General features: G+C 36.0%; 48 protein-coding genes and 5 tRNA genes (1 of these 53 running past the window's edge). 26 read left to right on the forward strand and 27 right to left on the reverse strand.

Annotated elements, in window-relative coordinates:
• The 10 genes from N2Z72_06220 to gyrA all read right to left on the reverse strand — a co-directional run.
• A partial coding sequence (locus N2Z72_06220) for a GTP-binding protein (GenBank protein ID MCX7697273.1) occupies positions 1-262 on the reverse strand: 262 nt, incomplete at its 3' end.
• Positions 263-301: 39 nt separating this feature from the next.
• Positions 302-376: transfer RNA gene (locus tag N2Z72_06225), tRNA-Thr, on the reverse strand.
• A 5-nt stretch (positions 377-381) separates the two neighbouring features.
• Positions 382-454 (reverse strand) — tRNA-Gly (locus N2Z72_06230).
• 5 nt (positions 455-459) lie between these two features.
• A tRNA-Tyr gene (locus N2Z72_06235) sits at positions 460-542 on the reverse strand.
• A gap of 18 nt (positions 543-560) precedes the next feature.
• A tRNA-Thr gene (locus N2Z72_06240) sits at positions 561-633 on the reverse strand.
• A gap of 94 nt (positions 634-727) precedes the next feature.
• Positions 728-1,021 (reverse strand): ribosome-associated translation inhibitor RaiA, encoded by a 294-nt coding sequence (gene raiA / locus N2Z72_06245; GenBank protein MCX7697274.1) that lies wholly within the window; start codon positions 1,019-1,021, stop codon positions 728-730.
• An 11-nt stretch (positions 1,022-1,032) separates the two neighbouring features.
• Positions 1,033-1,923: a tyrosine-type recombinase/integrase gene (locus N2Z72_06250; GenBank protein MCX7697275.1), complete on the reverse strand. Its 891-nt coding sequence runs from the start codon at positions 1,921-1,923 to the stop codon at positions 1,033-1,035.
• 64 nt (positions 1,924-1,987) lie between these two features.
• Positions 1,988-2,185 (reverse strand): 30S ribosomal protein S21, encoded by a 198-nt coding sequence (gene rpsU, locus N2Z72_06255; protein MCX7697276.1) that lies wholly within the window; start codon positions 2,183-2,185, stop codon positions 1,988-1,990.
• A 42-nt stretch (positions 2,186-2,227) separates the two neighbouring features.
• Positions 2,228-3,427: a tetratricopeptide repeat protein gene (locus N2Z72_06260; GenBank protein ID MCX7697277.1), complete on the reverse strand. Its 1,200-nt coding sequence runs from the start codon at positions 3,425-3,427 to the stop codon at positions 2,228-2,230.
• 38 nt (positions 3,428-3,465) lie between these two features.
• The gene (gene gyrA / locus N2Z72_06265; GenBank protein MCX7697278.1) at positions 3,466-5,934 is read right to left on the reverse strand and encodes a DNA gyrase subunit A; all 2,469 of its coding nucleotides are present in this window, start codon (positions 5,932-5,934) and stop codon (positions 3,466-3,468) included.
• 117 nt (positions 5,935-6,051) lie between these two features.
• Between gyrA and N2Z72_06270 the strand changes: the two genes are divergently transcribed.
• From N2Z72_06270 to N2Z72_06300, 7 genes are read left to right on the forward strand one after another with little or no spacing between them, the layout of a single operon-like run.
• Positions 6,052-8,652, forward strand: a complete 2,601-nt coding sequence (locus N2Z72_06270; protein MCX7697279.1) for an ATP-dependent Clp protease ATP-binding subunit — start codon at positions 6,052-6,054, stop codon at positions 8,650-8,652.
• Positions 8,653-8,662: 10 nt separating this feature from the next.
• Complete coding sequence (locus N2Z72_06275) at positions 8,663-10,138, forward strand: hypothetical protein (protein MCX7697280.1); 1,476 nt, start codon at positions 8,663-8,665, stop codon at positions 10,136-10,138.
• Positions 10,139-10,143: 5 nt separating this feature from the next.
• A complete protein-coding gene (locus tag N2Z72_06280; protein ID MCX7697281.1) occupies positions 10,144-10,755 on the forward strand; it encodes a hypothetical protein in 612 nt (203 codons plus the stop codon).
• The gene (locus tag N2Z72_06285) at positions 10,752-11,555 is read left to right on the forward strand and encodes a 1,4-dihydroxy-6-naphthoate synthase (GenBank protein ID MCX7697282.1); all 804 of its coding nucleotides are present in this window, start codon (positions 10,752-10,754) and stop codon (positions 11,553-11,555) included. The genes N2Z72_06280 and N2Z72_06285 overlap by 4 nt, the downstream gene beginning before the upstream one ends.
• Positions 11,552-12,529: an ADP-glyceromanno-heptose 6-epimerase gene (rfaD, locus tag N2Z72_06290; GenBank protein ID MCX7697283.1), complete on the forward strand. Its 978-nt coding sequence runs from the start codon at positions 11,552-11,554 to the stop codon at positions 12,527-12,529. Before N2Z72_06285 ends, rfaD begins: the two co-directional genes overlap by 4 nt.
• The gene (locus N2Z72_06295; GenBank protein ID MCX7697284.1) at positions 12,522-13,274 is read left to right on the forward strand and encodes a hypothetical protein; all 753 of its coding nucleotides are present in this window, start codon (positions 12,522-12,524) and stop codon (positions 13,272-13,274) included. The genes rfaD and N2Z72_06295 overlap by 8 nt, the downstream gene beginning before the upstream one ends.
• Position 13,275: 1 nt before the next feature.
• Positions 13,276-14,499 carry a 3-deoxy-D-manno-octulosonic acid transferase gene (locus N2Z72_06300; protein ID MCX7697285.1) on the forward strand — a complete coding sequence of 408 codons (1,224 nt, stop codon included), beginning with the start codon at positions 13,276-13,278 and terminating at the stop codon, positions 14,497-14,499.
• Here the strand turns inward: N2Z72_06300 and N2Z72_06305 are convergent.
• From N2Z72_06305 to N2Z72_06315, 3 genes are read right to left on the reverse strand one after another with little or no spacing between them, the layout of a single operon-like run.
• A complete protein-coding gene (locus N2Z72_06305) occupies positions 14,471-15,484 on the reverse strand; it encodes a hypothetical protein (protein MCX7697286.1) in 1,014 nt (337 codons plus the stop codon). The two genes, N2Z72_06300 and N2Z72_06305, sit on opposite strands and share 29 nt — an antisense overlap.
• Positions 15,457-17,712 (reverse strand): DUF3352 domain-containing protein, encoded by a 2,256-nt coding sequence (locus tag N2Z72_06310; GenBank protein MCX7697287.1) that lies wholly within the window; start codon positions 17,710-17,712, stop codon positions 15,457-15,459. The genes N2Z72_06305 and N2Z72_06310 overlap by 28 nt, the downstream gene beginning before the upstream one ends.
• Positions 17,709-18,254 (reverse strand): O-acetyl-ADP-ribose deacetylase, encoded by a 546-nt coding sequence (locus N2Z72_06315; protein MCX7697288.1) that lies wholly within the window; start codon positions 18,252-18,254, stop codon positions 17,709-17,711. The genes N2Z72_06310 and N2Z72_06315 overlap by 4 nt, the downstream gene beginning before the upstream one ends.
• Before the next feature lie 101 nt (positions 18,255-18,355).
• On the opposite strand from N2Z72_06315, the gene N2Z72_06320 reads away from it, so the two are divergent.
• The 4 genes from N2Z72_06320 to N2Z72_06335 are packed head-to-tail and all read left to right on the forward strand — an operon-like array spanning position 18,356 to position 21,615.
• A complete protein-coding gene (locus N2Z72_06320; protein ID MCX7697289.1) occupies positions 18,356-19,075 on the forward strand; it encodes an NYN domain-containing protein in 720 nt (239 codons plus the stop codon).
• A gap of 56 nt (positions 19,076-19,131) precedes the next feature.
• Complete coding sequence (locus N2Z72_06325; GenBank protein MCX7697290.1) at positions 19,132-19,935, forward strand: hypothetical protein; 804 nt, start codon at positions 19,132-19,134, stop codon at positions 19,933-19,935.
• Positions 19,932-20,540 (forward strand): rhomboid family intramembrane serine protease, encoded by a 609-nt coding sequence (locus tag N2Z72_06330; protein MCX7697291.1) that lies wholly within the window; start codon positions 19,932-19,934, stop codon positions 20,538-20,540. Before N2Z72_06325 ends, N2Z72_06330 begins: the two co-directional genes overlap by 4 nt.
• 7 nt (positions 20,541-20,547) lie before the next feature.
• A complete protein-coding gene (locus tag N2Z72_06335) occupies positions 20,548-21,615 on the forward strand; it encodes a CofH family radical SAM protein (GenBank protein MCX7697292.1) in 1,068 nt (355 codons plus the stop codon).
• Here N2Z72_06335 and N2Z72_06340 read toward each other — a convergent pair.
• The 9 genes from N2Z72_06340 to N2Z72_06380 form a co-directional block, all read right to left on the reverse strand.
• Positions 21,612-22,328, reverse strand: a complete 717-nt coding sequence (locus N2Z72_06340; protein ID MCX7697293.1) for a hypothetical protein — start codon at positions 22,326-22,328, stop codon at positions 21,612-21,614. The two genes, N2Z72_06335 and N2Z72_06340, sit on opposite strands and share 4 nt — an antisense overlap.
• Before the next feature lie 11 nt (positions 22,329-22,339).
• Positions 22,340-24,724, reverse strand: coding sequence for a TonB-dependent receptor (locus N2Z72_06345; GenBank protein MCX7697294.1), 2,385 nt, complete (start codon positions 24,722-24,724; stop codon positions 22,340-22,342).
• A 72-nt stretch (positions 24,725-24,796) separates the two neighbouring features.
• A complete protein-coding gene (locus tag N2Z72_06350; GenBank protein ID MCX7697295.1) occupies positions 24,797-25,057 on the reverse strand; it encodes a hypothetical protein in 261 nt (86 codons plus the stop codon).
• Between the two features lie 48 nt (positions 25,058-25,105).
• A complete protein-coding gene (locus tag N2Z72_06355) occupies positions 25,106-25,678 on the reverse strand; it encodes a D-sedoheptulose 7-phosphate isomerase (GenBank protein ID MCX7697296.1) in 573 nt (190 codons plus the stop codon).
• On the reverse strand, positions 25,659-26,612 hold the full coding sequence (locus tag N2Z72_06360; protein ID MCX7697297.1) for a glycosyltransferase family 2 protein: 954 nt from the start codon (positions 26,610-26,612) through the stop codon (positions 25,659-25,661). Before N2Z72_06360 ends, N2Z72_06355 begins: the two co-directional genes overlap by 20 nt.
• Before the next feature lie 5 nt (positions 26,613-26,617).
• Positions 26,618-27,133 carry a DUF4199 family protein gene (locus tag N2Z72_06365; GenBank protein ID MCX7697298.1) on the reverse strand — a complete coding sequence of 172 codons (516 nt, stop codon included), beginning with the start codon at positions 27,131-27,133 and terminating at the stop codon, positions 26,618-26,620.
• 30 nt (positions 27,134-27,163) lie between these two features.
• Complete coding sequence (locus tag N2Z72_06370) at positions 27,164-29,317, reverse strand: S46 family peptidase (GenBank protein MCX7697299.1); 2,154 nt, start codon at positions 29,315-29,317, stop codon at positions 27,164-27,166.
• 151 nt (positions 29,318-29,468) lie between these two features.
• The gene (locus N2Z72_06375) at positions 29,469-30,806 is read right to left on the reverse strand and encodes a hypothetical protein (GenBank protein ID MCX7697300.1); all 1,338 of its coding nucleotides are present in this window, start codon (positions 30,804-30,806) and stop codon (positions 29,469-29,471) included.
• A 47-nt stretch (positions 30,807-30,853) separates the two neighbouring features.
• Positions 30,854-31,393 carry a nitroreductase family protein gene (locus N2Z72_06380; GenBank protein MCX7697301.1) on the reverse strand — a complete coding sequence of 180 codons (540 nt, stop codon included), beginning with the start codon at positions 31,391-31,393 and terminating at the stop codon, positions 30,854-30,856.
• A 145-nt stretch (positions 31,394-31,538) separates the two neighbouring features.
• On the opposite strand from N2Z72_06380, the gene N2Z72_06385 reads away from it, so the two are divergent.
• From N2Z72_06385 to N2Z72_06430, 10 genes are all read left to right on the forward strand, one after another.
• A complete protein-coding gene (locus N2Z72_06385) occupies positions 31,539-32,402 on the forward strand; it encodes a PCMD domain-containing protein (GenBank protein ID MCX7697302.1) in 864 nt (287 codons plus the stop codon).
• On the forward strand, positions 32,399-33,082 hold the full coding sequence (locus N2Z72_06390) for a hypothetical protein (protein MCX7697303.1): 684 nt from the start codon (positions 32,399-32,401) through the stop codon (positions 33,080-33,082). Before N2Z72_06385 ends, N2Z72_06390 begins: the two co-directional genes overlap by 4 nt.
• A 154-nt stretch (positions 33,083-33,236) precedes the next feature.
• Positions 33,237-34,730 (forward strand): hypothetical protein, encoded by a 1,494-nt coding sequence (locus tag N2Z72_06395; GenBank protein MCX7697304.1) that lies wholly within the window; start codon positions 33,237-33,239, stop codon positions 34,728-34,730.
• Positions 34,731-34,735: 5 nt separating this feature from the next.
• Complete coding sequence (locus N2Z72_06400; protein ID MCX7697305.1) at positions 34,736-37,387, forward strand: fibronectin type III domain-containing protein; 2,652 nt, start codon at positions 34,736-34,738, stop codon at positions 37,385-37,387.
• Entirely contained in the window at positions 37,384-39,291 is a 1,908-nt protein-coding gene (locus N2Z72_06405) for an alkaline phosphatase D family protein (GenBank protein ID MCX7697306.1), read from the forward strand. Before N2Z72_06400 ends, N2Z72_06405 begins: the two co-directional genes overlap by 4 nt.
• Before the next feature lie 11 nt (positions 39,292-39,302).
• A complete protein-coding gene (locus N2Z72_06410) occupies positions 39,303-40,547 on the forward strand; it encodes a T9SS type A sorting domain-containing protein (protein MCX7697307.1) in 1,245 nt (414 codons plus the stop codon).
• A gap of 7 nt (positions 40,548-40,554) precedes the next feature.
• Positions 40,555-42,489: a gliding motility-associated C-terminal domain-containing protein gene (locus N2Z72_06415; GenBank protein MCX7697308.1), complete on the forward strand. Its 1,935-nt coding sequence runs from the start codon at positions 40,555-40,557 to the stop codon at positions 42,487-42,489.
• A 4-nt stretch (positions 42,490-42,493) separates the two neighbouring features.
• Positions 42,494-43,390, forward strand: a complete 897-nt coding sequence (locus tag N2Z72_06420) for a type IX secretion system membrane protein PorP/SprF (GenBank protein ID MCX7697309.1) — start codon at positions 42,494-42,496, stop codon at positions 43,388-43,390.
• 6 nt (positions 43,391-43,396) lie between these two features.
• Positions 43,397-45,556, forward strand: a complete 2,160-nt coding sequence (locus tag N2Z72_06425) for a TonB-dependent receptor (GenBank protein MCX7697310.1) — start codon at positions 43,397-43,399, stop codon at positions 45,554-45,556.
• Between the two features lie 4 nt (positions 45,557-45,560).
• Positions 45,561-46,136: a hypothetical protein gene (locus N2Z72_06430; protein MCX7697311.1), complete on the forward strand. Its 576-nt coding sequence runs from the start codon at positions 45,561-45,563 to the stop codon at positions 46,134-46,136.
• A gap of 102 nt (positions 46,137-46,238) precedes the next feature.
• Here N2Z72_06430 and hcp read toward each other — a convergent pair whose 3' ends face one another.
• Complete coding sequence (gene hcp, locus N2Z72_06435) at positions 46,239-47,891, reverse strand: hydroxylamine reductase (GenBank protein MCX7697312.1); 1,653 nt, start codon at positions 47,889-47,891, stop codon at positions 46,239-46,241.
• Between the two features lie 252 nt (positions 47,892-48,143).
• Here hcp and N2Z72_06440 point away from each other — a divergent pair, with 252 nt between their 5' ends.
• Positions 48,144-49,904: a hypothetical protein gene (locus tag N2Z72_06440; GenBank protein ID MCX7697313.1), complete on the forward strand. Its 1,761-nt coding sequence runs from the start codon at positions 48,144-48,146 to the stop codon at positions 49,902-49,904.
• 6 nt (positions 49,905-49,910) lie between these two features.
• On the opposite strand, the gene N2Z72_06445 is transcribed toward N2Z72_06440, so the two are convergent.
• The 3 genes from N2Z72_06445 to ppdK all read right to left on the reverse strand — a co-directional run bounded on the left by N2Z72_06445 (position 49,911) and on the right by ppdK (position 54,232).
• Positions 49,911-49,985: transfer RNA gene (locus tag N2Z72_06445), tRNA-Val, on the reverse strand.
• 30 nt (positions 49,986-50,015) lie between these two features.
• Positions 50,016-51,278, reverse strand: coding sequence for a hypothetical protein (locus N2Z72_06450; GenBank protein ID MCX7697314.1), 1,263 nt, complete (start codon positions 51,276-51,278; stop codon positions 50,016-50,018).
• Positions 51,279-51,508: 230 nt separating this feature from the next.
• The gene (gene ppdK, locus N2Z72_06455; protein ID MCX7697315.1) at positions 51,509-54,232 is read right to left on the reverse strand and encodes a pyruvate, phosphate dikinase; all 2,724 of its coding nucleotides are present in this window, start codon (positions 54,230-54,232) and stop codon (positions 51,509-51,511) included.
• A gap of 98 nt (positions 54,233-54,330) precedes the next feature.
• Here ppdK and N2Z72_06460 point away from each other — a divergent pair, with 98 nt between their 5' ends.
• The 4 genes from N2Z72_06460 to N2Z72_06475 are packed head-to-tail and all read left to right on the forward strand — an operon-like array spanning position 54,331 to position 57,662.
• Positions 54,331-55,545 carry a cysteine desulfurase gene (locus tag N2Z72_06460; GenBank protein MCX7697316.1) on the forward strand — a complete coding sequence of 405 codons (1,215 nt, stop codon included), beginning with the start codon at positions 54,331-54,333 and terminating at the stop codon, positions 55,543-55,545.
• Positions 55,542-55,979 (forward strand): SufE family protein, encoded by a 438-nt coding sequence (locus N2Z72_06465; GenBank protein MCX7697317.1) that lies wholly within the window; start codon positions 55,542-55,544, stop codon positions 55,977-55,979. The genes N2Z72_06460 and N2Z72_06465 overlap by 4 nt, the downstream gene beginning before the upstream one ends.
• On the forward strand, positions 55,972-56,280 hold the full coding sequence (locus N2Z72_06470; GenBank protein ID MCX7697318.1) for an SUF system Fe-S cluster assembly protein: 309 nt from the start codon (positions 55,972-55,974) through the stop codon (positions 56,278-56,280). The genes N2Z72_06465 and N2Z72_06470 overlap by 8 nt, the downstream gene beginning before the upstream one ends.
• Positions 56,277-57,662, forward strand: a complete 1,386-nt coding sequence (locus N2Z72_06475; GenBank protein MCX7697319.1) for a hypothetical protein — start codon at positions 56,277-56,279, stop codon at positions 57,660-57,662. Before N2Z72_06470 ends, N2Z72_06475 begins: the two co-directional genes overlap by 4 nt.
• 3 nt (positions 57,663-57,665) lie before the next feature.
• Here the strand turns inward: N2Z72_06475 and N2Z72_06480 are convergent.
• Positions 57,666-57,671: part of a DNA-3-methyladenine glycosylase coding region (locus N2Z72_06480; protein MCX7697320.1), annotated on the reverse strand (this coding region is incomplete at its 5' end). Its footprint extends 492 nt past the window's final position; the window shows 6 of its 498 annotated nt.

Below are 57,671 nucleotides of genomic sequence, written 5' to 3' on the forward strand. Positions count from 1 at the left end.
AGTCAGCATGACCAGGACAGTCAATGTGTGCATAGTGTCTATTGGCTGTTTCATACTCAACATGTGCAGTGTTAATTGTTATACCTCTTTCTTTTTCTTCTGGTGCATTGTCAATAGAATCAAATGAACGATACTGTGCTAATCCCTTCTCGGATAATATAAGGGTTATAGCTGATGTTAATGTGGTTTTACCATGATCGATATGACCAATGGTACCAATGTTCACATGCGGTTTTGTGCGTTCGAATTTTTCTTTTGCCATGTTATTCCACTTTTAACTGTTACTTACTTTGAATTTTGTTGGAGCCTTTGGCGAGAGTTGAACTCGCGACCCCTTCCTTACCAAGGAAGTGCTCTACCCCTGAGCTACAAAGGCACTTGAGCGGATGACGGGATTCGAACCCGCTACCTAAAGCTTGGAAGGCTTTCGCTCTGCCAAATGAGCTACATCCGCATCCGTGGGGGGAGAAGGATTCGAACCTCCGAAGGCATAAGCCAGCAGATTTACAGTCTGCCCCATTTGACCGCTCTGGAATCCCCCCTGCTATACTAAACATAAGAGCCGATGGAGGGATTCGAACCCCCGACTCGCTGATTACAAATCAGCTGCTCTACCAACTGAGCTACACCGGCAACTTTCTCATTCTTTCAAGCTTTCATTAAGAAACTTGCGAATGGGCTTGCAAAGTTATAAACTTTTTTTAAAAAACAAAACGGTTTAAAAAAATTATTTTTTTCTTTCCTTGTGCCTTTCTAGTTGCTTTTTTAAAGCATCCACAGCAAGATCGGTCGCTTCTTGAAACGTTTTGCACTGTTTTTTGACAAATAAATCATTGCCAGGAACGAGAAGTTTTATTTCAATAATTTTGTCTTGCTGATCTCCAGATTTTGATTCTTTTAAAATCACCTCTGATTCAAGTATTTTTTCATAGTAAGAACTTAGTTTTTTAATTTTTTCAGTTACATAATTTTCGATTTCTTGACCTGCTTTGAAATGGAGAGAACTGATTTTAACTTTCATATCTGTATCTCCTATGATTTTGGATGAAATTTTTCGTACATTTGCTTTAAATATGTAATGTTCGTGTGAGTATAAATCTGGGTTGCGCTAAGATTAGCATGTCCCAAAAGTTCTTTTATAGAGTTTAAATCTGCTCCTTCCTGTAGAAGATGAGTAGCAAAAGTGTGCCTTAAAACGTGTGGATTCTTTTTAGTTGATTTGGTATAAGTACTTAGGAAGTCGGATACAATTCTGTAAACCATTCGAGGATAGACTTTTTGCCCTTTGTCTGTTAAAAAAAACCAATCTGGAATTTGTTTTTCCCCAAAAAAGTCTTTTTTTCTTTGCTTGTAAATTTTAATTTCTTCGATAAGACTATCATGAATGGGTATAAATCTTTCCTTGTTTCTTTTACCTTTGACTCGAACAATACGTCTTGCTTCATCTAAGTCGTCAGTTCTTAAGTTTGTAATCTCAGAAACACGCATTCCTGTAGCGTAAAGGGTTTTGATAATCATCATGTCGCGAATTGTAGGGAATGAAGAAATGTCTTTAAAAGGGAATGAAGCAATGAAAGACATCTGATCTTTTTGAATAAAATGAGGAAGATTTTTTGATAGCTTAAAGTTTTGTACGTTAAACAAAGGATTTTTTTCAGCAATATTAGATTTTATTAAATATTTATAAAAACTTTGCAAGACAGTTTTTTTTCTTTTCAGCGTTCTAGTAGAGATTCCACTCATGGCTAGTTCACTAAACCATGATCGGATAATGGTCGGATGTATATGAGATAAATTTATGTGGGGGTAATTTTTATTAACATATTCTTGGAATTGAATAAGATCATTTCTATACGCTTTAATAGTATGAGCAGAATATCGCTTTTGTTTTTCAAGATATGCAATAAATAATTCAATATACATAAAAAAACTAATTCCCTAAAAAACGGAATAAATATACAATAATTTTTTTAAAAAAGCAAATTTTTTAATTATGGGTTTGAGAAGACATTAGTCTTTGAATAAAAAGCGCACGTGCTCTTGCTTCCCTTCTTCTTTCTGAAGGTTTAATATAATGTTGCCTTTTACGTAATTCTCTGGATAGACCTGTTTTTTCAAATCTTCTTTTGAGCTTTTTTAGGGCCTTATCAATGGTGTCACCTTCTTTTAACTGAACGATTATCATGTTATTCTCCTTTTTTAGTCTGCAAAGGTATAAAATTTTAAATTAATTTTTCATCGAATCCCTAATTTGTTTCATCTTTGATGCTTTGTCAACCATATTGAGCTTAGAATAAAGTCTGTAAAGGGTGTCGACGAGCTGGAAATCGTTTGGATTAATTTGATAAGCTTTTTCCAGGTAAGGTATTGCTTTTTCCCAGTAATTGATATATTTTTTTCTTGCGTTCTCAAATTCTTCTTCTGAAGCATTAACAGGAAGATTGTTGGCAAGCTCATATGCTTCAGCTCCTAAGTTGTGGTAAAGAGCTCCCAAATTGTAAAGAACATCGTAATAGTCTGGTTTCAATTCAAGAGCCTTTTCGTAGGCTTTGATGGCTTCTTCAATAAATTTGTTTTTATCTTGCTCATTTTGGATATTGGATAATAATTTGCCATAATTTGCACCAATGGCAAAATATAATGTGGGATTTTTGGGATCTTTTTCAATAGCTTTCTGAAGGATATCTTGAGCTTTAGCTATATTGTTGGATTTAAGGTAATAGTTAATTTCTGTGATTAACATAGGAAGTGAATCTGGAAAAAGATTTCGACCCAAGTTGATAATTTTTTTTGCATTGATCGTATCGTTTTTTTCCAAGTATATACTGGATAAGATAAGATAAGGTTGTAAGTTTTTAAATTTCATTTTCAAAGTTAATTCATTGAGATTCTTAATGGCCAAGGCTGTGTCTTTCAAATTTAAAGCACATAAACTTATTAAGTAAGTTGAAAGGGTATCACGCTGGTTTTGAATGATAGCATTGGTTTTTTTTGATTTTTCAAAAAATTTCATGGCTTCTGTGTAATTTCTTCCATTGTATAATTCTACACCTTTGTTATAATATTCTTCCGCTATGTATTGCAAACCCATCTTTGGAGATGGAGGATTTACAGTTGGGAAAGCAAATTCAGGATCAAGTTGAATACATTTGCTGTAACTAATAAAGGCTGAATCTAACGGATTAACAACAAGCTTATTATACTTTTCTTCTTTGGATAATGCTATAGCAAGATAAATGTTTCCTCGGTAGAGCCATGTTTTGGGTTGATTCATTGTCTGAGGATGACTGATAGTAGGTTCGATACTTTCAAGAGCCTTATCAAGTCTACCCTGTTTAAGATAATTATATGCACTAACCACCAAGGGATTCTGGGCATATAAAAAATAGGCCCCTAATAAATAAAATATCAAAAAAACTGTTTTCATGATAGTGTTTTTATTTTTCTTGCAAAAATATTGCCATTTTAATCGTTGTTATTAAAATGATCAGAAATTATTTTTGCCACAGATGCAATGGAATCATTTTCAGAAAGTTGAAGAAGTTTAACACCTTGTGTTGCTCTCCCCTGAAGTGGAAGATCTTTAACTTTAAGGCGTATAGCAACACCACTGGTGTTAATAATCATTAGTTCGTCCTCATCGGTTACTGCATGAATAGAGACAAGATAACCTGTTTTATCTGTAACTTGAATTGTTTTGACACCTTTACCTCCACGATTGGTAATTCTATAATCTTCGATGGGGGATCGTTTTCCAAAACCTTTCTCAGAAACTACTAATATATGTTTTTGGGGATTATCAATGCATACCATACCAATGACTTTGTCGATCTCGCCTTGCAAGGTGATGGCTTTAACACCTGTAGCATTTCTTCCCATAGGACGAACAGTAGACTCATTGAAACGAATAGCTTGGCCGAATCTTGTAGCAATGATAACTTCGTTTTTTCCATCTGTAAGTTCAGCCTGGACAAGATTGTCTTCAGGACGTATGTTAATAGCCACTATTCCTGTTTGGCGAGGTCTGCTATATGCTTCCAAGCTTGTTTTTTTGATAATACCTTGTTCTGTACAGAGTACTATGAAATTGTTGCGAATGTATTCTTGATCTGAAAGGTTGCGAGTATTGATAATGGCCTGAATTTTATCGTCTGGTTCGATAGCTATAAGATTCTGAATAGGTCTTCCTTTGGAATTTCTACTGCCTTCAGGTATTTCAAAAACCCTAAGCCAATATACTTTACCTTTCCGAGTGAAAAAAAGTAAATAATCATGATTAGAAGCAACATATAAATGTTCAAGGACATCTTCTTCTTTAACATCGCTTGCTTTAAGCCCTTTTCCTCCCCTGTTTTGGGTACGGTATTCTGAAAGTAAAGTTCTTTTAATGTACCCTTTTTGTGAAATAGTGATCACTACACTTTCGTTGGCTATAATATCTTCAATTCTAAATTCATCAGCTTGATACACAATATCCGTCAGTGGCTCATCAGCGTATTCTTTTTTGATTTCCAATAGTTCTTCCTTGATAATTTGCATTTGGAGAGATTCATCGGTAAGTACTTGTTTGTACCAATCGATTTTTTGCAAAAGTTCTTGGTATTCGTTTTGCAATTTTTCTCGCTCAAGTCCAATAAGTGAACGTAAGCGCATATCGACGATAGCACGTGCTTGAATGTCGGTTAGATTGAATTCTTGCATAAGTCTTTCACGAGCTGTTTCAACGGTGTCACTGGACCGAAGTATTTCGATGACACGATCAATATTATCAAGAGCGATTAGGAGGCCTTCTAGAATATGGGCTCTTTTTTCAGCTTCTCTGAGCTCATATTTTGTTCTTCGTAAGACTACTTGGTGACGATGTTCAACAAAGTATTTAATAAGATCCTTTAGATTTAAAAGCATGGGTCTTCCGTGAACTAAAGCTATATTGTTCACATTGAAAGCTGATTGAAGAGGAGAATGAAGGTAAAGCTGATTAATGATAACACTAGGTATTGCATCTTTTTTCAATTCTAATACTATTCTTATACCTTCTCGATCACTTTCATCTCGTATATCAGTGATTCCATCTATTTTATCCTCGTTGACTAGATCTGCAATTTTTTTGATGAGTTCAGATTTGTTTACCTGGTAAGGTATGGATTTAATGATAAGTTGGCTTTTACCGTGGCTTTCTTCTATGTCTACTTGACCTCTTATGATTATCTTACCTCGACCAGTACGATATGCTTCACGAACACCTTCGTAGCCAAAGATGATTCCACCAGTTGGGAAATCAGGAGCTTTAATGTATTTCATGAGTTCGTCGATCGTAATATCGGGATTGTCGATATAAGCAACAATTCCATCAACAACTTCTCCAAGGTTATGAGGGGGCATATTAGTTGCCATGCCAACGGCTATGCCACTGGCTCCGTTGACAAGAATATTAGGTATTTTAGCAGGGAGGACGGTAGGCTCTTGTAATGTATCGTCGAAATTGAGCTGGAAATCAACAGTCTCCTTTTCAATGTCTGCGAGCATTTCTTCAGCAATTTTATGAAGTCTTGCTTCAGTGTATCGCATTGCAGCAGGACTATCTCCATCTATGGATCCAAAGTTTCCTTGTCCTTCAATCAAAGGATATCTCAAAGACCATTCCTGTGCCATGCGTACCATGGCATCGTACACAGAACTATCGCCATGGGGATGATATTTTCCTAACACTTCTCCGACAATACGTGCGGACTTTTTTGTTGGCTTTGATGAAAGAACACCCAATTCATACATTCCAAAGAGAACACGGCGTTGGACTGGTTTTAGTCCATCACGAACATCTGGAAGAGCGCGAGAGACAATAACGGACATACTGTAATCGATGTACGCCGTTTTCATTTGCTCTTCTATGTTGATTTTGATAATTTTCTCATTCTTAATTTCTTGTTCGTTCATTTTTAGTTCTTTACCTGAGAAATTTGCAGCGAAGTTAAAAAAACTCCTAAAATGACAACAAGTGAATCATATGTTTTTTTAAAAACGTATAACTTTGTACTAAATCAATAGTTATTCATGGAAGCTAAGTTTTCACAACAATTAATAGAAATCATTTACTATAGCAACGAGGAAGCTCAACGTCTGGGAAGTCGTTTGCTTACGACAGAGCATTTATTTTTAGGTTTGCTTAGAGAAGGGAAGGGAATGGCAGTAGATATTCTAAAAAATAGTTACCAAATTGACTTACAACAATTAAAAAAAGAAATTGAAAAAAAAATTCAACAAACTGATATAGCTTCTACTCCTCGAAAAAATAATACGTCGATTCCCATATCTCGTGAAGCTGACCAAATTATGCGATTGTCTTTATTGCTAGCTCGCGAATTCCGATCCACGTATGTAGAAACAGAACATTTTCTGCTCGCCATTTTGAAAGAAAGAACCAATAATGTAGCTATTCTTCTTCAGGAAAAAGGCGTAGAATTTGCACACGTCTATTCTTTGATAAGAAAGCATTATGAGCATTTTAAGGATCCTGATTTTACTCAACATGACGAGGATAAATATCAGATTGAAGATGCTTTTTCGATGGATGATGACGACGAAGATGCTAATTTGTTTTCTTCTTCGAAAAAGAGTACTGAAAGCAAAAGCAAAACCCCTGTTTTGGATAACTTTGGACGAGACCTAACTAAACTTGCTTCTGAAAACAAGTTGGATCCTATTGTGGGACGAGAGAAGGAACTTGAGCGTATTGCTCAAATTTTGAGTCGTCGTAAAAAAAACAATCCCGTATTAATTGGTGAACCTGGTGTTGGTAAATCTGCAATAGCTGAAGGGCTTGCCATTCGTATTGCTGAACGAAAAGTACCACGTACACTTCAAAATAAACGTCTTGTAATGCTAGACTTAGCAGCCCTTGTAGCTGGGACTAAATACCGAGGTCAATTCGAAGAAAGAGTAAAAGCCTTACTAAATGAATTGGAGAAGAATCCTGATGTGATATTATTTATTGATGAAATTCATACCATTGTCGGGGCGGGTGGTGCTAGTGGTTCGTTGGATGCATCAAATATGTTCAAGCCTGCTTTGGCGCGTGGTGAAATTCAGTGTATCGGCGCAACTACACTTGATGAATACCGAAACTACATTGAAAAAGATGGAGCTCTTGAAAGGCGTTTCCAAAAAGTGATGGTGGAACCAACTACCATCGAAGAAACTATTACCATCTTGAAAAGCATTAAAAGTCGATACGAAGACCATCATCTTGTTTTTTATACCGACGAAGCGATCGAAGCATGTGTTTTGCTAAGTGAACGATATATAAGCGATAGAGCACTTCCTGACAAAGCTATAGATGTCATGGATGAAGCGGGATCACGAGTTCACCTCAAGCACATCCATGTACCTCAAGAAATTCTTGACCTCGAACAACAAATCCTAGAAGTAAGGGAAAAGAAATCTCAAGCTATTAAAGCTCAACGTTACGAAGAAGCTGCTCGTTTCAGAGACCGTGAAAGAAATCTTTTAATAAGTCTCGATAAAGCCAATGAAAAATGGAATGAGTTAGCTTCTCAGCATCGAGAGCTGGTTACAGAAGAAGATGTTGCTGAGGTGGTTGCTATGATGACTGGCATACCAGTGACCCGTATCGCTCAAAATGAAAGTGAACGGTTACTGAAAATTGAAGAAGAATTAAAGTCAAAGGTAGTAGGACAAGATGAAGCTATAACCAAGATTGCACGTGCCATTAGACGAAACCGTGTAGGTTTGAAAGATCCTAATCGACCTATTGCAAGCTTCATATTCCTTGGTCCCACAGGTGTCGGAAAAACGTACTTAGCTAAGGTACTTGCTCGATATTTATTTGATACTGATGATGCTTTGATTAGAGTTGACATGAGTGAATATATGGAAAAATTTGCTGTTTCGCGCCTTATAGGTGCTCCTCCTGGTTACGTAGGTTATGAAGAAGGAGGTCAGCTAACAGAAAAAGTAAGAAGAAAACCTTTCAGTGTTATTTTGTTGGATGAAATAGAAAAAGCTCACCCCGATGTTTTTCATCTACTCTTACAGGTACTTGACGAAGGACATCTAACGGATAGTCTAGGAAGAAAGGTTGATTTCAAAAATACCATCATTATCATGACAAGCAATATTGGTACTCGACAACTCAGAGAATTTGGTCAAGGGGTTGGTTTTTCTACCCAGGCTAAAGAGCAATCTAAGGCAAATTATACTCGGGGGGTTCTCGAAGCAGCCTTGAAGAAAGCTTTTTCTCCTGAATTTTTGAATCGAATTGATGATGTGATTATCTTCAATAATTTGAATAAAGATCAGATTCAGCAGATAGTTAATCTTGAACTTTCTGGCATATACGAACGTTTGCGTGAGAAACGCATCCAACTTGAATTAAGTCAGGAAGCCATGGATTTTATCATTGAAAAAGGTTGGGATCCTACATTTGGAGCACGCCCTCTCAAAAGAGCTATTCAAAAGTATATCGAAGATCCCATTGCTGAAGAAATTATCAAACGCAATATACATCACGATGCTTACATTAAAGTTGACTATTTCGAAGGTCAAGATGAGCTTGCCATTACTATAACTCAAGAAAAAGCAGAGGACGAGGAAAAGAAAAACATGGGCCAAGATTCAGGTATTTTAACATCCTGAATTTTTCTTGATGAGACGAATCTTGATTTTTTTTAATATTATTGTTGTTCTTTTGTTTGTGACTATATGGATATTACTTTTTACATTCAAAAATAATTTTTATGGTAGTGGACTCGATCAGGTTCGAGGTAAATTGAAAGAATATCAATATTTTTCTGAATCTTTCCCATACTTTTTCTATTATCCTTCAAATATAGTTGGCTTTTTAACTTCTGAAAAAGATACAGCTTTAGTTTGTGGTTTGTGGTATTTTAATGTCAGAAAAAAAGAGTTAAAACATCATTTTTTGGAAACTCAGGAGAGAATTAGCAAAATTTTTTCCATTCTTCCCATTTCCGACACAGGTTTTTATTTAATTGGGAAAACAATCGATAGTATGTCGTATGTTTTGTTTAAAATTGAGCCTCATAATATATGGAAAAAACGTTTTTATTTATCGTCACCTTTAGTTTCAATTTCATTTCATCAAAATAAAATATGGTTATTTGTGCGAGGAAGCAAAGGCTATGTTGTAGAAGGATTATATCTTGAGAAAGATAGCTTGCAGTCAAAAAAGTATCGATTGCCTAATTTTTTTAATCGTATTTCTTATCCTGTGGGTGTCTTATCTGACGGAAAAAGATTTGAATTTCTATTTTATACAACACATTATCCCTACAAAGGTGTTTGGATTTGGTATGATACAACTCGATTCTCTTACTTTATGTTATACGATGAAAAGTTGACTTATCCTTTGTATTCGGTTCATATTAGAAAACCTCTGCATCAAATTTTAAAAAAAATCAACAAACTTCGGTTTGGCCTTGTTCCGGACAACTTTGAAAAAGAATGGTGGGATGTAGAATTCGACTCTCTTTTTCTTAAAAAAATTCCATATGTAGCAGGTTTTTATCGAACCATATTCAAGCATAAAAATTTACTTGTAAATGTTCTTGAGGAGGAATCTAAAAAAAACTGGATTTTACATGCTTGCGAAACTGATAAACCTCGATATAATTTTCTTTTTTTTAAAAAAAAGAAAGGAAGTTTTGTTTTGCATGATATTAAAAAAGATAGAGATGTAGCATTTCTTAATGACGAAAAACCAGCTTTGTTGCTTCCTATGTCAGAAGATACATTGCTTTTTCTTACATCAAAATTTAATATGGCATATGTATCTCCCAAAAAGGGACTTTTGGGATATCGATCTTTTTTTAAACTCGTTAATTATCGGATTTTAATAAATAATCCGAAGAATATGTTTTTATTTGAAGCCGTATTGCCAACATGGGATACTCTTGCTATGTTTTTTATTCTTTATGGACTTCCCATATTGATTTTAATTTCTTTGTTTGTTTTTTATCTTGTTGATTTGCTTAGAAAACCTTCCTTTTTTTATGAAGAAAAAATTCCGCTTCATTTTCGTTTGTTGCCAGCTACGTTGTTGTATTGTGTGGTTTTTTTCATAAAAGCTTTTGATTTTATTCATTTGTTTTCATTGTTCTAAAAATCATGAAAATTCTTATTACTTCGGCTACTGACCTAGAAATAAATGCAGTGAAAAACCTACCTGTAACGGAAATTCATTATTTGGTGACGGGAGTTGGGGTACCATTAACACTGTCATCATTACTCGATTTTCTTTATTGGCACCCGGTAGACATAGCATTTCAAATAGGTATAGCTGGTTCATACCGTGAAAGCATTGCTGTAGGATCGGTTGTGTTAATAGACATGGATGCGTTTGCTGATATTGCTTGGCATCGTGGTAATGAAATGATTCCTATTTATGCTTCTCTTCAAAATCCTTATTTCGAACTTGATGGCTTTATTTTATCTTCCATGTATCCTTTCAAAGAAAAAGGTTTGAGAGCTGTTACGGTTAGTTCTCCTACTGTGGATCCAACTTCAAAAAGATGGATCCAGAAGTACTGGAATCCAGATGTTGAATCCATGGAAGGAGCTGCTTTTTACCTTGCTTGCCGTATGCGAAACGTTCCGGCTGTTCAGATCCGAGCTATTTCCAACTATGTGGGAGACCAACGTTCTTCATGGCAAATCCCGCGTGCTCTTAGTTCTTTACGAGATTTTGCAGTTGATTTTATTCAAAAATTTCTAAAATGAACTTTCATTTTGGTATTTCCCCTTGTCCTAATGATACGTTTATGTTTTATCGATTTTTACTTGATTACCCCAATGTACAAACCTCCTTTTTAGATATTGAGCAATTAAATCGAGGTTTGCTTGAAAAAAAATTTGATCTTGCAAAATGCAGCATTTCGTTATATCCACAAATATCATCCGATTATGCTATATTGCCAACAGGGATGGCAGTAGGTTTCGGGAACGGACCTCTTTTAATTTCAAAAATTAAAGATTTGGAATTAAACGATTCTACTTTGGTTGCTATTCCTGGAAGAAATACCACAGCATTTGCCCTCTTGCGAAAGTATTTTCCTCAATTACAAAATTTTAAGGAGGTCGTTTTTTCATCCATTCCATCGTTGGTTGCCAAGGATTTGGTTGATGCTGGGCTCATTATTCACGAGAGTCGTTTTACTTACGATAAATTAAGTCTGAAGAAATTGTTCGATCTTGGAGATCTTTGGGAGAAAGAAACAAATTTACCTTTACCTTTAGGAATTGTTGTTATGAAAAGAAAATGGATTGCTGATTTTGCTGTTAGGTGGACGGAAAAAATTCGCACGTCTATCCTTTATGCGTGGGAACATTTTGATGAAGTACTCCTCTTTTGTCGACAGCATGCTTCGGAAATAGAAGACGAGGTGATGAAAAAACACATTCAACTTTACGTTAACGAATATTCATTGGATCCTGGAATTGAAGGTCGACTAGCAGTTGAACATTTTTTGGCAATGTTTCACAAAGAGAACGTATTTTTGTCGGATATCTGGGCGATATGAAAAGAAAATTGGCCATTGTTACTGGAGCAGCAGGATTTATCGGGTCTGTACTTGTTCAAAAACTCCATGAAGCAGGATGGGAAAAGATTATTGGAATTGATGATTTTACGAATCGTGCAAAAGAAAAAAACTTTATTTCTAAACCTTTGACCGACATTGTGCCTCGAGAAAAGGTAGATGATTTTTTAAGCCAATACAGTAAAGACGTGGCAGTAGTTTTCCACATGGGTGCCCGAACAGATACGATGGAAAAAAACACTGCCGTGTTTGATCATCTGAACGTTCTTTCTTCAAAAAAGTGGTGGAACTTTTGTACCGATGAAAGTATTCCATTGATTTATGCATCTTCTGCAGCTACATACGGCAATGGTGAACATGGATTTGACGATGCTCATGAAAAGGTTCCCCTTCTCAAGCCGTTAAATCCGTATGGGCAAAGTAAGCAAAAATTTGATCTGTGGGCCTTAGACCAATGGCGTAAACCACCATTCTGGTATGGACTTAAGTTTTTCAACGTCTTTGGACCAAATGAATATCATAAAAATAAAATGGCATCGGTGATATTTCATGCCTTTCATCAGGTCAATAGCACGGGAAGAATTAAACTTTTTCGTTCTCATCGGGCTGATTTTGGTGATGGAATGCAAGCAAGAGATTTTATTTATGTGAAGGATGTAGTAGATGTGATGAGATTTCTTTTTGAGAAATTACCAGAAAATGGTATTTATAATGTTGGAACCGGCAAAGCAAGAACGTTTTTAGATCTAGCCCATGCTATTTTCAAAGCTTTAAACAAAAAAATTCAGATTGATTTTATAGATACACCAGAAGAAATTAGGTCAACCTATCAATATTTTACAGAAGCCAAAGTTGACAAGTTAAGGAAAGCTGGCTACTGCAAGGAATTTTATACGCTGGAAGATGCTGTTCATGAATATGTTACTCAGTACTTAATCCCAGAGCGTTATGTTTAGGAAATTTTTTTTCCTTTTACTGATTCTTCCATTGATTGCCATACCCCAAAAGAAAGATTCTATTTCGTGGTTGGCTTTTCATGCCAGTATGGGTTTTCACCTGCCAGGTGCCGATCTATCGGAACGTTTTGGTCCTAATCAGACAGTTGGTGCTGGAGTTCAGTGGAAATCACCAACAAATTTTTTTCTTAGGGTTCACGGAAATTATATCTTTGGTGGGATAGTCAAAATCAAAGACAGTTTGTTTCGTGAAATCTCTACCAGTGATGGATATGTCATCGATGGGAATGGTCAATACGCTGAAATTTACACGTATGAACGAGGTTATTATATCATACTTGATGGTGGGAAAATCTTACCAGTTGGTTTTTTACCTCATATAGCTTCAGGGTTGATGGTATCTGGAGGAGTGGGTTTTTTGCAGCACAAGATCAGAATTTATAATCCTGAAAACACGGCTCCTCAGGTGATAGGGGAATATGCAAAGGGTTATGATTTTCTTAGTAATGGTATAGCATTTAGACAGGGTCTAGGTTTGTCATGTTATAAGCTTAAAAAAATTTTTAATGTTAGAATTGAACTCGAAATTATTGAAGCTATTACACGTTGTCGGCGTGATTATCTTTTTCCGCTACATGGACCAGACAAAAAAACTCGTCTCGATTTGCTTTTCGGAATTATGATTCAATATTACTTCCCAATCGATATTACCCCCAAGAAAAAAAGTCATACATACTATTTCTAAAATGAGATGCTTGTATACTTTTTTTGTTCGGTTTTATGCTTTATTAATCTGCATGGCTGCAATGTTGGGCCATGACAAAGCTCGAAAGTGGTATAAAGGGAGAAAGCAGCCATGGCATGGATTTGATCCTCATGAAAAAATTATTTGGATGCACGTATCTTCCCTTGGTGAATTTGAACAAGGAAGGCCACTGCTGGAAAGATTGAAACAAGATTTTCCTCGATACAAGATTTTGCTGACTTTTTTTAGTCCGTCTGGATATGAAGTGCGTCGAAATTTCTCTCTTGCTGATAGAATCATGTATCTTCCTGTCGATACACCTGGAAATGCTAAAAAGTTCTTAGATTTTTTTCGTCCGACCGTATGTATTTTTGTTAAATATGATTTTTGGTTTAATTTTCTGAGAGAGATTTTCAGACGGAATTTACCGATTTTTTTTATTTCTGTTCATTTCAGATCCCGGCAATATTTTTTTAAATGGTATGGACGATGGGCTCTAGGACATTTGCGAAAAGTAACTCTTTTTTTTGCTCAGAGAGAAGAAACTTGTTTGTTACTCAAAAAGCATGGTATAACTCAATGCATCGTTGCTGGAGATACGCGATTTGACAGAGTAATTTCAGTAGCTATTCAGGATAAACGCTTTCCAGTTTTGGAAAAATTTGCAAGTGAACATTTGGTCTATGTAGCTGGTTCAACATGGTTTGAGGATGAAAAATATATAGCCCGTGCGGTTTCATGGTTTCCTCATATGAAATTTATTGTTGTTCCTCATGAAGTTAGTGAAGACCGTTTACGTCAGATAGAAAAATTGATGCCTATAAAATCAATCAGATTTTCATCCATCGATCAGGATGTAGTCGTTGATCATTATCGTATTCTGATCATTGATCAGATTGGCATTTTGAGTGCGTTATATAGATATGCAAATATAGCTCATGTAGGAAATGGTTTTGGTAGTGGCATTCATAACATTTTGGAGGCTGCTGTTTATGGCGTTCCTGTAATATTTGGTCCCAATTATAGAAAATTTTCGGAAGCCATTGAGCTCATTGAAAGAGGAGGTGCTTTTTCTTTTTCGAATCCAGAAGAGTATAAAAAAATAATCAAATTTTTACTCGACGAAAAAGTTCGACAACAAATTAAGAATATTTGCAGTACTTACGTATATTCAATGGCTGGTGCTACTGAACGAATCATGAGAATAATTTCTTCTTATCTTTGAGATGTATGAGCCATCTTTGCAAGACTGAACTTAGCATGATCCACGTCATGAAATGAATAAAAAGAGCAGCACGAGGGGGTTCGGCATCTTTCATCACAAAAGTAATGAACAAAAGATAAATAAGCCAATAGATCAGGAGAGATTGAAAAATTCCTTTGTTTCTTTTCTCTGTTAAAGGCAAATCGAATATGTATTTAATAATCCCCCATAACGCGGAAATCAAAAGTGTTTGAGGTAGCAACATGATGTTCTGCCAACTTGTAGCTAAAAAAGCATGAAAGTAGTCGATATGAGATTGTTCGTGAAGCAGTTGAAGTCTCGACAACGAAGCTGGAATAAAAAAATGAACAATCCAACCTATAACAAAAAATAAGATAGGTATGAAATATTGCGGTTTCTTATGATTGAGAAACCAGCTTAATAGGAGCATGAAAAATATAAGTCCAGCAGTTTCTCCTATGCCTGCTATGAAAAATGAAAAGACAGATGTTAATCCCACGTGATATTGTTTGTTTTCCATATGGTAAAGAATGGGTAACATCATAGCAAGGCCTATGCTATGGCTTAAGATTCCACTTGGCCAAAAAAGCGTGTCTGCTTTAGCAGGCAAACTTAAAATTATCATTTCAAAAAATAAGCATGATAAGAGAATTCTGACAGAAAAAACGGAAGTTAATTTGGGTAGAACTAGGTAAGAGATGAAAAACAATAGAAGGAGAAATCCTCCAACGATTGTTGGGTAAATCCATGAAGTAGGTAGATAGAATAAAATTGTTTGTAAAACTGCAGTGGTAAATCTTCCATTAGAATGGTGAAACCATGTATTGAGGTCTTGAAATAAATTACCACTTCGCGTAAAAGTCAAGTACCAAAAATCGTCGCGCGAAAGATCGTAACGAAAGCTTTCAAATACGATCCATCCAATGAAAAAGAACCATTGAATGACAAAGATGGATATTAGCGTTTTTGAGATCCTTTTTTCCATTTTTCTTTGTCAATAACTTCACCGAGTTCTGTGTAATATTTCCATTTACCTTCTTTTTCCCCATTTTTGTAATATCCCTCAATTTTTATGTTACCAGATTCATAAAAATAAATAGCTTCTCCATTCAACTGGTCGTCTACGTAATTTAATTTAGCTTTTGTCTTCCCACTGAGATAATACTCAATGTATTGCCCTTCTCGTTTATCCTTTTTGTATTCACAGATAATTTTAGTTTTAGGTTCCTTTTGGTCGTAATAAACGATCACTCTCCCATCTATTTTCCCTTTCTGATAGGGAACAGTTGCCCATAAGTTACCTGATTCGTAGTAATATTTCCATAGACCTTCTTTTTTGTTATCTACCAATCTACCTACTAGCATTACAGGTTTTTCTTCTAATTTGTCAGTTTTATGTAGATTTTCGTCTTTTTGATTTTCGTAATACTTGACTATGGTGCCATCATCAAAAATATCATAAGAGTCAAAAACTACATCGATATCTATCATCATTATTGAATCCAGCTCATTTGTAAAAATATCTTCGGCATCTCGTTCCAGGTCTAACAATTCTGTCTCATACCAAGCATTTTCGTCGTAATTGATGGCAATGCTGCTTTGATAAATTCCTTTTTCTGAACCATTAAGAGTTAGGTCAAGATATTTAAATGAAGTAAAAATACCCTTGTTTTCTAGAAGGTCATCTTTATTTTTAGGTAAGGTATAGCGATAAAGATGTTGAAAAATACGTGGACCTTGAACGACGACTCGAATGTGGTTATCGTCGGAAAAATCATTAAAAAACAAACGTGCATTTTCGTTGTTAGCTAAAGTCAGGTTTTTTTCATATTTATCTATGAAATACATAAGTAGGGTGGGAGAATTACTGAAAACGACAAAATCTTCAAGAAAAATGTAGTAAGGCTTTTCGAAGCTGGCAAAAAGTTTTCCAAAAAAAAGCTTAAAAAAACCTTTTAAACCAAAATAATGTATAGTATAGTTTTTATATGTTTCTTCTTTTTCTTTAATGGGGATCCACCGTGATATCTTTTTGCTAATTGTCTGAAGATTTTCATATGCTTTTTTTATATCATTAGTATGAAAGATAAAAAGATAATCGTTTTCTTTGACGTTAGGAAATGGAGGCAATTTGACGATCGAAATTTCTTGACCAATCCAAGAAAAAAAGTGTTTTTCTACGTCAATTCCAAACAACTTCATAGCTTTTTGTATTCGTTTTTCGTAAGGTTCAAAGGATTTCAAAGAAGTGTCTTTCGATTGATATTCTTTCAGCTGACGAAGGAAGTCGGGAAAATTTTCAAAAGTCAAGGATACCATGTAGGCCAGGTTATCGGGTATAATTTGATGGGAATATATTTTACCTTGACTTGTATTATGAAGTGAGTGGAGCAAACTAAATGAAGTATCGTTTAAATACAAAGCTCCTTTAAGCTTAATCTGATTTTCATCGATTTGAATGGTGTATGCTCCTAATGTAAAAGTTTTTTTGAATTCGTCAAGGATGTCTTTTTCAGATGTGAAAAAGGAAAGATATGAATTGAAATAGGGTTGAAAGAAATATATATTGCATAAACCACCGGAAAGGTATGTGCTAATCCTCTTTAAAGCTTGATTTTTTTCAAATGTATTTGCTTTTTGTCCCTGTAAAATGGCTTGTTGAACAAGGCTTTTGGTGTAAGAAATGAGGACAATATTTTCTACCAATGAAAAATAAAGTAGAGGCTTGGATTGAACAATATAAATTTTTTCGTTTTCAAATTTTTCTTTTTCAATATCGTACGTAAATTGGCTGGCTAACTGAAAGATGAAATCTTTAAGCAATGAAATAAAACGAGCCTTCTTGAGGTCGATAATGAATAAAAAATCATAGTTGTTGTTCGAAGTCAAGTGGCATGAAATAAGCATCGGACGGTTTTTCATGATGGAATATAGCTTCGAGTTATTTGCTAGTTGTTCATCAAGGTAGTTTGCGTCTTCGTTGATGCTCTTCATGAGGGGGTCCTGCAAAAGATGTTGCCATATTTTGTTTTCTTTAAGTTGATCCCATGCATCAAGGACATCATTGGTTTCTATAATAAAAGCAGCATCAGGTGGAACAAAATTCCAACATGAATAATTACTTGATTTTGAAAAGAACAAAAAATATGTAGCAAGTCCTCCTGTCAAGAGGATGGAAATTCCGCCGATCCATAACAATAACTTTTTTCTCATATGATCTGAAAATTAAGTTCCCTATCCATCAATTTATTTTGGTAAACTTCAAATGCATTTTGATTAAAAGCAACAAAAATGACATGCATATCAGGATATTGAAGTGATTGCAAGGTTTCTAAAACTGCTTGGATGGCTATATCCGTAGCTTCTTCAATGGGGTAACTATAAATTCCGGTGCTAATTCCAGGAAAGGCTATTTCTTTGATTTTATGAGCGTGAGCAAGTAAAAGAGAATTTTTATAACACTGGTAAAGAAGCTTGTCTTCTCCATGCTTGCCATCTTTATAAATGGGGCCAACAGTATGTATTATATACTTAGCAGAAAGATTAAAACCAGGAGTAATTTTAGCTTCACCCGTCGGACAACCCCCTAACGTAGCGCAGTATTCACGCAAAGCAGGCCCAGCAGCACGATGAATAGCACCGTCAACCCCTCCACCCCCTAGGAGGGTCGAATTGGCTGCGTTTACAATGCATTCTACGTTCATTTTTGTAATATCGCCCAAGTGCACAGATAATTTGATGTGATGCTTTTCCATATTGATAGATTAAAAATATTTTAAAATAATGTTAAGTTTTTACGTACATATAAACAAATAGAGTATTATATTTTTGTCTACAAAGTTATAAATTAATCTATATGAAAAAAACAGATCTTCTACGAATCGCCATGTTTTACGATGGCAATTATTTTTTGCATGTTAGCAATTTTTATAATCATGTCCATCCTAAGCAAGCAAGAATTAGTATTAACGGTTTGCATCAATTTATACGCCATTTTCTTGCCAATGAAGAGGAAATTGACGTAAATTATTGCCAGATTGTTGAAGCTCGTTATTACAGGACAAGATTCAGTGCTAAGGAAATTGGACCAAAAGGAAATCAACTATTTTTTGATCGTTTGTTTGATGATATTCTAGTCTCGGAAGGAGTTATTCCATTTCATTTCCCAATCCGGACAGTTCAGGGTGTAAAAATGGAGAAAAGTATTGCTGTGTGGCTTTCTCTTGATGCTTTCGATATTGCCATTCAGAAAAGATTTGATGTTTTTGCTCTTGTTGCTTCTGATGGAGATTACCTACCTTTGGTAAGAAAACTTAATTCCCTTGGTATTAAAGTTCTTTTAGCTAGCTGGGAATTTGAATATATTGATGACTTTGGTCAACAAAAGATGACTAAAACTTCTCAAGATTTGATCAAAGAAGTCACTTATCCTGTGTTTTTGAATGAATTGATTGATGATGAAAACAACAAAGATAACGTGCTGATCAACAATATTTTTGTAGCAAAAACTGATAAAAAAGAATACGATAATTACGAAGAGAATTTAAATTCTTTTGAGAAGAATATGATCTATTGATGTAAAGCAGGTTGCTTGAACTTACTGGGAGATTTGCTATTTTTGCTCAAAATTTTATGCTAAAAAAAACTTGGTTTTTGTGGTTGTTGGCAATTTTGATTGGGCTAGGTATCATGTTTTTCCAACGATTAACAGGACCTACTTATCCATTATCTCTTAAACTATCCATTGAGGGTCAACGTTTAAAAATTAAATTTCCAAGAAGCTGGACAAGTGGTCAAAATGCTAAAATATCGATTTCTTCAAAAAAATTATCAGGTCAGTTTTTCATTTTTTATCGCCGCTACAAAAGTCATGATGTTTGGCAACGTGATACTTTTTCTTACCAGAACGGTCAATATGTATACAATTTGCCCACCCTACCACCAGCTGGTAAGATGATGTATTCTGTTGTATATTCGGACGGATTCACTGAAAAGCAATTGCATCCTGAACCCGTAATTTTAAGATATAAAGGATATGTCCCAACTTGGATATTGATTTTGCACGTGTTGATGATGATTTTGTCTGTTTTCTATGGTATTAGAGCAGGATTAGAAGCTTTGATAATAAGAAAACATCTCGTAAGTCTATCAGCTTTTGCAACGTTATTCCTCTTTGTTGGTGGTCTAATATTGGGTCCTGTTGTTCAGTATTATGCTTTTGGTGCTTTTTGGACAGGTTGGCCTTTTGGACATGATTTAACAGATAATAAAACAGCTCTTAGTTTGTTAGTATGGTTATTTGCTCTATGGAGGCTTCGTAAGCATCCCAACAACTGGAAAGTGGTCTTGATCGCATCACTAGTACAAGTTGCCATGTATTTTATTCCTCATAGCTTGTTAGGTTCGGAGCTTGATTTTGTTAAAGAAAATATATGAATTTCTATTTGTGGATTTTGATACTAACCACCTTGATATCTGTTCTTGCATTTTCGAGTTCCAATTTGATGAGCAAAATGATGTTTAGACCTTATCAGATTTATGAACATGGAGAATGGTACCGTTTTTTCACATATGGATTGGTTCATGCCGATTTGATTCACTTACTAGTGAACATGTGGGTTTTATATATTTTTGGCTCCGTAGTGGAAACTTCGTTGGTTCAACTCAAGGGATTTCGTGGAGAAATGTTTTTTTTGATGTTATATGTAGGTGGCTTGGTTTTTAGTCCTCTTTTGTCGTTTCAGAAACATAAAAAAGATATTTTTTATTCTGCTGTTGGTGCTTCTGGTGCTATATCTGCCGTGGTTTTCGCCTTTATTATAATGTATCCACTTGCCCCTTTAATGATTTTTCCAATCCCCATACAAATTCCAGCCGTATTCTTTGGAATCGCTTATGTTATCTATTCATGGTATATGTCTCGAAAAGCTAATGATCAAATAGGTCATGATGCTCATTTGCTTGGGGCAATATACGGAATTGTTTTTATGTTTATCATTGAGCCCAGATTGATTCTTCACTTTTTTAGCAAAATTTTCTAGTGATTTCATGGTAAACCTTGAAAAGTTTGTTCGAAAATGGTACGAAGATGAAAGTTTAGATCTCAATTCCTTCTCTCAGGCATTATGGTTATATCCGTTGGAAGAGTTGATTGGTCTGGCTCATGATATCCGTTTGAGACTAGATGCTAATGGTCGTGTTGGCTATGTGGTAGAAAGAAACATTAATTATACCAATGTTTGTGTCATTGGTTGCAAGTTTTGTACATATCATTGTTCTATACAAAGTAAAAAGGGGTTTGTTCTGAGTCAGCAGGAATTGTTTTCCAAGATATCTGAACTCGTAGATAGAGGAGGAAGACAAGTTTTTCTACAAGGTGGCATTCATCCATTTCTGCCGCTTTCGTGGTATGTAGATATGCTTCAGTTCATTAAAACTCATTTTCCACATCTTCGAATACATGCTTTTAGTCCAGTAGAGATATACCACATAGCAAAACGGAGTCAGATGTCGATTGAGAATGTGCTTAAGGTCTTACAAGAAGCTGGTCTTGATTACTTGCCGGGGGCTGGAGCTGAAATTCTCGTTGAGCGCGTACGAAAAATCGTTTCTCCTAAAAAAATAAGTGATCAAGAATGGTTGAACATTATGCATATTGCTCATGAAATGGGTTTGCCAACTTCTGCAACCATGATGTACGGACATGTGGAAACACTTGAAGAACGCATTGAGCATTTAAGGAAAATCTATTTGCTTCAAAAAAATAAGCCTGCAAATACTCCTGGTTTTGTGGCATTCATTCCTTGGCCCTATGTAGGAAACAAAAATTCTATTGGATCCCATAAATTTGTATCTCCTCATACAGCGGTTTCTTACCTGAGATTGATTGCTATTTCTCGAATTTTGCTTAACAATATCCCTATTCTGCAAGCTTCATGGCTTACGGTAGGTATAGAAGTTGCTCAGATGGCACTTCATGCTGGTGCTAATGATATGGGCAGTATTTTGATCGAAGAGAAAGTCATCACCGGGGGGAAACATCAACCATTCCCAAATGAGACTGAAATACAACAAATAATTCGGGATGCTGGCTTTATTCCTTTTAGACGTAATTAAATTTTCGGTTTTATTTGAACTTTAATGTATTTAACGATTTGAAGGGCAGTAGTTATTGTACTCAAATTGGTGAAAAGCCTACCGCTACCTCCCGTGGGATCACCATGCCCAATGGGTTGAAGAAAGTATTCTTCATCGGTTTGTTCAAAATCTATCATGGCAAAATAAACTATGCTGGGTTGTCCAGAAACTTCATAAGCCCTATTACCAGGAAAACGATTGTTATGCCAGTATTCATTGAAATCGAAAGGTTGATTAATCTCAAAAAACAAAAAACCCTTTCCTTGATAGTTTTCATCTAGCCGGGTAATGATTCGGAAGTTTTTGGGAGGAGTTGGCCCAGTATAAGCATCGGGAATAGAATTTTCGGTAGTTGGGATGTATAGTCCGTCTCTTTCTTTAATTCCTCTTTGATGCGACCAAAGAGGTAGGGTAGAAGGATGACGTTTTTCACCTGGTACCCATCGATTATCCTCTACTTTACCACGTTCATATACTCCTTTTCCAACAGATTGCGAAACGTAAAGTGTTTGAATAAATTTTCCGTCGGTGTTTGTGAGCCAAATTGCAATCACTGGATGATTGTATTTTTTACCTCCTGCAACTTCGATGATGATTTCTTGACCTTTCCCGTTTGGGTTTTTGGTCATTTCTACCCACTGTGCTGTATTTATCAGAGGGATTGCGAAAAATATCAGGTATAAATTTTTCATTTGGTAATTGATTATAATTGAATTATAACTCCTATAGTTGGTAGGATGGTACCTGTTCCATCTGAGGGAATTTCACGCAATATATATTTCTGAGGGTCATTAGGATCAATGAGAGGTTGTCCTTGAGGATCGAGATTGGTTAGCCGAGGGAGCTCCTGCGCTTTAAAATTGTAAAGATTTTGTATGTCTAGGTATAGGCGAAAATCAACTTTTTTAAACTGTATAAATTTTTTTTCAATGCGAATATCAAGCTGATGAAAGGGTTTAAATCTTTCTCCATTAAGCTTAGAATAGTCGAAATAAGGTCTGTTTTGGATGTCCCAGAAAGCGCGTATTGAGGATGTTTCGTAATCGTAGGGGGTGTATGGCAAGCCTCCAGCGTATCGCCAGCGAAAAGCGAAAGTCCAAAATTTTTTGAACCTTTTGTAAGCAGACACCACAAAAATGTGACGATTATCCCATGAAGTTGGACGATAGTTGCCGAGAGCATCCTTAAATTCACTTATCGCAAACGTGTAGGAAATTGAAGCGTAGGCTGTTTGATCATAACTAAAGATCTGAGCAAAAAGCTCACTTCCATAAGCCCTGCCTTTTGAAATGGATGTTGCTGGTTCATTTCCAATTGCACCATAATCAAGAGGTTTGAAAGCAAATGAAAGTCCATCCGTTAAAGAAGTCGGATATTTCGAGTAATGTTTGTAGAATCCTTCAAGAGTAATTTTAATGTTGGAATCATACAAATATGTAAACCCTGATACCACATGTGTTGACTGAATATATGAAAGTCTTTTTTTATTAACGAATATCCCATTTTCAAGATAGCCCATGGTCGTATAAGGTGGCAACTGAAAATATCTCCCTATTCCAGATTCCCACGATATTTTGGGAGCAAGTTTAAGTGAAGTGGCTATTCGAGGAGATATTTGTTTAAAAGGATTGTTCATTGTAGCACTATAGGTTGTTGCATCTGTTCTCACACCAGCTGTAATGGAGAGATTTGAATTAAAAAATTCTCGACTGGTTTGAAGGAAAACACCATATTTCCAAAAATACAAGTTGGATTCGAATTCTAACGTATCAATTGAATTACTCTTTAATAGTTTTTGAAAAGTCTTATTTTCATAGGTAGCGTATTCAATGTTTAAACCATACTGGATTTTACTCAAAGGCCATCGGTAAGTTCTTTCGATTCGAAACTTATTTTCTTGTTCGTTGCTGGAATAATCAAGTAATTTTTTGCTTGGATCTTCGATATTATCAAGGTACTTGATTTGAGAATTATTAAGCATACTGCGGCTTAACACCAGAAGTAGGGATCCATTCTGATAAAAGTGTCGGTATGAAATACCAGTAACATAGTTCCACTGAGAATAAATGGGTAAATATTTAAGAATGTAAAGCTGAAATTCAGTAGGATCCTGAATATTTAAATCAAGTTTCATAACATCAAGAGCCCCAAGACTTAGAAAACCGATTTCATTTCGATTATCTGGTTTGTATCGAATTTTAATTGTGTAATCATTAAAAGTTGGAAGAAAGGGGAGTTGTAATGCTTTAAAAAGCAAAGCCAAATACGAACGGCGTATACTAAAAAGATATCCTGTTTTTTCCCCGATAGGACCATCGGAGGAAAAAGCAGCTTCAGAAGCTCCAATAGAAAAACGGAAAGATGGTTTTGTTTCACGAGGTGTTTTAGTCTTAAACTCAAAAACAGAACTCAAGGCATTGTAACGGGATGCGGGAAAGGAACTAGCAAGAAAATCCAAATTTTTAATGATATCTGTATTTAGAATGCTATTGGTTCCTCCGGAGGCTCCTTGTGTGGCAAAATGGTTTATATAAGGTATTTCAATATCGTCGACGAAAAATCTATTTTCACTGGTAGAACCGCCACGGACAATGATATCATTACGGTTAGCTATAGGAAAAGCAGCAACGCCAGGAAAATTCTGAATAACTCGAGCTATGTCGCGGTTACCGCCAGCGGAATTTTCAATTTCACTTGCACTGATCTTGATGTTAGAAATTGGACTTTCAAGTTTTTTTTCAAATTTTTCAGCTGTAACTTGAACTTCTTTCAATGCAAAACTTTGTTCCTCAAGACTAAATTCAAGTGTTACGGTTTTGTTATTTAACACTTCTATTTCTTGTGTAATGATGGGCTTAAAACCTACCGCTGAAATTCGCAGGACATAAAAACCTGGCGGGATGGAGGCTATGATAAATTTACCATCAAAGTCGGAATAGGAACCCGTTGTTGTATTTAAGACTTGAATGGTTGCAAAAGGAATAGGTTCGTTGTTTTTTGAACTTTTGACATAACCTTCAATGTTTCCTGTTTGAGCGTGTGTAAGAAGTTGAAAATAAAGGATCATACATAGGAAAGAAAACCTCATTTTTTTAGCAAAAGAACAAAAAAGGCTTTTAAAATAGAAAAAAAAATGATGAAAATCAATAAAGAACGTTTATCAGTCGTTGAGCTTTAAAGTAATTAGTTGGGCAGTTACACCATTTAATAAATTCAGCTTTCGAGTAAGTTCTTCATGTTGAGACGTATCACCTACAAGCTCGAGAAAAATTAACCCGTTTTCGCTGCAATTTTCCAACACTCCTTCATGAATACCCAGACGTGTTTTAATAAGACATCCCCATGCGGTTAAAATTTTTTGAACTTGGTCGGCTGTTTCTTTTCTTTGACGCAAATAAATCAAAAGTACATTTTTTTCCATAGAGGAATTTTTTCAAAAATAAAAAATTTTTTATAAATAAAACAAACCTTATTTTGAATGAAATAATTTTTTTTCAACTTCTTCACATATAATATGACCGATCATAATATGGGCTTCTTGTATTCGAGGGGTATGATGAGATGGAACATCTATTAAGATATGAGCATATTGAGCTAATTGTCCTCCTCCAGCACCGGTCAAAGCAATTATTTGTAAACCCAAAGAACGTGCAGTTTCAGCTGCTTTCAGAACATTTACCGAATTGCCGGAAGTGGAAAGGGCAATCAGAATGTCGCCCGATCTCCCTTGGGCACGTATGAGTCGACTAAATATCTGAGAAAAATCATAATCGTTAGCTACAGCTGTAATATACGACGTATTTGTTGTAAGGGATTCTGCGGGTAGAGGAGGTCTTTCCAGTTTGTATCGTCCCGAAAACTCGGCTGCTAGGTGTTGGGCATCAGCAGCACTACCTCCGTTGCCGCAGAGCCACAACCGATTTCCACTAAGAAAACATGAAGCAATAAGCTCAATAGACTTTTCTATTTTCTCGATAAGTTGAACATTTTCAATTATTTTCCTTTTAACCTCGATAGATTCTTCAATGCTGAGTTTTATCATTGTTTTCAATCACTTCTTTAATAATATACTTATTTCTATCGGGACTTACACGTCCGACCATTTCTGCAATAAAGCCACCAATGAAAAGTTGACTTCCTATTATCATACATAAAAGAGCTAGATAAAAAATGGGTAATTCAGCCATTTTCTGAAGACCCATAAAAATCTTAGCATAGGCAAGGTAGCCAGCAATAACAAAGCCTATGAAAAAGAGAAGCATACCCATAGAGCCAAAAAAATGCATAGGTCGTTTGCCAAATCGAGTTACAAACATGATAGTCAGTAAATCCAGAGGTCCACGTATGAAACGGGCCATCCCGAATTTGGAATAGCCATATTTACGTGGTCTGTGAACAACCACTTTTTCACCTATTCGTTGATAACCAGCCCATTTTACTATGACTGGTATATAGCGATGCATTTCCCCGTATAGTTCAATATTTTTAACTACTTCTTTCCGATATGCTTTAAGACCACAATTAAAATCGTGAAGTGGTATACCGGAAAAAAGTCTTACTGTCCAATTGTAAAATTTGGTTGGAATAGTCTTAGATATGGGATCGTAACGTTTTTTCTTCCAGCCAGAGACAAGATCGTATTTTTGATCCTTGATCATTTCATAAAGAGCTGGTATTTCTTCAGGATTATCTTGAAGATCAGCATCCATGGTTATCACAACTTCTCCTCGTGCCCTCTCAAAGCCTACTTGTAGTGCAGCAGACTTACCGTAATTCCTGTTAAAACGAATGGCTTTGATAAAAGGGTATTTAGTGGATAATGATTTGATTACATTCCATGATTGATCAGTACTTCCATCATCAATAAAAATTATTTCGTAACTATATTGTTCTTGTAATACACGATAAATCCACTCTGTTAGCTCTTCTAAGCTTTCCTGTTCATTAAAGAGAGGGATAATAATAGATATGTCCATGAAAATTATTTTTTTCGAGCGATCAGAGCTATAAGAGCTGATAGAACAAGAGATTTAATTGGATAATAAGCAAAATAAAAATAATGAGAAGAAATTTCCTTTAGTTTATCAAGATCTTTGGCAGCTTGTACGAGTCTTTCGTCTTTTTCTGCAAGTTGTAAAATCTCAATTCTTATTTTTTCTATGCAGTCATTTAAATACGCCGTATCGAGTATAAATAATAAGAGCATTTTAACTACCAAAAAAAGAATGAGAGGTAATGCTAAGATTAAAAAGGAACTCAGCCATGCCGTTAGAAAATTGGTAGTTTGATTTTCACTTTTTAAACGAATATCATGAATGGCTTTAAAAGATAGATAACCCAATACGGATGCTTGAACAAGAAAAAAAACAAACTGAAATTTGAAAATATTACCATTAAAAAAATACACTAATAATAAAGGTAGTATTATGCCTATGGTAGCCCACACCAAATATTTACTGGTTACATCTTTTAGAAGAAAAAAATTAACGTTACTCATTTTGAAGGTAAAAATACAAAGAAAAATAATTTAGGATCGAATATCCATTTCATTGATGATTCTTTGAGCGTTCATCATTTTGTCCATCACGAACAAAACATAACGAATGTCGACGACAATAGAACGTTGATAGTCAGGTAAGTATCTAAAATCACTGGTGGTAGCTTCCCAATTCTTATCGAAGGCTAATCCAATCAATTCTCCGTTGCCATTGAGAACAGGACTTCCTGAATTGCCTCCAGTAATGTCGTTGTTGGTTATGAAACAAACCACGAGAGTACCATTTTCTCCGTACCTACCAAAGTCTCTTTTTTCATAAAGTTTTTTAAGAAGTTCTGGAACCTTGAATTCTTCTGAAGTGGGATCTTCTTTCATCAAGAGCCCATCAATAGTGGTATAATACATATATTCGACAGCATCCTTAGGTTTATATCCTTTAATCGTACCAAAAGAAATTCGCATGGTCTTATTTCCATCGGGGTAAAAATTTTTGTTTTGTTGCTTTTCTCGAAGTCCTTTAACATATAAGCGCATCCCTTGGTTTAACTGATCTTGGAGAGGAGTAAGACTTTCAGAAACACTTTTGTTGATTTGTTGTATTTCTTTTCCAAGTATATATAGAGGATCGTTAACAAGAACGGTACGGGTTGGATTTTTTAAAAAATGATTCATTTTTAACGAGTCCCCAAATATGGAAGAAGAAAAAGCAGCATTTGCAAAAAGATAATAATTACCATTGAATTTATTTTTGATCTCTTTAAAAACGTTGAGTGAGTAAAAAGGAGGACAATGTTGGGCATATGCTTGAAGCATAGCAGCTAATAATTTCTTTTCTGTATCAAAATCAAATAAATGAAAATATGTAGTTAATGATTGCATAAGCTTTTGAGTAATTTGATTTAAATCAGTTAAGTTAACCTTCTCACTGGAGAGGATATTATCCAATTCAAAAAAGTCAGGGATGTAGCGAAAGAAAGAATTTCCCGTTGTGAAACATTCGTAAATAAGTCGTTGTGTTTTTTGTAATTCCGCCATTTTCGAGATGGAATTGTAAACTTTAATTAAAGCTGATTTATAATAATCAGATTTTAAGATTTCATCGTTGTCTGCCCAACTTTCAAAATCTTCTTCTTGACTTATTCGTTGATTTATTAAATTTTGTTGCATTATGCTTTGATTTTGTCCTTTGTAGTATTTGTAATAATTTGATAAATACTGATAGTTGGCCACATATTTGAGTCGTACTTTTTGACTCTCTTCCATAGATTCCTTTAATATTTTAAGCTTAATTGCACGAATATCGATGACCAATGGATTAATGACATGATAAAGCATTTTTATTTCATAAGATGTTATGTAACGTTTTGTTGAACCTGGATATCCTAAAATCATGGTAAAGTCGCCCTCTTTCCTTGAAGCTATCGAAATGGGCAGGAAATGTTTTGGCTTGAGAGGAACGTTGGACTTGCTAAAATGAGCGGGTTTTCCGTCGGGTGAGGCATAAACTCGGAAAACTGAAAAATCACCTGTATGTCTTGGCCACATCCAATTATCTGTGTCACCACCAAAATTACCAATGGACAAAGGAGGGGTTAAAACAAGCCTTACATCTGGATATACTTCGTATACGAAGAGATAATATTCATTGCCGTAATAAAATTCTCTCACTGTAGCTTCGTAGAATTCGTTTATAGTAGCTTCTTTTTCCAATCTTCTAGCGATGCGTTGAACAATTTCTTTTCTTTCCTTTTCTGTAGCTTCGAAAGGTATAGAATCAATAATTTTTCTTGTTACATCTTCAACGCGTAACAGAAACTTTACTTTCAGATTGGTATTTGGATACAGTTCCTCTTCGTATGTTTGGGCGTAAAAACCATTGGTGAGAATGTCATTGCTTACTGAGCTTAGAGCTGCAATTGCAGGGTAGCCACAGTGATGATTAGTGAAAATTAAACCTTGTGAACTTACTACATGGCCCGTACATCCAGTTCCAAATACAACTATGGCATCTTTAAGAGAACCTCGGTTAATGGAATAAATATCTTCTGGAGTAAGTTTAAGTCCCAAGGCTCTCATCTGCTCGTAGGTCTCAGGATTCAGCAGAAAAGGCAGCCACATGCCTTCGTCCGCTTTTACAAGTAATAGATTTAGATGTATGGCGATGAAAAGGAAAAGTTTTTTCATAACGTTGAAATTCTTCGTGCAATTTTAAAATAAATTCCAAATAAAAAAAGGAAATGAAATATGACGAATTATCTGTTTTAGATAAAGGATATTAATTTTTACACAAAAAGTTAAAAAAACAAGACATAAAAAGGTTTACAAATGGTTAACTTTATTTAAAAGTAACCTCATATATATCCATGTCTTCAATACATGCATCTTGAGCGGCATTTTTCCACGTTGAATAATAACCAATATTAAGGGGTTCAATAAATTTAAAGCCTATATCATCACAAGTTGTATTGATGGGATATCCTAAGTTTTCCGGAACACTCCAAACCCCTTCGTCGGAAAGAGTTGAAACAAAAATATCGTAACCTCCCATACTGTTATGACCTTTGGAACTGAAGAACAACGTTATTCCATCTTGAAGAACAAAAGGATAATCTTCGTCGTATGGGGTATTAATGATAGGTCCAAGATTATAAGCTGGTCCCCAATCTCCGCTTTCTAATTTTTCAGAAATATACAAATCTTTACCACCATAGCCACCAGCTCGATCGCTAGAAAAAATTAGAAATTTCTCGTTCATAAAAATAAAGCCAGAAGTTTCGTTGTGTTTAGTATTGATATTGGGATTGAAAAGTTCAGGTTCATAAAACTTTTTTCCTTTTGCTTCACAGAAGTATAGATCGTAGTTTTTTTCTTTTTTTTCATCTCGTGAAAAAATTAAACCCTTTTGATTAAAGAGTAGGGATGCAGCGTATTCGCTGAGGGAGGTGTTGAGTTTTTGTCCCATTTTTTTTGGCTTTGACCACTTACCATGTTTTTTAGTACTCAAATACAAGTCAGATTTGTAAACGTCTTGATACACCATACCTCCCGTCGAACCTTTTCGATCTGAGGAAAAGACCATGATTTCATCATCCATACTCACAGCAGGAAGATAGTCATTGTAAGGAGTGTTAATTTCAGTGACAGGTTTAACTGACACATTTTTGTTAGGATTTTCGTAAAATTTTTTTGCATTTTCTAGATATGTTAGCCATTGATTGATTTCATACAAGTACATGGCATCGCGGTTTTTATCGGTGAGGTATGATGAAAATTGTTTAAAAGCTTTCTCAGCCAGATCAAACTGATAGGTATACATGTACATTTGCCCAAGATATAACCAGGTAAAAGCTGGCGAGGCTTTTTCTCTCCAACTATAACTGTAATTTGGATTGACATTTTTTGATGCTTTCACAAGAAAAGGTATGATTTCGGAAGCAGGATAATGAAGATAATAATACGACATGGCTACAAAAAAATTGACGTTCGCATGATTTCTGTCTTGTACGAGCAGTCTTTTAAAACCTCTTAAAGCATTTTTGTAAAATCCGTAGTCAAACCAATCTCTAGATTCTAAAAACAAGTTCTTCCATTCTTTTTCAATTTCTTTTAGTTTTTCTTGCCCGTGAAGAGATAAAAAAATCGTGATAAAAAAGAAAACAAAAGATTTTTGCATCTTTTTTATGCTAAGATAGAAAATTGAAAAAAAACTAATATGACAATTTAAATTTTGGTAACAAATTCATCTAGAGGCTTACGAGGTCTACGATTAGTAGCACGTTCGTGATATTCTTTAGGAAGTGAGTATGGGTCGCCTAGATATCCCAGTGCAAGAATTGTGATGATATCAATATCTTCGTTTATTTGAAAATCTTTTCTAACTTGATCAGGGTTGAATCCTGCCATCATATGACTGTAAATGTCATTTTCCATAGCCTGGATGATCAGAAAACCTATTGCAGTTCCGGTGTCAAACCTAGCGTAAGAATTGGGGTTGTTGTTGTGAGTAAATGTTTTCTTAGCACCTACGACGACTAAAACAGGGGCAGTGGATGCCCACACCTGATTGTAAGGATCCATACTTTTAATAAGTTTTTCGTAGCTATCTTGACCTTTGAAGCTATAATAAAAACGCCATGGTTGTTCATTAAAAGAAGACGGAGCTCTCGAAGCTGCATTAAAAAGTTGCTTCAAAGTAATTTCATCAATGGGGCGAGAATCAAAAGATAACGGACTGAATCTTTTTTCGATTTGAATCAACATATTTTTTAACAAAATTAAAAGATCTGTTTGTTCGAATAGTAATCCCTGTTGGATATCATATTTTAAAGTTGATATAAGTCATTTAAATCAGTCACGTAATAATGTTTTAGGATATTTGTAAAAATTTATTTAAAAGCAACGTACCATGAAACACTTTATTTTTTTCATTTTTTTTATCACAATAACTGCTTCATGGAGTCAGATACCCAATGCGAGTTTTGAAACCTGGCAATCATTTGGTAGTTATGAAAATCCAACTTTTTGGGATACACCGAACGATCTAACTTCCTCGTTTGGAAAAATCGTAGTAAGTAAGGAATCCAATCTTGTTTACGATGGTATGCATTCCATTAAAATAACAGTGGTTAGTTCCTTATTTGGCAATTTGCCTGGTATAGCTGTGTTAGGAGACTTTAGTTTTAACATGAGTACGATGTCGCCGAGCATAACTGGTGGAATTCCATTTACGCAACGTCCGTTGAAATTAAAGGGGTATTATCAATATGAACCTAACTCACCTGATAATGCTTTGATTGGAATTTTTTTGTTAAAAGAGAATGGTTCGTCGTTCGACACCATTTCAGCAGATGGTTTTGAGCCAACAACTACCGCAACACAGTGGACTTATTTTGAAATACCCATCAATTATCGAAACAGTGAAGCCCCAACCCATATGAATATTTTACTAATGCCTACCAACCGATCAATCCCAAGAAATGGAAGTACTTTATATGTTGATAAACTCGAACTTGACTTCCCCACATCAATCACTTTCGATGAAAATGAGATAGATTTTAAAATTTATTTTAACAATTCATCTTTGCTCTTTGAACATGATGAAAAAGAATTATTACATGTTGAGATATACGATGTTCTTGGGCATCTTGTACTTCAAAAGTTAGTGGATAAAAAAGTAGAAACATTTGATTTACCAGCGACCAAAAACATTTTCATAGTAAAAGTTAATTCATCCCGTGCAAGTAAAACTTGTAAAATTGTCTTACCATGAATAGGTTCTCAATTGCTTTTGCTTACCTTGTGGCTACAGTATTTTCCATATTTTCTCAGGAAGAGAAAAAAACCTCTCGATTTGTTGTATTCACTTCTCCATTTGGAGTTTTTACAAACACCATACCATTAGGGGTTGAATATACACTACTACCTTTTTTTTCCCTTAATATTAAAGGAAGTTATACCTACTCAGAAAGTGGAAAAAACGAACTTAACTATTTTAAGTTATATGGGACATCTGTCGGAGGTGATATTAAGTTGTTTATTCAATACAAATACGGTCATTATAAGTTCTCTACTATGTTTAAAAGCTTTAACAAGCTAAATGCAGAAATGTCAGAGTATAGTTTGCAACGTACAGGTTCTGTTCTTGTCTCCAAGTCATACGTAAAATTGGATTATAAGTATGAGGACTTACGTAATCGTTCCTATTTTAGAGGTGAACCCATTGATGGATTTGATTTTGTTCATGGTGCTGGACTAGCCTTCGGTGTAGAATGGCTTTTTTCTAACATGATTTTTATAAATTTTTACTTAGGGCCTTATTATTATTTCCACCATACGTCTGATCAATATTTAAACAATCTTCAGAAAGGCTCTTTTTTTCAATCGATGATGCTTAAAGGCTCAACTGGGACTAAAATTAATTTAGGTTTTGAGGTAGGCTTTCATTTTTAACTTGAATCTTCGGATGCAGTGAGTATTTTTAGCTTCTTATCATAGATCCTTATTGCTTTTAATTGGGGTTTAATTTTAAAATAACAAAAAGTTAAAGTTGTTTTCTCAATGAATTCATTTATACTCTTTAAACTTGCGATTGGTAATACCTTTTATGAAAGTCATCTTTACAGTGTTTTTTAAAATAGTCTTTCTAGCATTAGTTTTTGCTGATGACCCTCCTGCATCAAAATTCGAGATCAAAGGGTATGTTCAGGTTCAGTATCAGAAATTTTTCGTACCTGACACCATTGGTGGAGTTACTCCTTACTTTGCTCATTTTGCTGGTGGTCCATTTGTTGGGTTTTCCACCAGTGATCGGTTTCAGATAAGACGAGGACGTCTCAAGGCCGTCCATCATTCTTCTTTTTCTGAAGCTGTTTTGTCCCTTGACCTGACGGAGAGAAACGTTAGATTAAGAGACGTGTACGTGGGGGTGAGCGAAAAAAAGTGGCAAATTTTTGGGATAGTCGCTGGAATCTTCCCAAAGCCATTTGGAAAAGAAGTACCCATGTCATCTTCCCAACGACCTTTTCCAGAGCGAGCAAGAATAATTCAAACTCTTTTCCCTGATGAAAGAGATCTGGGCTTTATGCTAAACGCTGAAAAGAAATGGAAGGAAAAGCTGCCCACTTTAAATTTTAAAACTGCATTGGTCAATGGCAATGGTGCAACGCTTGAGACTGATAAATGGAAAGATTGGATAGCTTCTTTGCATGTGGATCAGAAAGATGTGGGTGGGTTTTTTTCTTTCAGTGTGGGTTTCTCACTGTATCGAGGAGGAATGAATCATATCTTTGAACCTGTTGATACGGTTGCATCTAATACCAATACAAAGTTTTATGTATACCGTTTTAATAACCATATAAATGATTCAACTGGTCGAACAACTAAGGGCTTTGTGGTTGACACAGCTTTTACTCGATCTTGTGGTAGAACCGGAGGGAAAGTAAATAAAATTTATAATAGCGTTGATTTGAACATAGAATTTAAATCTGTTCTTGGCAAAACATGGATTTATGGTGAATATATTTGGGGGGTTCAACCTACACCAGTTTATTATAAAGATGTGGAACAAGCTTATATCGTCTACAATGGCATGAATAGTTTTAGTTATACTGGCCCCATGATTGGTGTAAGTTGGCCTATGTACGATCAACCTCAGCCTTATAACCCTTCAAGTGTAGGCCCGAGGATCAAACATTACCATACTTTTATCAGAAAAATGAACGGAGGATATATTGGTTTAAGTCAATCGGTTTTTCAGACTCCTTTCAATATACTTTTCAGATTTGATTGGTACGATCCTAATTTGTATGTAAAGGGAAAGGAAATAACTTATAATGAAGATTTGTACTTTAATGATCCAACATATATTAAACCTTATCTTTCACCAGCTGATATAGCTTTTCATACCTTTGGCTGGGGCTTTTCTTGGGCAATTAGAGAAAATGTCACTTTTACAGTTTTCTACGACCATGTTAAAAATGAAAAAGTAGAGATTGGTCCTTATCCAGGAGATTTGAGGCTGGGCAGAATTCCATCGCCTGGATATACAAGAGATTTGGACGATGATGTTTTAACCGTTAGGTTGCAGTATCAATTTTGAATTTTATGAAGAGATTCAACTATGTGTTGTTTTTGACGTTAATAGTTAATCAAGTTTTTGCGGGTACACGATTTTATCGTGCTTCATTTAGAGACGATCCTACGACTACCATCGTGATTGGTTGGTGTGAAGACGGAACATCGACAAATCCAAAGTTATTTTATGGGCCACAGGATCATGGTCAGAATTATCAGAATTATCCTTATCAAGCAACAGTAAGCCGCACGGTCTCACATCGCGGACTTGTGAACCATTTTGTGCGGTTAACAAATCTACAACCTGGGACAAAATATTTTTTTGTCATTAAAGATGATCAGAGTATTAGTCCAAGAATGTCTTTCAAAACATTGAGTGACAATCCAAATGTACCTATTTTGTTTGTTTCTGGTGGTGATACGAGAACAGGAGTTCCGCTCGTAGAATATGAGGTGGATCAGTGTGTTCCCAGAAGAAAAAGAGGGTTTGAACTGGTTGCTAAAATTCGTCCCGATTTTGTTGCATTTAGCGGAGATTTTGTGCTGACAAATACTTCGACTCAACAGTGGATCGATTGGTTTACGGATTTTCAATTAACCATTGGACCTGAAGGAAGACTTACACCTATCATCCCCGTATTTGGAAACCATGAAGACGCTGTGGATGTATATAATTTTTTTGACATTCCTAATAGCAATGCTTTCTATGCTTTAACTTTTGGAGGTAATTTACTGAGATTATATACACTCAATTCAGACATTGGTTGCGGTTCTTCTCAACTTAATTGGTTTCAAAACGATCTTCAGCTTCATACGAATACGGTGAATGAACCATACTGGAAAGCAGTTCAATATCATATTCCTTTGGTCCCTCACGGTGAATATTCACCTATGACGTCGCTTATCAGTTGTTGGGCACCATTGTTCACACAATATCAGGTGAGACTAGCTATGGAAGGACACACACATGTTGTGAAGATTACTTGGCCTATAGTCCCTTCAAATGCAACGGGTAGTGATAACGGTTTTATTAGAAATGACCAAAACGGAACAGTCTATTTAGGCGAAGGGAGTTGGGGAGCGCCTTTGCGGAATTTGTATACATACTACAGTTCAAGTGCAGCTTATAATTGGACAAGAAACCAGGGAAAGTTCGCTTCGTTCTTCGTTGTGACTGTTACTAAACAAAAAATTCAGATCCGAACAGTTATGTTCAATGATGCCTCTCAAGTAGCTAACGTTAGTCAAGTTCAACCTAACGACCCGCCAGGTACGTTGCCTTCTGGTTTGACTTTTTGGAATCCGAGCAATGGTGGATTGGTAGAAATCCCGACAAATCGCATATTGAGCAACGATGCTACTTTAAGTCAATTACAAGTGAGCTATGGTAATCTCTCTCCCAATTTTAATTCATCAGTTACTACATACGAAGTTCTGGTACCTGATACTTTGTCATTCGTTCCAATTGTTACAGCTACACCTAGTCATCCTGGAGCGTACGTATCTATTCAACAAGCAACGTCTATTCAAGGTACTCAAAGCAACCGAACAGCAACCATTACCGTTACAGCTGAAGATGGTGTGACGACAAAAATTTATCAGGTAGTTTTTCAGGCTATGCCAATTGCCAATGCTTATCTTCAGTCGCTCGTGCCAAGTCATGGATCATTAACTCCTTCATTTAGTCCAACAACTTATAATTATATCGTGTATCTACCTTATGGTTTTGTCGACACACCTTACGTAACAGCTACACCACAGGATCCCATGGCCACGATGACAATTACACAACCAACTTCGCCAGATGGTATCGCTACGGTAGTCGTAACATCCTCGAATCAACAGGTAACTAAAACATATACAGTTGATTTTATCGTTTCTTCTAGCACCGATAATTATATTATTTCTTTTGTTGTCCCTAATCAAATTGGACAAAGTATCATTGATAATCAGAACAATACTATCCAATTTACCATGCCGTACAACTACGATGTGACCGCAATTGTTCCATACATAGTGCATACTGGCGTGAGTATTCACCCGCCCGCTGGAACACCGCGTAATTTTACCACTCCTGTGCAATATACCGTTTACTCAGCTAATAATACTCCACGTACTTATACAGTTTATTGTTCTTTTGCTCAACCAAGTAGTGACGCTTATTTGAGCTATCTTGAGGTGAAAGACAAGATACTAGATCCATCTTTTACCCCTGAAAATTCCTTATATTTTGTTTATGATACAGCAAGTAAGCCAGTGATCATAGCTATCCCGAGAGATTTAAATGCGACCGTAAAAATTTTTCCACCCGAAAGTGCTACAGGCTCATCTGCTCAACGAACGGCGCAAATTTTAGTCATTGCTCCCGACCTGATCACAACACGTCTTTATTCTATCATTTTCGGAACACAAACCAGCATACCCTCTCAATTTTTACCAACAATAAGAGTTTTTCCAAATCCTTGCACTTCTGCTTTTTATATTCAATTACCAGATCAACAACAAACCTATCAAATCCAGATTTTTTCAGGTTTAGGTCATCTCATGTACGATAATATCGTTACGAGTAAGGAAATTAGAGTTGATTGTGCAAATTGGCCTGCAGGAACTTATTTCGTGATAGTAAAATATTATCATGCAAATGTTCATTTCAAAAAAGTGAAAGTAATCATACAAAAATGAAAATATATTTTTTAACGTCGGTATTTTTGATTGCACTCTATTCGTTGTTAGGTCAGTCGAAGAATTATAGTAAACGGCTTGATAAGTCTTTTGATCCAATTTATGCTCCATTTTATCATGGGGTTGCTTCAGGAGATCCTTTATCTGATCGGGTAATAATATGGACGAGAGTGACCGATTTCAGCTTTGGATCAGATAGTATCCCTGTTCAGTGGTTTGTGTGTTTGGATACGTGTTGTCAACAAGTTATTAAGAGTGGTTATGCCTATGCAAGTGCTTCTCGTGATTTTTGTGTTAAGGTAGATGTTACAGGATTGCAGCCAGATACATGGTATTATTATTATTTTCGTGCTCTTGGTCGGAATTCTGTTTTAGGCAGGACACGGACTTTACCTGTAGGAAATAATCTAAATAATTTGCGTTTTGGTTTTTTTCATGGAAGTAATTATAACAGTGGTTATTATAATGCCTTACGAGACTTAGCCAACAGGAATGATGTTGATTTCATGATTCATCTCGGAGATTATATCTACGAGTACGGTACGGGTGGATATGGCAATCATCCGGATCGTTGGGTTGTGCCTGATTGGGATATTGTAACTCTCAGTGATTATCGTGCTCGTTATAGTCATTATCGCCTTGATCCAGATCTTAGGTGGGCTCATCAGCAGTACCCATGGTTTGTGATCTGGGATGACCATGAAGTAGCTAATAATGCATGGCGACATGGTGCAGAAAATCATGATTCAACTACGCAGGGTAGTTATGAAGTTCGTCGTGCATGTGCTATTCAAGCTTTTATGGAATGGATGCCTCTGAGACCTGTGAACAACCCACAATGTCCCGATAATCACATTCGTAAGTACTTTGATTTTGGCGATTTGGCAAGGCTTATTCTAATCGATTCTAGGCATGAAGCACGAATGGCACAAGATGCTTTGCCCAATAATGATCCTAACAAAACCATGCTGGGAGAAGTGCAATATCAGTGGATAACACAAGCTCTATACGAATCATACCATAATGAACATCAAAAATGGAGAATCATTGGTAATCAAGTGATGTTTGTCCCCCTTAAAATATTAGGTCAAGTTGTTAACAACGACCAGTGGGATGGATATATGCAGGACAGACAAAGGATTATGAATTTTATACGTTACACCAATATTAAAAACAATGTGATTATAACGGGCGATATTCATACTTCTTGGGCTTGTGACGTGCCAGATCCTTACATAGGTCAATATGGACCTAACGGGCAAGGATGTTCTAATCTTGTTGAATTTGTCTCACCAAGTATAACATCTCCTTCTTTCCCATTCGGAAATGGAGTAGGGGTACCACTCATTATTTCCAATAATCCTCACATTAAATGGGCAGATTTAATTTACAAAGGATACTCCATTCTTGACATTAAGCCTATGAGAGTGCATTCGGACTGGTTTTTTGTTAGTACCATCGATAATCCTGATAGCTTTCAAACAAACTGGGCTCAAGGTTGGTACGTTAATAAGGATGAAAATTTTCTGCGAATGGCTTATGCTCCTGCTTTGCCTTTAAATACTTATCCCTCATTGAGTGGAGAAAAGCCATTTTCATGCCAGCAAGATTCTACCATCACACAACTCAATGAAAATGGTCATTTTACTTTATTGAGTCTTTTTCCGAACCCTAACAACGGAAGAATGACTATACAGTATCATCTCAAAGAACCACAAACTCTGACATTTCATGTATTGGACATGCATCAAAAATTAGTTTATCAGGAGAGTATTACACCAGCGAAATTTGATATTCAATACCATGGATTTAACTTGCATTTACCTGCAGGTCAATACTATTTGTTGATTTATTCAAATCAGAAATTGCTAGGGAAAATACCATTTGTAATTGTTAATCGATAAAATAAATGAGTATGAAAAAGTTTTTATTGTTTTGTTTCATGTTTATTGCCGGAAAATTGGCACTATTTTCACAATCGCATTTTGATATTCAAGTTTATCATCAATGCGATTCTGGTAAGATCAAACTGATCAATCATCATCCATCCAATGGTTATCAACCTCATTTTATGACTACTACAGGATTTAGGTATTCGTGGAATTTCGGAAATGGTCAAACATCCACTGCAGAAAATCCTCCTTTAGTAAAATATTCACAACCTGGAACATACAATATTTCTTATTCAGTCACTATCGACACGGTTGGATTTTATTTAAATCGTATGACTGTTACAAGAGTTGGATGTACGGATCCTTTTGGAGGAAAACCTGATGTATACGTAATAATACGAGATAATGATGGTATTGAAGTTTACAATACATTTAATAATCAATTTGTTAACACTTCTCCACCATACACGTGGGAGCCACAAATCTTATTGAAAAATCCCCCTTATTTTGTATGGGTTTGGGATGATGATCCAGTAGATGGTGATGATAATTGTGTTGATGATTCTGAAAATCAACCCGGAGCGTCAACCCTCATATTATTACCTCCAAACAATCCTCAGCATTTTGGAACGACAACTTATGTTGATACCAACAACATGGTCATCGTCGAATTTGAATTTTATAAGCCTGTACTTCAATTTTCCCAACAAAAAACATTTACTGTATATTCTTCTCCAGCTGTTCCAACTCTTAACTATACTTACGGAAATTATCATATTAATGACCCAATTCCTCCTGTCATCGCATCAATTCAAAATGCAAATGTTGCGTATTGGTATGATGATTCATCTTTTGTTCAACCCATTGATACGGGTGAAGTATTTTATTTTCATCCTACCGGAAACGGGACATTTACTTTTTGGGTCAGGCAATACAATCCTACCTCTACATGTTATAGTCCAGCTGCAAGTGTAACATTCGAAATATACGGTGCAGCTTCTGTTTGGGAAGGTCATGAACGAAAACCTAGTTTTTCTTACGATAATATTGAAAATAGTTTGAACCTTTCTTTTTTTAGTCCAACCGAAAAAATAGTTGATATTCAAGTATTTAATTCACTTGGTCAGGTCTTATTCAAAGAAAAACTTCGTAACTATAACAACAGTGATATATCGATTAATTTGCCGAATCTAACAGATGGGATTTATTTTGTAAAAATAGAAACCTCTAAACATCAGGTGACTGGCAAGTTCGTAGTAAAGCATTAAAACAAACATGAACTCCAAAAAGTATATTTTACTGTTTCTCTCTTTTGTAGTTGTCCAATGGTTGTTCGGACAAAATACTTTTCAAGTCACTCCTAATCCAGGTTGTGTAGGAGTTCCTGTAAGTTTCGCTACTCTATTTTCTTCCAATTATGTTCCTATTCCAAATTTTACTACAGGTTATTCTTATTACTGGAATTTCGGTAATGGTCAAACTTCTACGCAACCCAATGTAACTGGCTTTGTTTACAATTCGGCCAACGATTACCACATCAGACATGTGGTGTACATTGATACGGTTGGGTTTGTTTTGAAAAAAGTTGAAGTACTTGCAGGTGCGTGCAACGACCCATTTGGAGGTGCACCGGATCCATATCTTATAATAACCAACGGGAATAATCAAACTGTTTTTTCTACGGCTTCTTCCCCTTACAACGATACACATTTTCCGGTAAGCTGGAACTTGAACATATTGCTTACTCATCCCCCTTATAGGTTTTGGGTTTGGGATAAAGATTCTTACGATGGCGACGACAATTGTGTCAACGATCAAGAAACTCAACCAGGTGTGTATTCCAACATAAATCTGCCTCCCAACGACACCACCACCTTTGGTGAAACAGTATATTCTTTCACGAATCAAGGACTTACTTATAGGCTATATTTTTCAAAAAATGTAACCAAGCATCAAGAAAGTTACACATATACTGTTCATTCTAGACCTTCTCTTCCGGTTCTCGTAGAGAATTTTACTCACTTTTGTTTGGGACAGTCTCCTGAACCTTTGGTAGTTTTGAGTCAAAGCGGATATGAATATGCATGGTTTTCAGATACAACGCTTACACAACCATTGTTGGTCAATGATACTTTTTATCCCAATATTACTCAAGCAGGATCGTATCAATATTTTGTTACTCAGATCGATACGAACACTCAATGCAGGAGCGGTTTTATTGCGGCTTCTGTACAGGTGATCGCTTTACCTGGACCATTGGTTAAAGGTTATTTTCCCATTTTGTGTGAAGGAGAACAAATACAAGCGTGGATTGCCTTCGGAGATAGCATTGTATGGTATGGTGACTCCTTAGGACAAAGTGTATTACATATAGGTGATACCTTTTTGCTCAATCAAAATCAACCTGGTTCATATCAGGTTTGGGTAAGGGAAATTTCCGATGAGGGTTGTTTTTCACAATTTACTCATTTGCCTGTTTACATTTCGCCAAAATTGGAAGCCCATATTTTGACACATCCTCCCTCTTGTGTGAGCAAAAATGACGGAAAAGCAACAGCCATTCCTTTAAACGGGTATCCACCTTTTCGATATGTTTGGTCCAACGGAGATTCCACCCAGACAGCCAACAATCTGCCACCAGGCGATGTAACCGTTGTGATTATTGATTCAGCTATGTGTTTGCGTACTTTTCAGGCATACGTGCCAGAAGCAGATTCAATCAAAGTTCGTTTTCAGATCGAGAGACCTTCTTGTCTTCCAGAGGGCCCCGAAGGAAAAATTACCATCCAACCAACAGGGGGAAACCCTCCTTATCAGATAACTTGTAATGGAGAACTAGTAGATACTATTTTGTCTAATATTGAACCCTCAACATATCATTTTCAAATCATAGATTCAAACGCTTGTGTGAAAGATACCACCATTCACGTGGAAAAGCTTGATGATTGCTTGGAAATCGCTACTATTCTTACTCCTAATGGTGATCATTTGAACGATACATGGCAAATCCGTTCTATTCAATATTTTCCGAAAGCTCGAATAGAAGTGTTTGATAAATTTGGAAATCTTGTCTTTAGCTCTGATGGCGAATATGAACCTTGGGATGGCACTTATAAAGGATCGATTTTGCCTGCTGGTTCTTATTATTACGTGATTAAATTTTCTCCTGATGGAGAACAAATTACAGGAATTGTCGATATTTTATATTAAATCTATGAAAAAAGTTCTTGTCAATTTAATGAGCTTTTTTATTTTGTTTGTTGATGGTAGTGGGCAGTATTTGTTAAGATTCGAAAGTTATCAGACAAATCCTTATTTTCAGGGGCCCTCAGCTATAGCTTTGTCAGATTCGACCACGTTAACTATGTGTTTGGAGCAGCCTTTAAATAAATTCGATGCTCGTTCTCCAAGAACTTATTCTGTATTAGCGACTACGTCAAGTATGAATTATTATTGGGGGGGTATGTTGACATTAGACGAATGGGGAAAGACCACAGTTGTCCAATCTCAAATAAGCCTAGCCAAGTCATTTAAATTTAATAATAAGAGTTTTTTTTCTATTGGAATCACTGCAGCTGCCAGACAATTTTGTTTTAAGGCGTCAGATCATGTCTATTTTGATCCCCTTGATCCTGCCATCTCCAATCTTACTGAAAGAAGTTTTTCCTTTGACTTTGATGCTGGTACGAGTTTTTACGTTCCACACTTTTCATTCACTTTTACCATGATGAATTTGATTAGATCAAAAGTAAGAACTGGCGACGAACAATCTCATGGATTTTATCCAGAGCGTGAAATTAAAATTGTTAATGTTGCAAAATTTCCCATCAACCCTCATGTTCTATTCCATCCTTCGATTTCTTACCGGCAAATTGGAAAAAAAATTAAACTTTTCGATACTCAATTTTTATTCACGTATAAAAGTTTATACACTGCTGGTCTTGCAATTCAATTCCCATTATCTTTGGATCTACATGCGAAGCTAAATTATAAAAGAATGCAGTTCTCTTTCATTTTTTCGTATTTTGCCGGGAAATTCTCTTATTTGTATCCGTTAAACATGGAGTCTACCTTTACTTACTTTACTCCAAGGAATGTAATCAATCGTTAATTACATATGAAGTCAATTTTTTTTGTTTTTTTTCTTTATTTTTCAGTTGGTTTAATCATCTCACAAGAGATACAAGATGATTCTATTAAAGAAGTTATTATTGTAGATTCGATACATCCTGTTAATAACAGTGTTTTTACTTTTTTAAATCTGGAGGGAAAAAAATCTTTATCTATCAAGATTTCTGATCAGTTTACTATACTTTCAGCGAAACAGCCAAGACATGTTTTTGCTCAAATTCCAGGGGTTTTCGAATACGATATGGATGGAACAGGAAATCAGATTAATTTCTCGGTGCGTGGGTTGGATCCACATCGAAGCTGGGAATTTAACGTAAGAAAAGACCAGATTATTACCAATACTGATCTTTTCGCTTATCCTGCCAGTCATTATTCGGTTCCTCTTGAAGCTATTGAAAGAATTGAATACATAAGCGGAACAGCTGCCTTGCAGTATGGTTCCCAATTCGGGGGCCTTATCAATTACGTGAGCAAAAGGCCTGATCCTGAAAAATTTTTTTCATACGAAAATTATTTTACCTTCGGTAATTATAAGTTTCTGGCAACTTTTCATCGTTTTTCAGGTAGCAGAGGAAAATTTGCCTACAATACCTGGCTTTATCTTAAATCCTATGATGGTTATAGAGAATACAACCATTCTACTGGAAATGCTCAAAATATAACATTGTTTTTTTATCCGTGGAAGGATTTTATGATGCGTTTAGAATGGACTCATTCAGGATATCTCATTCAGCTTCCTGGGCCCCTCAACGACAGTATGTTTAGAGTAAATCCTCGAATGGCAACCAGACAGAGAAACTATTACAGCCCTTCCATTCATATACCATCGTTGAATATTTTCTGGAAGATTAATCAAAACATTCAATTATTTTTTTGGACAGCTTACCTTACTGGGTCTCGGAACAGTGTTATGTTCGACAAACCTGCCAATATTCCTGATACGGTCTCACAAAACACTTTACAGTATGCTCCTCGTGAGGTCCATATAGATAAATATGGAAGTTATTCGTCTGAATTGAAGATTAAGTATTCCTATAGCCTTTTTCAAAAAAATCATCAATTCTTTGCTGGAGTTCAAAGCTTAATCAATCGCACACGTCGCTTTCAGCAAGGCTTAGGAACAGCTGGCACTGACTATGATCTCACTGTCGTGAATTCAACTTGGGGTAGGGAAGTGCAATACTATACAGACCATGTTGCTTTTTTCCTGGAGAATAAGCTTAATGTTTTTAAAGAATTCTTTTGGCAGTTTGGATTAAGATACGAGAAAGGAACTTCGATATTTAAGGGTAAGATAAATTATTACGACAGCGAAAAACTCAAAAATACTATCCCGCATGATTTTCCTCTTCTTGGTTCGCAATTGTCTTACAAGCCTCTGAAATGGTTGTTAATGTATGTGGGTTATTCACAAGCGTATCGTCCTGTTTTAATGAAGGACATTGTGCCAGCATCATCTCAAGAAATGGTCGACAAAAATCTTAAGGATGTTCGTGGGCATGTAGCTGAAGCTGGTGTCAAAATCGTCCTACCTTATTTCAAGGGAGAAATAACTTATTTTGACATATTGTATAAAAACAGGATGGGGTCCATAGTTCAGGAAGACTCTATGAACAACGTATATATCTTTAAAACCAATGTTGGTGATTCTAGAAATAAAGGGATTGAATTATTTGGCCAAATTGACTATCATTTTACTCAGAAGTTTAAAGCTTTGGCATTTACATCCATTTCATATTTAGATGCTCGTTACATTTCTGGTATTTTAAGGAAAGGTAATCAAAACGTCAATATAGCAGGTAATCGAGTTGAATCTGCTCCGGAATGGACTGTACGTTCAGGCTTCCTATTTTCTTACAAAAAACTGTCTTTGCAATTGATTTATACGTATGTGGACGAAACTTTTGCTGATCCTTTCAATACGGTTGAACCCAATGTCAGTGGTACGGTGGGGTTAGTTCCTCTTTATCGTTTGTGGGACGTATCCCTTTCAGCAGAGCTTAGCAAAAACGTCACTTTTCTTATGCAAATTAATAATTTGCTTGATGAAAAATATTTCACAAAACGTCCACAATTTTATCCTGGCCCTGGAATTTGGCCATCTGAAGGGCGTACGTTGAGATTTACTTTGCATGTTAAAACTTAAAATGATGAACAGTGGGAAAAGGTTCAATCGTCCGTATATTACCATAGTTGTAATATTTCTCTTAACATTTGCATACGCTTTTATTCGTTACGTGACATTTGGCAACATGACCCCGGAAAATATTCCTCTAGTTATCACGAATAAAGCCATTGCTTTTACTTTGCCGTTTATTTTTCTTATATTGTCGATAAAATATGCTAACAACCGTACAGTAGATCAAACAAATCATGATGCTTTACGACAAATGTCGTTTTTTCATATTATTTTGTCCATTCTTATACTTTCAAAAGATCTTCTGCCGAAATTTATCTCCAATGATTCATATTCATTTGATGGAAGTTTTTCTCTTCTTGGTGGGATCATCACTTATTTTTTGGTGCGTGGACTGAAAAATTATCAAACAATGCTTATTTTTTCACTGTTTTTAAAACTTCATATTTTTTTCATCGGATATAAAAATTGGCTAAATCCCTCCGTCTGGTTTGGTTACTTGCCACCAATTACCATGATCTGTTTCATACTTTTGATTGTGGCTGATGTAATTTTGGTGAGGAGTTATGTACGAATAAGGCAAGAATAAAATCTTTTTAATATTGATCTTATCGAGTTTAGTACGAACAAAGTTGATTGGGCTGTTGATGCAGGGTTATTGCATTTTATTCGTACAAATTAAGTGTAGAATTTATACTAGTTCGAATTTTTTAAGGTCTTCTTCGACTGTGCTAGTGGTGTTAATTTGAAATTTTTCTTGGAGGATTTTGAGAACGTTTGGGCTCAAGAAAGCAGGTAAGGTGGGACCAAGGTGAATGTTTTTCACTCCTAAATACAGAAGTGCCAACAATACGATAACAGCTTTTTGTTCGTACCATGCAATATTATAAACGATGGGGAGTTTGTTGATATCGTCGAGACCCAGGACTTCTTTTAGTTTTAGAGCAACAGCTGCAAGCGAATAGGAATCGTTGCATTGTCCGGCATCCAATACACGTGGAATTCCGTCAATGTTACCGAGAGGAAGTTTAATATAACGATATTTAGCACAACCTGCGGTTAGAATCACGGTATCAGGGGGAAGTTTTTGTGCAAATTCTGTATAGTATTGTCGTTCTTTATGGCGTCCGTCACAACCAGCCATCACAACAAATTTTTTAATTTTCCCTGAATTTACGGCTGCGAGAACTTTATCGGCTAACGATAAGACTTGATGGTGAGCAAAACCACCTACGATCTGACCTTCTTCGAGTTGTAATGGTGGTTGGCATTGTTGTGCATGCCTGATAATTTGACTAAAGTCTTTAGATTTACCATCTTTTCTGTTCGGGATGTATGTAGCGTTTGGTAATCCGGTTGCACCTGTAGTATATATGCGATCTTTGTAACTAGCATTTTCAAAAGGAGGAACAATGCAATTGGTAGTGAAAAGAATAGGTCCGTTGAATTTTTCAAATTCTTCACGTTGTTGCCACCATGAATTACCGTAATTTCCAGCAAAATGGGTATATTTTTTAAAAAAGGGATAATAATGAGCTGGTAACATTTCGCCATGAGTGTATATATCAATACCAGCATCTTTGCTTTGCTCAAGTAGTTCTTCTAGATCGATCAGATCATGTCCGGAAACTAAAATTCCAGGACGATTTCTCACACCTAATGAAACCGTAGTGACTTCAGGATGGCCATATCGGTTCGTGTGAGCCTCGTCAAGCAAAGCCATCGTGCGAACCCCTTTCTCACCACATTCTAAAATTAGAGTAAGTAGTTCATCGTTTGAAAGATTATTTTTTTCTAGCGATGTAAAAACGCGATGTATGAAATGAAAAATTTCCTTATCGCTTTTTCCTAAGTGTAAAGCATGATATGCATAAGCCGCCATTCCTTTGACTCCATACATGAGAGTTTCCCTTAATGATCGATGATCTTCATCATAATCTGTGTTAACACCATGTAATTGTCCAATTTTCAAAATTTCTTCATCTGACGTGGCAATCCAAAACGAAGAAGCAGGTAGTTGTTCAAGTGAAAAAGAAGGATCGACATCTTGTAATTTGTTCAAAGCTGTCTTTTTCAACTCAAATGAACGATAAATAGAATTTATAATTGACTGAGGATCAAAATTGACGTTAGTTACTGTTTTAAACAACGACTCTAAAATGAATTCATCGTATATTTGAGTGGGAACATCAAGTTTGTTGAGATGGTAAAGGATATTGCTTAGCCCTTTAACAGAATAGATTAGAGCATCCATAAGTATCGCCAATTCAGAGTCTTTTCCACATACTCCTTGGGTAGTACAACCAATCCCCTTGGCTGCTTCTTGACATTGATAACAAAACATATTTGTTTTCATATATTTGGTATTTATATACCAAAATTATTATTATTTTAATTTTGTAATCACAAAATGATAATTATCATATTTCTATGTTGTTAACGCTATTTACTTCTTTGTGGTCAACACCGATATTTTTAATTAGAGCATTTTTTTATTTTTTTAAAATTGTTTGATCGTAATCGTCAGAACTATTTCGATGTAGCTGGAATTTTTTTTGTTTTTTTTGGTAACAATAGTTACATTTGTAAAAAAATTATGAAAAAAGGGGTTTGGGTCTTTCTTTTTTTTCAAGTGGTATTGCTTTATTCTCAAGGAATTTGCATATCAAATAATGTCTCCACTCCTGATGCTTCTGCTATGTTGGACGTGGTAGCTACAAATAAAGGGATTCTGATACCGCGCGTTGCACTCGTACAAACCACCAATTCAAGTCCTGTAACTTCACCAGCTACTAGTTTATTGGTGTATAACACGTCGAATGTAAACGATGTTACACCAGGATATTATTACTGGAATGGAGCGAGATGGGTTCGCTTGCTAGGTGATGATAAAGCATGGTTATTAAGTGGTAACAGTATTTCTTCATCGGATTTTATTGGAACCCTCAATAACATGGATTTCAGAATTTTTACGAATAATTCTGAAAAAATGCGTGTCACAGCAGGTGGAAACGTAGGTATTGGGACTACTAGTCCTGTTGAAAGGCTGCATGTTTTTTCAGATTTAAACGTAGACAAAAGTGTTGTGTATGGATACGCTACTCAAACATCTACTTCTACTGATTATAGAAACGTGGGAGCTCAAGGATTTGCTCGTGGTGCTAATTCTACATGGGGTAATGCCATTGGCATAGCTGGTATTGCAGATAAAGATAACAGCTGGAGAGCCATAGGAGTTTATGCTACATTGGCCAATTCTCTTCCTTCTACCTTTAGTTATAACACTGCTCTTTACGCAGATGGTGCGGGAAAGGGTAATTCAGCGTTGTTTATGGGTGGTAGAGTGGGTATTAACAATACATCCCCATCGTATCATTTACATGTAACAGGTTCAGCAAGAATAGATACTTTTCTTGTCGTAGGTAACCCAACGGTATCTACCACTATTCGTCGAGCTAAAAAAGAATTTTATCTTACTAGCACCATAAATGTTCAAAATGGTTACCTTAATTCAGCTTCTTTAGGCACACTTGACATACCTCCTGGTGCAACCAGCATCACAGTGACACGTGTGGTATATGGCTTCAATGGTTATCATCAAGATGCTGATGAACAGCACGGTGTAATGGTAAGAATAGGATCTACAGATTTTGGATCCATATATGAGACCGGTGCCAATGGCTATGCAGGTGTGGATTGGATTAATACTTCCTATCATAATACTTCATTCACTACTAGTCAGAATGTTTATTTCCGAATCTATGATGCTAGTGATTTATTTGATGATAATTTTTATGTGCTGAATGCTTACATTTGCATCTACTATGAATATTCTGTTGCAGCTCAACGTGGAGATATTGTTGCATCAGGAAATATCTATGGACAGGGTATTTATTCCATAGGTCAATATGGCGACTTAGCTGAGCATTATCCCATCATACCAAAGGGAAATGAAATCATTGAGCCAGGACTTCTAGTGAGCTTTGTGCCAGAAAGTGAAGGAATTTTCACTCTAGCCACTCAAGATAATATTCAGCATTTAGCTGGTGTAATTTCGGAAAACCCTACCATTTTACTAAATAATCCATCAGAGGGATATCCCATAGCTTTCACAGGACGTGTAAAGGTAAAACTCGCTCCGTCTGATCGCTTAATCAAAAGTGGTGATTTTATTACTGTTTCTCCCATTCCGGGTAAGGGTCAGTTGGCAACTGAAGAAGGTTATGTTGTTGGTTATGCCATTTCGAATCAAAAACCCGGAGAAGATTTCGTACGTGTTCTTCTACAACCAGGAAGGTATTATAAACCTTCAGTTTCATCGAAAGACAACAAAAAAGGCAAATTTATCTCTCAGTAAGTCAAGTGGGTTGTACTGGACTCGAACCAGTGACCTCATGCGTGTGAAGCATGCGCTCTGAACCACCTGAGCTAACAACCCTTACAGGCAAAAGTAATAATTTTTTTAATTTTAATAAAATATACTTAACCCTATCCGTGGAGAAAGGCAACGACTTAAGTTGACTTCTTGAGGTAAAAATCCTTTTGTTTTGTAAAGCATTCCTAAATTTAAGGATATATAATTAAATGAAGAGATTTTTAGCGCCGGAAAATGATATTGTAATAATCCATCTACAGCAAAGCCAGTAAAAGGTGTCGAAGTGTTAAAAGACAAGTTTTGAGGTTGTTGCCAAATATGTATCTGAGCATCAAGAAAAAAGTGTTTAAAAAGTGGATATTGAGACATACTTATTCCAATAGCGGGAAACCACGTATGTTTGTTTTGGTAGCCGCGAAAATAGGTTGAAATATTCCATTTTTTCCAAGATGACCATATATGTAGTTCAATAAAATCGCCAAAAGGAGCAAGCATGTAACCTAAGCCTAAATTAATATGAGTTCTATTCAAAGTAAAGTATGGTATTCCCACAATTGATGGGTGCAATGCATTGAGGAAAGAACGAAAGCCTATTCTTCTGATAAATCTTTTTTCTTCATTGGTTAAATCATGATACTCAGTGTACCGGTAAAATGTCATATGTGGTCGATAGATATGGCGAGCAAAACTATAAACGTCGTGCCCGACGATATCACGATCAAGTTCATTGGGTTCTTCTTTGATGTTTACCTTTATTTTAAAAAGTCCTGAAGCAAGGTACTGAATCACTGAAATTTTTCTTAATAAGTATGTCCACTGCAAAATAGAATACCTTTCTTGTTGAAATGCCAGAAGGGTTTCGATTTGCTTGAGAAACATGTAGTCAGACTCAAGCCCTGCGGAATGAAGACGAATGTAATCTGGAAGATGTGAATCTCTCAGTCGTTTTAGCGTGCTGTCAGCTACTCCTTTGACGTAGGCCGCGCCATATTTGTTGAAATAGGGTTGAGAAATCGAACCAATTTTATGGCGAGTTAAAATGGAACGATGGCCCTCCTCGTGAGTAAGTGGGATGAAAAAAAGTGCATCGAATAGGATTACGATTGTTGTATTTAAGTCCATTGGTAATTTTACTTTGTTGTATATATATCGACCAAACATGCGGTATAAGGATAAAGCATTTTCATTCATTTGACGCATAGTAAAAAGTAAAGCAGGACGATCCATGAATATGAAAGGATAATTGGCATGTAAGCTATCGTAATTATCCTGAGATGGAGAATTACTATTTGTTGATTCCTGAGGCCATAATATGAAACTCCAAGCAATGGAAAAGAATAAATGAAATAATTTCATTTTTTTTACAAAACTAATTTCATTCTTGCTTATTAAACGACACATTTTTGTTGTAAGTTGAAGCAATTTATGAAACTTTTTTCAATGGAATATGTGTGCAAATCGTAAGGAATTAATTCATTTTAAATTTTTTAATCCATTATTTTTTTCGGTCATACATTTTTAATGCATAGAAGTGGCAATAAAAAAGCCCTCCAGAAGAGGGCTTACATCAACAAATAGGTGTATTCTTATTTTTCTTTTTTAATTGCAGCTTGAGCTGCTGCAAGACGAGCGATAGGAACTCTATAAGGGCTGCAACTTACGTAATCTAGACCAATGTTGAAACAGAATTCGACGGAATTAGGTTCACCACCGTGTTCTCCGCAAATACCGATCTTAAGGTTTGACCTGGTTTTCCTTCCGTTATCAACTGCCCACTTCATGAGTACACCAACGCTTTCCTGATCAATGATCTGGAATGGATCGAAAGGTAACACTTTCTTTTCGAGATATTCTGGCAAGAAAGACCCGATATCGTCACGTGAGAAAGCAAAAGTCATCTGGGTAAGGTCGTTGGTTCCAAAACTAAAGAACTGAGCATATTGAGCTATTTTGCTAGCAACAAGAGCAGCACGAGGTGTTTCAATCATGGTGCCAACAAGGTGAGGAATTTCATTTAGACCAAACTTTTGAAGAACTTCTCCGTATACTTTTTCGATTAATTCAAATTGAAGTTTTAATTCTTTTTCGTTCACTGTAACGGGAATCATAATTTCTGGAAAAGGCTTTTTGCCTTCTTTGATGAGCTCTGCTGCAGCTTCGAAAATAGCTCTAATTTGAACGATAGTAATTTCTGGATAAGTGATACCGAGACGCACACCTCGATGTCCCATCATGGGATTGTTTTCGTGGAGTAATTCGGCACGTTTGTTAATTTCATCTATGGAAACACCTAATTCTTTGGCTAGCTGAATGCGTCCTGCCTCACTTTGAGGAACAAATTCATGTAAAGGAGGATCAAGTGTTCGGATTGTAACAGGATAACCATCCATAGCTTCAAGAGTAGCTTTTATGTCAGCTTTCATGTAAGGAAAGAGTTCGTCCAGTGCTTTCTTGCGCTCTTCTTCAGTGGTACTGATGATCATTTTACGTAGGAGGAATAGAGGTTTTTCGCTTCCGGCTCCATAGAACATGTGTTCCGTACGGAAAAGACCTATACCTTCTGCACCGAATTCAAGGGCTTTCTTAGCATCTTCTGGTGTATCGGCATTGGTACGAACCTTCATTGTTCTGTATTTATCCACCAGTTGCATGAAACGTTTAAAGTTTTCGTTTTCACTACCACTTACAAGTGGCAGAGCTCCTTCGTAAACAATGCCCTTGCTTCCATTAAGCGAAATGGTATCACCTTCTCTGTAAGTGCCAGCTGGAGTTGTCACGGTTTTCTTTTCGACATCGATGTGCAAGTCTCCAGCACCAACGACACAACATTTACCCCATCCTCGAGCAACTAAAGCGGCATGGCTTGTCATTCCTCCTCGGGCGGTTAATATGGCTACAGCGGCACGCATTCCATCGATATCTTCTGGGTTAGTTTCTTCTCGAAGGAGAACTACTTTTTCGCCACGCTTAGTCCATTCAACTGCATCTTGAGATGTGAAAACAATCTTTCCTACAGCACCACCAGGTCCTGCAGGTAATCCTTTTGCTATGATTTTTGCATTTTTTTGTGCTTTCTCATCTAAGATAGGGTGTAACAATTCATCCAACTGAGATGGTTTTACCCTCAAAATGGCTTCTTTCTCATCTATAAGGCCTTCATCAAGCATGTCGAGAGCTATCTTAACAGCAGCAAACCCGTTGCGTTTTCCAACTCGACATTGTAACATCCAAAGCTTGCCTTCCTGAATGGTAAATTCAATGTCAAGCATGTCACGGTAGTGGTTTTCAAGTATTTTTTGTATTTCATGAAGTTCTTTATAAACGTCAGGCATGGCAACTTCAAGACTGGGAAGGTGCTTATTATGTTCGCTTTTTCCAATTTCATTGATGGGATTAGGCGTACGTATACCTGCCACAACATCTTCACCCTGTGCATTAGGTAACCATTCACCATAAAAATAATTTTCTCCTGTGGCAGGGTTGCGAGTGAAAGCTACGCCGGTTGCAGAAGTTTCTCCCATGTTTCCGAACACCATGGCTTGAACGTTGACTGCGGTTCCCCAATCGTCGGGTATGCCTTCAATTTTTCGATAACTTACTGCTCGTTTTCCGTTCCAGCTTTTGAAGACAGCAAATATGGCTCCCCAAAGCTGTTCCCATGGGTCTTCAGGAAAAGGTTTTCCCAGAACTTCAAGAACTTTTTGACGATAAATTTCAATAAGAGCTTTTAGATCCTCAGCTGTAAGTTCTGTGTCTTCTTTAACACCACGTTCACGCTTCATTTTTTCAAGTTCTTTTTCAAGAATTGTTCGGATTCCTTTGCCTTCTTCTGGTTCAATTCCTGCAGCTTTTTCCATTACAACATCAGAATACATTTGGATAAGTCGACGCTGGCTATCGTAAACAAAGCGAGGATTATTCGTCTTTTTAATCAACCCTTCGCGAGTCATATCATTTAAGCCAACATTTAAGATGGTTTCCATCATGCCTGGCATGGAGGTGCGAGCACCAGAACGTACTGATACAAGAAGAGGATTATCTGGATCGCCAAATTTGCAATTCATGATAGTTTCAATATGGTGCATTCCTTTTATGACGTCTTCAAGCAAGATTTCTTTTATTTTTTCTTCTCCATATTTGAAATATTCATTACATACTTCGGTTGTAATGGTAAATCCTGCCGGTACAGGGAGACCGATTAAGTTCATTTCAGCTAAATTAGCACCCTTACCTCCAAGCAGGTCTTTCATATCTGCTTTTCCCTCTGCTTGTTTGTTTCCAAATGTATACACTCTTTTAACTGAATCCATATTTTTATATTTTATGCAAAGTTACAAAATTCAGAACAAATTTTTATCATTCAAGCTCGAGAGAGGTGATTTTTAAATTAATTTTGTAAAAACTTTGAATGAACTGGAAGCAAAATTTTCCTATATTTGAATATGCAAAGAGAAAAGGCCAATCGTTGGTGTATTTTGACAATGCAGCTACTACACACAAACCTTTTTCAGTGATTGAGGCAGAACGCGAATACTATTTCAAACTCAACAGTAACATTCACAGAGCTAACCATTATTTATCGCAAAAAAGTACGGACTTATTCGAAGAAACTCGTGATGCAGTTAAGAATTTTATTCATGCTTCCAAGCGAGAGGAAATTATTTTTACACGGGGTACGACCGAATCATTTAATCTATTGGCATCATCATTATTGGAACTTTTTAATCCCGGTGATAATATTATTTTGACTCATCTAGAACATCACAGCAACATTGTTCCATGGCAGTTAAATGCTTGGAGAAAAGGAATAGAAATAAGAGTTTTGCATCTTACCGACGAAGGCATCGTAGATTTAGACCATCTGACACATGTGGTAGATTCGAAGACACGACTTATCTCTGTTGCCCACGTTAGCAACGTTTTAGGTACTATTCAGCCTATTAGTGAAATCGCAAAATACGCTCACGAGCGAAATATCTTGGTTGCTGTTGATGGAGCACAGGCTGTAGCTCATATTCCAGTTAATGTTCAAGAATTGGATTGTGATTTTTATGCTTTTTCAGCTCATAAAATGTATGGGCCTACAGGTGTTGGGGTTTTATATGGCAAGGAAGAATGGCTTCAAAAATTGCCTCCCGACCAGGGTGGGGGAGAAATGATCGAGGAAGTGAGTTGCGAAAAAACTACCCTCAACGCGCTTCCTTACAAATTCGAAGCAGGAACACCTAATATTGCTGGTGTCGTATCTTTCAAAAAAGCTTTGGATTTTACTCAGGATTTGTTTTCTCAAGGTATCATGCAGTTTGAGGAAAAATTATTGAAATTAGCTTTGAATAAGTTGAACCTCATAGAAGGTATAATTCTTTATGGCACTCATGATGTATCTAAAAGAACCAGTGTGATATCCTTCAATCATCATCGTATTCATCCTTATGATCTGGGAATACTTCTCGATCAAATGAATGTGGCTGTCAGAACTGGCAACCATTGTGCCCAGCCTCTTATGAAATGGCTAGGTTTGTCAAGTGGAACTGTCAGAATTTCTTTTGCCTGTTACAACGACGAAGAAGATATCGATAGGTTTATAGAAGGATTGAAAAAAGTTCTAAACATGTTGTTATGAAAACCTTGCAAGAAAGAATAGAAGCTATTGTAGAGCAATTCCTAGCATGGGAAGATTGGATGGATAAATATAATTTGATCATTGAATATGCTAATCAGCTTCCAACTTTGGACGAAAAATATAAAACACCTGCTTACCTCATTCACGGGTGTCAGTCTCAAGTATGGCTTGCTGCTGAATACGATAATGGAAAAATTCATTTTTTTGCCGATAGCGATGCTATCATTACCAAAGGGATGGTGAGTATCCTGGTTCATATTTTTTCGGGTTCGACACCAGATGAAATTCTTCATTGCGATATGTCTTTTATTGATCGGCTAGGATGGCGCGAACACCTTTCACCAACGCGTTCAAATGGACTCAATGCCATGTTAAAGCAAATTCGCTTATATGCCCTAGCTTTTTCGACCATAGAAAATAAAAAACATGGATAATTTAAAGGATAAAATCATTGAAGTTCTTAAAAACATTTACGACCCTGAAATTCCGGTCAACATTTATGATTTGGGTTTAATTTATGACATACAAATTGGTGATGAAGGAAATGTAAAGCTTTTGATGACTCTCACAGCTCCCAATTGTCCTATTGCTGAATCTCTTCCAAATCAGATCAGGAGAGCCGTTATGCAAATTGAAGGTGTTCAGGACGTCTGGGTTGAGTTAACTTTTGACCCTCCTTGGACACCTGAAAAAATGAGTGACGAGGCTCGAATGATCCTGAATTTAGATATATGACAAAATTTTTTAAAAAAATTCTCATTTTTTTAGCCATAGTTTTTTTATACTTTTTCTTGTTTCTTCAACATGTAGAAAAGGAGATCTCTTACAACAATGTGGCTCACATTTTCATGTTAAATACTCTTGAAATATGGAAAAGGTCTACACCTTTGGAATATCATTTTTCGCCTGTTCAGACTTTTCCAGAAGCTAAAAAACACAATCACTACTACAAACGCTTGGATGATATTGAGGGAAATAACTACTATATTTCACATCCACCAGGAGCCTTTTTATTCAATTATTTAATTTTTTCTTTTTTTTCTCTTCCTCTAAGTAATGAGAATTTGCAATGGGTTTTGTTTTCTTTGTGGACATTGATGCTTATCTTGATTTTCTTTTGGATCAATGAAACGTGGGGAAAAACAATTCATGTCTATTTTTTTATCATTACCGGCCTTATACTTTGGGGAGCATCCGGTCCTGTTTTGTATCTTTTTTCTAGACATAATTTTTCCGAAGCTTGGGGATTTTTCTTTTTCACTGGATGGTTAATTTTTTATGATTTATATACTAAAACCAGAAAAAAGTTATTTTATGTTTTACTGATTACATTTACATTATTTACTGCGTACACAGATTGGCTAGGTATCGGTCTTTTATTTGTTGGAGGATGGTATATTATATTTAGCAAAGATCCATTCCTCAGAAAAAGCTGGTTTTCCCTTCTTATAGTATTGGTTGTTACCTATGCCATGGTTTTTATTCAATATGCTTCCATAGGTGGTGTTTCTGCGTTTTTAAAAGCATTAGCTATAAGATTCGTTGAACGTTCCGGCTATTTTGGTGCATCGTATACTGATATGGGATATCATATCTTTAACCTAGAGACCTGGAAATTTTTGATTTTAAATATTTGGAATATGCTTAAAGGTGGTGGGTTGTTCTGTATTATACTGGTATTGGTTTATAAACTAATTTTTAAAAGAAATATTCTTTTTTTATTGCATGAAAAAATAGTGGTGATTTCATTTTTATCTGTTTTGATTTATAGCTTGTTTTTATTCAGTGCTACAGCAACTCATTACGTTTATATAGCTAAATGGTACATTCCTATATTTTTCACTACCATGTTGATTTTATCGGAAAATTTGAATCTTATTCGAGGGCCATGGTGGATATCTCTGGTTTCACTTTTTCTTATTATGTTAGCATATTATGAATTTAGATTACATGTTCCCAAAATGAATCTTGACAAGAAAAGATATTTGGACGAGCTTGCTGATGAGGTGAAAAATAATAAGCAAGACACTATTGTGATGCGATCCTTTTTGGAGGAAAGAGATATTATTTATCTCAGTTGGAAAAGCAAACGAAATTTGGTTTGGAAAAACAAATAGCTATTACGC

The sequence above is a fragment of the Bacteroidales bacterium genome (genome assembly GCA_026418905.1).
Taxonomy (GTDB): Bacteria; Bacteroidota; Bacteroidia; order Bacteroidales; family DTU049; genus JAOAAK01.

Excerpts from the sequence above, each read along its gene's own strand:
- raiA (MCX7697274.1), bottom strand. The coding sequence starts at position 1,021 with ATGAAAGTTAAAATCAGTTCTCTCCATTTCAAAGCAGGTCAAGAAATC.
- N2Z72_06250 (MCX7697275.1), bottom strand. The coding sequence starts at position 1,923 with ATGTATATTGAATTATTTATTGCATATCTTGAAAAACAAAAGCGATAT.
- rpsU (MCX7697276.1), bottom strand. The coding sequence starts at position 2,185 with ATGATAATCGTTCAGTTAAAAGAAGGTGACACCATTGATAAGGCCCTA.
- N2Z72_06260 (MCX7697277.1), bottom strand. The coding sequence starts at position 3,427 with ATGAAAACAGTTTTTTTGATATTTTATTTATTAGGGGCCTATTTTTTA.
- gyrA (MCX7697278.1), bottom strand. The coding sequence starts at position 5,934 with ATGAACGAACAAGAAATTAAGAATGAGAAAATTATCAAAATCAACATA.
- N2Z72_06270 (MCX7697279.1), top strand. The coding sequence starts at position 6,052 with ATGGAAGCTAAGTTTTCACAACAATTAATAGAAATCATTTACTATAGC.
- N2Z72_06275 (MCX7697280.1), top strand. The coding sequence starts at position 8,663 with ATGAGACGAATCTTGATTTTTTTTAATATTATTGTTGTTCTTTTGTTT.
- N2Z72_06280 (MCX7697281.1), top strand. The coding sequence starts at position 10,144 with ATGAAAATTCTTATTACTTCGGCTACTGACCTAGAAATAAATGCAGTG.
- N2Z72_06285 (MCX7697282.1), top strand. The coding sequence starts at position 10,752 with ATGAACTTTCATTTTGGTATTTCCCCTTGTCCTAATGATACGTTTATG.
- rfaD (MCX7697283.1), top strand. The coding sequence starts at position 11,552 with ATGAAAAGAAAATTGGCCATTGTTACTGGAGCAGCAGGATTTATCGGG.
- N2Z72_06295 (MCX7697284.1), top strand. The coding sequence starts at position 12,522 with ATGTTTAGGAAATTTTTTTTCCTTTTACTGATTCTTCCATTGATTGCC.
- N2Z72_06300 (MCX7697285.1), top strand. The coding sequence starts at position 13,276 with ATGAGATGCTTGTATACTTTTTTTGTTCGGTTTTATGCTTTATTAATC.
- N2Z72_06305 (MCX7697286.1), bottom strand. The coding sequence starts at position 15,484 with ATGGAAAAAAGGATCTCAAAAACGCTAATATCCATCTTTGTCATTCAA.
- N2Z72_06310 (MCX7697287.1), bottom strand. The coding sequence starts at position 17,712 with ATGAGAAAAAAGTTATTGTTATGGATCGGCGGAATTTCCATCCTCTTG.
- N2Z72_06315 (MCX7697288.1), bottom strand. The coding sequence starts at position 18,254 with ATGGAAAAGCATCACATCAAATTATCTGTGCACTTGGGCGATATTACA.
- N2Z72_06320 (MCX7697289.1), top strand. The coding sequence starts at position 18,356 with ATGAAAAAAACAGATCTTCTACGAATCGCCATGTTTTACGATGGCAAT.
- N2Z72_06325 (MCX7697290.1), top strand. The coding sequence starts at position 19,132 with ATGCTAAAAAAAACTTGGTTTTTGTGGTTGTTGGCAATTTTGATTGGG.
- N2Z72_06330 (MCX7697291.1), top strand. The coding sequence starts at position 19,932 with ATGAATTTCTATTTGTGGATTTTGATACTAACCACCTTGATATCTGTT.
- N2Z72_06335 (MCX7697292.1), top strand. The coding sequence starts at position 20,548 with ATGGTAAACCTTGAAAAGTTTGTTCGAAAATGGTACGAAGATGAAAGT.
- N2Z72_06340 (MCX7697293.1), bottom strand. The coding sequence starts at position 22,328 with ATGAAAAATTTATACCTGATATTTTTCGCAATCCCTCTGATAAATACA.
- N2Z72_06345 (MCX7697294.1), bottom strand. The coding sequence starts at position 24,724 with ATGAGGTTTTCTTTCCTATGTATGATCCTTTATTTTCAACTTCTTACA.
- N2Z72_06350 (MCX7697295.1), bottom strand. The coding sequence starts at position 25,057 with ATGGAAAAAAATGTACTTTTGATTTATTTGCGTCAAAGAAAAGAAACA.
- N2Z72_06355 (MCX7697296.1), bottom strand. The coding sequence starts at position 25,678 with ATGATAAAACTCAGCATTGAAGAATCTATCGAGGTTAAAAGGAAAATA.
- N2Z72_06360 (MCX7697297.1), bottom strand. The coding sequence starts at position 26,612 with ATGGACATATCTATTATTATCCCTCTCTTTAATGAACAGGAAAGCTTA.
- N2Z72_06365 (MCX7697298.1), bottom strand. The coding sequence starts at position 27,133 with ATGAGTAACGTTAATTTTTTTCTTCTAAAAGATGTAACCAGTAAATAT.
- N2Z72_06370 (MCX7697299.1), bottom strand. The coding sequence starts at position 29,317 with ATGAAAAAACTTTTCCTTTTCATCGCCATACATCTAAATCTATTACTT.
- N2Z72_06375 (MCX7697300.1), bottom strand. The coding sequence starts at position 30,806 with ATGCAAAAATCTTTTGTTTTCTTTTTTATCACGATTTTTTTATCTCTT.
- N2Z72_06380 (MCX7697301.1), bottom strand. The coding sequence starts at position 31,393 with ATGTTGATTCAAATCGAAAAAAGATTCAGTCCGTTATCTTTTGATTCT.
- N2Z72_06385 (MCX7697302.1), top strand. The coding sequence starts at position 31,539 with ATGAAACACTTTATTTTTTTCATTTTTTTTATCACAATAACTGCTTCA.
- N2Z72_06390 (MCX7697303.1), top strand. The coding sequence starts at position 32,399 with ATGAATAGGTTCTCAATTGCTTTTGCTTACCTTGTGGCTACAGTATTT.
- N2Z72_06395 (MCX7697304.1), top strand. The coding sequence starts at position 33,237 with ATGAAAGTCATCTTTACAGTGTTTTTTAAAATAGTCTTTCTAGCATTA.
- N2Z72_06400 (MCX7697305.1), top strand. The coding sequence starts at position 34,736 with ATGAAGAGATTCAACTATGTGTTGTTTTTGACGTTAATAGTTAATCAA.
- N2Z72_06405 (MCX7697306.1), top strand. The coding sequence starts at position 37,384 with ATGAAAATATATTTTTTAACGTCGGTATTTTTGATTGCACTCTATTCG.
- N2Z72_06410 (MCX7697307.1), top strand. The coding sequence starts at position 39,303 with ATGAAAAAGTTTTTATTGTTTTGTTTCATGTTTATTGCCGGAAAATTG.
- N2Z72_06415 (MCX7697308.1), top strand. The coding sequence starts at position 40,555 with ATGAACTCCAAAAAGTATATTTTACTGTTTCTCTCTTTTGTAGTTGTC.
- N2Z72_06420 (MCX7697309.1), top strand. The coding sequence starts at position 42,494 with ATGAAAAAAGTTCTTGTCAATTTAATGAGCTTTTTTATTTTGTTTGTT.
- N2Z72_06425 (MCX7697310.1), top strand. The coding sequence starts at position 43,397 with ATGAAGTCAATTTTTTTTGTTTTTTTTCTTTATTTTTCAGTTGGTTTA.
- N2Z72_06430 (MCX7697311.1), top strand. The coding sequence starts at position 45,561 with ATGAACAGTGGGAAAAGGTTCAATCGTCCGTATATTACCATAGTTGTA.
- hcp (MCX7697312.1), bottom strand. The coding sequence starts at position 47,891 with ATGTTTTGTTATCAATGTCAAGAAGCAGCCAAGGGGATTGGTTGTACT.
- N2Z72_06440 (MCX7697313.1), top strand. The coding sequence starts at position 48,144 with ATGAAAAAAGGGGTTTGGGTCTTTCTTTTTTTTCAAGTGGTATTGCTT.
- N2Z72_06450 (MCX7697314.1), bottom strand. The coding sequence starts at position 51,278 with ATGAAATTATTTCATTTATTCTTTTCCATTGCTTGGAGTTTCATATTA.
- ppdK (MCX7697315.1), bottom strand. The coding sequence starts at position 54,232 with ATGGATTCAGTTAAAAGAGTGTATACATTTGGAAACAAACAAGCAGAG.
- N2Z72_06460 (MCX7697316.1), top strand. The coding sequence starts at position 54,331 with ATGAACTGGAAGCAAAATTTTCCTATATTTGAATATGCAAAGAGAAAA.
- N2Z72_06465 (MCX7697317.1), top strand. The coding sequence starts at position 55,542 with ATGAAAACCTTGCAAGAAAGAATAGAAGCTATTGTAGAGCAATTCCTA.
- N2Z72_06470 (MCX7697318.1), top strand. The coding sequence starts at position 55,972 with ATGGATAATTTAAAGGATAAAATCATTGAAGTTCTTAAAAACATTTAC.
- N2Z72_06475 (MCX7697319.1), top strand. The coding sequence starts at position 56,277 with ATGACAAAATTTTTTAAAAAAATTCTCATTTTTTTAGCCATAGTTTTT.